The 57,671-nt window shown below is 39.0% G+C and carries 67 protein-coding genes; 56 read left to right on the forward strand and 11 right to left on the reverse strand.

Translation table 11 applies throughout. From position 1 onward, the window contains the following. Positions 1-290: 290 nt before the first annotated feature. Entirely contained in the window at positions 291-794 is a 504-nt protein-coding gene (locus ABS917_RS10775; protein ID WP_350478975.1) for a CarD family transcriptional regulator, read from the reverse strand. Positions 795-968: 174 nt separating this feature from the next. Here ABS917_RS10775 and ABS917_RS10780 point away from each other — a divergent pair, with 174 nt between their 5' ends. Further along, positions 969-1,382 carry a MarR family winged helix-turn-helix transcriptional regulator gene (locus tag ABS917_RS10780; protein ID WP_350478976.1) on the forward strand — a complete coding sequence of 138 codons (414 nt, stop codon included), beginning with the start codon at positions 969-971 and terminating at the stop codon, positions 1,380-1,382. 88 nt (positions 1,383-1,470) lie between these two features. Here the strand turns inward: ABS917_RS10780 and ABS917_RS10785 are convergent, their stop codons facing one another. Next, a complete protein-coding gene (locus tag ABS917_RS10785; protein WP_350478977.1) occupies positions 1,471-2,034 on the reverse strand; it encodes a nitroreductase family protein in 564 nt (187 codons plus the stop codon). Between the two features lie 357 nt (positions 2,035-2,391). On the opposite strand from ABS917_RS10785, the gene ABS917_RS10790 reads away from it, so the two are divergent. Further along, on the forward strand, positions 2,392-2,592 hold the full coding sequence (locus ABS917_RS10790) for a cold-shock protein (RefSeq protein ID WP_008404960.1): 201 nt from the start codon (positions 2,392-2,394) through the stop codon (positions 2,590-2,592). A gap of 138 nt (positions 2,593-2,730) precedes the next feature. Here the strand turns inward: ABS917_RS10790 and ABS917_RS10795 are convergent, their stop codons facing one another. From ABS917_RS10795 to ABS917_RS10820, 6 genes are all read right to left on the reverse strand, one after another. After that, a complete protein-coding gene (locus ABS917_RS10795; RefSeq protein ID WP_350478978.1) occupies positions 2,731-2,910 on the reverse strand; it encodes a hypothetical protein in 180 nt (59 codons plus the stop codon). Between the two features lie 222 nt (positions 2,911-3,132). Then, on the reverse strand, positions 3,133-3,831 hold the full coding sequence (locus ABS917_RS10800) for a glycerophosphodiester phosphodiesterase (RefSeq protein ID WP_350478979.1): 699 nt from the start codon (positions 3,829-3,831) through the stop codon (positions 3,133-3,135). A gap of 14 nt (positions 3,832-3,845) precedes the next feature. Beyond that, entirely contained in the window at positions 3,846-4,115 is a 270-nt protein-coding gene (locus tag ABS917_RS10805; protein WP_350478980.1) for an excalibur calcium-binding domain-containing protein, read from the reverse strand. 87 nt (positions 4,116-4,202) lie between these two features. Beyond that, positions 4,203-4,979, reverse strand: coding sequence for an enoyl-ACP reductase FabI (locus ABS917_RS10810; RefSeq protein ID WP_350478981.1), 777 nt, complete (start codon positions 4,977-4,979; stop codon positions 4,203-4,205). 143 nt (positions 4,980-5,122) lie between these two features. Next, positions 5,123-5,371 (reverse strand): ferredoxin, encoded by a 249-nt coding sequence (locus ABS917_RS10815; RefSeq protein WP_008404945.1) that lies wholly within the window; start codon positions 5,369-5,371, stop codon positions 5,123-5,125. Between the two features lie 175 nt (positions 5,372-5,546). Beyond that, the gene (locus tag ABS917_RS10820) at positions 5,547-5,936 is read right to left on the reverse strand and encodes a tyrosine-type recombinase/integrase (protein WP_350478982.1); all 390 of its coding nucleotides are present in this window, start codon (positions 5,934-5,936) and stop codon (positions 5,547-5,549) included. Positions 5,937-6,043: 107 nt separating this feature from the next. Between ABS917_RS10820 and ABS917_RS10825 the strand changes: the two genes are divergently transcribed. From ABS917_RS10825 to ABS917_RS11035, 43 genes are all read left to right on the forward strand, one after another. Further along, on the forward strand, positions 6,044-6,241 hold the full coding sequence (locus tag ABS917_RS10825) for a hypothetical protein (RefSeq protein WP_350478983.1): 198 nt from the start codon (positions 6,044-6,046) through the stop codon (positions 6,239-6,241). 450 nt (positions 6,242-6,691) lie between these two features. Continuing rightward, on the forward strand, positions 6,692-7,732 hold the full coding sequence (locus ABS917_RS10830) for a YpbB family protein (protein WP_350478984.1): 1,041 nt from the start codon (positions 6,692-6,694) through the stop codon (positions 7,730-7,732). Continuing rightward, positions 7,729-9,174, forward strand: coding sequence for a RecQ family ATP-dependent DNA helicase (locus ABS917_RS10835; RefSeq protein ID WP_350478985.1), 1,446 nt, complete (start codon positions 7,729-7,731; stop codon positions 9,172-9,174). The genes ABS917_RS10830 and ABS917_RS10835 overlap by 4 nt, the downstream gene beginning before the upstream one ends. A gap of 81 nt (positions 9,175-9,255) precedes the next feature. Then, complete coding sequence (locus ABS917_RS10840) at positions 9,256-9,978, forward strand: LysM peptidoglycan-binding domain-containing protein (RefSeq protein ID WP_350478986.1); 723 nt, start codon at positions 9,256-9,258, stop codon at positions 9,976-9,978. A gap of 179 nt (positions 9,979-10,157) precedes the next feature. Then, complete coding sequence (locus tag ABS917_RS10845) at positions 10,158-10,916, forward strand: metallophosphoesterase (protein ID WP_350478987.1); 759 nt, start codon at positions 10,158-10,160, stop codon at positions 10,914-10,916. A 41-nt stretch (positions 10,917-10,957) separates the two neighbouring features. Continuing rightward, complete coding sequence (locus ABS917_RS10850; protein ID WP_350478988.1) at positions 10,958-11,923, forward strand: YpdA family putative bacillithiol disulfide reductase; 966 nt, start codon at positions 10,958-10,960, stop codon at positions 11,921-11,923. Between the two features lie 12 nt (positions 11,924-11,935). Beyond that, positions 11,936-12,901 carry an asparaginase gene (locus ABS917_RS10855; RefSeq protein WP_350478989.1) on the forward strand — a complete coding sequence of 322 codons (966 nt, stop codon included), beginning with the start codon at positions 11,936-11,938 and terminating at the stop codon, positions 12,899-12,901. Positions 12,902-13,029: 128 nt separating this feature from the next. Continuing rightward, positions 13,030-13,701 (forward strand): glutamic-type intramembrane protease PrsW, encoded by a 672-nt coding sequence (prsW, locus tag ABS917_RS10860; RefSeq protein ID WP_350478990.1) that lies wholly within the window; start codon positions 13,030-13,032, stop codon positions 13,699-13,701. 236 nt (positions 13,702-13,937) lie between these two features. Continuing rightward, positions 13,938-14,726 carry a spore cortex-lytic enzyme gene (sleB, locus tag ABS917_RS10865; protein ID WP_350478991.1) on the forward strand — a complete coding sequence of 263 codons (789 nt, stop codon included), beginning with the start codon at positions 13,938-13,940 and terminating at the stop codon, positions 14,724-14,726. 13 nt (positions 14,727-14,739) lie between these two features. Next, positions 14,740-16,023: a PepSY1/2 domain-containing protein gene (locus tag ABS917_RS10870; RefSeq protein WP_350478992.1), complete on the forward strand. Its 1,284-nt coding sequence runs from the start codon at positions 14,740-14,742 to the stop codon at positions 16,021-16,023. A 108-nt stretch (positions 16,024-16,131) separates the two neighbouring features. Further along, positions 16,132-16,785 (forward strand): flagellar brake protein, encoded by a 654-nt coding sequence (locus ABS917_RS10875; protein WP_350478993.1) that lies wholly within the window; start codon positions 16,132-16,134, stop codon positions 16,783-16,785. 176 nt (positions 16,786-16,961) lie between these two features. Next, positions 16,962-17,636, forward strand: coding sequence for a (d)CMP kinase (cmk, locus tag ABS917_RS10880; RefSeq protein ID WP_350478994.1), 675 nt, complete (start codon positions 16,962-16,964; stop codon positions 17,634-17,636). Positions 17,637-17,751: 115 nt separating this feature from the next. Further along, positions 17,752-18,894 carry a 30S ribosomal protein S1 gene (rpsA, locus tag ABS917_RS10885; protein ID WP_350478995.1) on the forward strand — a complete coding sequence of 381 codons (1,143 nt, stop codon included), beginning with the start codon at positions 17,752-17,754 and terminating at the stop codon, positions 18,892-18,894. Between the two features lie 383 nt (positions 18,895-19,277). Further along, positions 19,278-20,588 carry a ribosome biogenesis GTPase Der gene (der, locus tag ABS917_RS10890; protein WP_350478996.1) on the forward strand — a complete coding sequence of 437 codons (1,311 nt, stop codon included), beginning with the start codon at positions 19,278-19,280 and terminating at the stop codon, positions 20,586-20,588. A gap of 114 nt (positions 20,589-20,702) precedes the next feature. Continuing rightward, on the forward strand, positions 20,703-21,716 hold the full coding sequence (locus ABS917_RS10895) for an NAD(P)H-dependent glycerol-3-phosphate dehydrogenase (protein WP_350478997.1): 1,014 nt from the start codon (positions 20,703-20,705) through the stop codon (positions 21,714-21,716). Positions 21,717-21,860: 144 nt separating this feature from the next. Then, on the forward strand, positions 21,861-22,130 hold the full coding sequence (locus tag ABS917_RS10900) for a DUF2768 domain-containing protein (protein WP_350478998.1): 270 nt from the start codon (positions 21,861-21,863) through the stop codon (positions 22,128-22,130). 20 nt (positions 22,131-22,150) lie between these two features. After that, positions 22,151-22,873: a hypothetical protein gene (locus ABS917_RS10905; RefSeq protein ID WP_350478999.1), complete on the forward strand. Its 723-nt coding sequence runs from the start codon at positions 22,151-22,153 to the stop codon at positions 22,871-22,873. Between the two features lie 95 nt (positions 22,874-22,968). After that, positions 22,969-24,483, forward strand: coding sequence for a stage IV sporulation protein A (gene spoIVA / locus ABS917_RS10910; protein WP_285848802.1), 1,515 nt, complete (start codon positions 22,969-22,971; stop codon positions 24,481-24,483). 199 nt (positions 24,484-24,682) lie between these two features. Further along, entirely contained in the window at positions 24,683-24,955 is a 273-nt protein-coding gene (locus tag ABS917_RS10915) for an HU family DNA-binding protein (protein ID WP_004232618.1), read from the forward strand. 449 nt (positions 24,956-25,404) lie between these two features. Then, complete coding sequence (folE, locus tag ABS917_RS10920) at positions 25,405-25,974, forward strand: GTP cyclohydrolase I FolE (protein ID WP_350479000.1); 570 nt, start codon at positions 25,405-25,407, stop codon at positions 25,972-25,974. Positions 25,975-26,029: 55 nt separating this feature from the next. Beyond that, complete coding sequence (gene mtrB, locus ABS917_RS10925) at positions 26,030-26,245, forward strand: trp RNA-binding attenuation protein MtrB (protein ID WP_350479001.1); 216 nt, start codon at positions 26,030-26,032, stop codon at positions 26,243-26,245. A gap of 67 nt (positions 26,246-26,312) precedes the next feature. Beyond that, positions 26,313-27,053, forward strand: a complete 741-nt coding sequence (locus tag ABS917_RS10930; protein ID WP_350479002.1) for a heptaprenyl diphosphate synthase component 1 — start codon at positions 26,313-26,315, stop codon at positions 27,051-27,053. A 25-nt stretch (positions 27,054-27,078) separates the two neighbouring features. Beyond that, positions 27,079-27,780: a demethylmenaquinone methyltransferase gene (locus ABS917_RS10935; RefSeq protein WP_350479003.1), complete on the forward strand. Its 702-nt coding sequence runs from the start codon at positions 27,079-27,081 to the stop codon at positions 27,778-27,780. 22 nt (positions 27,781-27,802) lie between these two features. Continuing rightward, a complete protein-coding gene (hepT, locus tag ABS917_RS10940; RefSeq protein WP_350479004.1) occupies positions 27,803-28,777 on the forward strand; it encodes a heptaprenyl diphosphate synthase component II in 975 nt (324 codons plus the stop codon). A gap of 342 nt (positions 28,778-29,119) precedes the next feature. After that, on the forward strand, positions 29,120-29,539 hold the full coding sequence (gene ndk, locus ABS917_RS10945) for a nucleoside-diphosphate kinase (protein ID WP_008404915.1): 420 nt from the start codon (positions 29,120-29,122) through the stop codon (positions 29,537-29,539). 156 nt (positions 29,540-29,695) lie between these two features. Further along, complete coding sequence (locus tag ABS917_RS10950; RefSeq protein ID WP_008404914.1) at positions 29,696-29,911, forward strand: hypothetical protein; 216 nt, start codon at positions 29,696-29,698, stop codon at positions 29,909-29,911. A 39-nt stretch (positions 29,912-29,950) separates the two neighbouring features. Continuing rightward, complete coding sequence (locus ABS917_RS10955; RefSeq protein ID WP_350479005.1) at positions 29,951-30,172, forward strand: hypothetical protein; 222 nt, start codon at positions 29,951-29,953, stop codon at positions 30,170-30,172. A 21-nt stretch (positions 30,173-30,193) separates the two neighbouring features. Then, on the forward strand, positions 30,194-30,433 hold the full coding sequence (locus ABS917_RS10960) for a hypothetical protein (protein WP_350479006.1): 240 nt from the start codon (positions 30,194-30,196) through the stop codon (positions 30,431-30,433). Positions 30,434-30,513: 80 nt separating this feature from the next. Next, complete coding sequence (locus ABS917_RS10965) at positions 30,514-31,284, forward strand: CheR family methyltransferase (protein WP_350479007.1); 771 nt, start codon at positions 30,514-30,516, stop codon at positions 31,282-31,284. 265 nt (positions 31,285-31,549) lie between these two features. Next, a complete protein-coding gene (gene aroC, locus ABS917_RS10970; RefSeq protein ID WP_079525863.1) occupies positions 31,550-32,731 on the forward strand; it encodes a chorismate synthase in 1,182 nt (393 codons plus the stop codon). Position 32,732: 1 nt separating this feature from the next. Continuing rightward, a complete protein-coding gene (gene aroB, locus ABS917_RS10975; protein WP_350479008.1) occupies positions 32,733-33,818 on the forward strand; it encodes a 3-dehydroquinate synthase in 1,086 nt (361 codons plus the stop codon). A 2-nt stretch (positions 33,819-33,820) separates the two neighbouring features. Beyond that, entirely contained in the window at positions 33,821-34,183 is a 363-nt protein-coding gene (gene aroH, locus ABS917_RS10980; protein ID WP_350479009.1) for a chorismate mutase, read from the forward strand. Positions 34,184-34,208: 25 nt separating this feature from the next. Next, positions 34,209-35,309 (forward strand): histidinol-phosphate transaminase, encoded by a 1,101-nt coding sequence (gene hisC, locus ABS917_RS10985; protein WP_350479010.1) that lies wholly within the window; start codon positions 34,209-34,211, stop codon positions 35,307-35,309. Next, positions 35,306-36,403, forward strand: a complete 1,098-nt coding sequence (locus tag ABS917_RS10990) for a prephenate dehydrogenase (RefSeq protein WP_350479011.1) — start codon at positions 35,306-35,308, stop codon at positions 36,401-36,403. Before hisC ends, ABS917_RS10990 begins: the two co-directional genes overlap by 4 nt. A 35-nt stretch (positions 36,404-36,438) precedes the next feature. After that, positions 36,439-37,725 carry a 3-phosphoshikimate 1-carboxyvinyltransferase gene (aroA, locus tag ABS917_RS10995; RefSeq protein WP_350479012.1) on the forward strand — a complete coding sequence of 429 codons (1,287 nt, stop codon included), beginning with the start codon at positions 36,439-36,441 and terminating at the stop codon, positions 37,723-37,725. A 152-nt stretch (positions 37,726-37,877) separates the two neighbouring features. Continuing rightward, positions 37,878-39,122, forward strand: coding sequence for a tetratricopeptide repeat protein (locus tag ABS917_RS11000; protein WP_251688856.1), 1,245 nt, complete (start codon positions 37,878-37,880; stop codon positions 39,120-39,122). A gap of 15 nt (positions 39,123-39,137) precedes the next feature. Further along, positions 39,138-39,686 (forward strand): ReoY family proteolytic degradation factor, encoded by a 549-nt coding sequence (locus ABS917_RS11005; RefSeq protein WP_340718902.1) that lies wholly within the window; start codon positions 39,138-39,140, stop codon positions 39,684-39,686. 69 nt (positions 39,687-39,755) lie between these two features. Continuing rightward, positions 39,756-40,199 (forward strand): YpiF family protein, encoded by a 444-nt coding sequence (locus ABS917_RS11010; RefSeq protein ID WP_350479013.1) that lies wholly within the window; start codon positions 39,756-39,758, stop codon positions 40,197-40,199. 175 nt (positions 40,200-40,374) lie between these two features. Continuing rightward, a complete protein-coding gene (locus ABS917_RS11015) occupies positions 40,375-40,881 on the forward strand; it encodes a Rieske (2Fe-2S) protein (protein WP_079525879.1) in 507 nt (168 codons plus the stop codon). A gap of 22 nt (positions 40,882-40,903) precedes the next feature. Next, positions 40,904-41,578, forward strand: a complete 675-nt coding sequence (gene qcrB, locus ABS917_RS11020; protein WP_008404891.1) for a menaquinol-cytochrome c reductase cytochrome b subunit — start codon at positions 40,904-40,906, stop codon at positions 41,576-41,578. 39 nt (positions 41,579-41,617) lie between these two features. Continuing rightward, on the forward strand, positions 41,618-42,412 hold the full coding sequence (locus ABS917_RS11025; RefSeq protein ID WP_087618192.1) for a menaquinol-cytochrome c reductase cytochrome b/c subunit: 795 nt from the start codon (positions 41,618-41,620) through the stop codon (positions 42,410-42,412). Between the two features lie 181 nt (positions 42,413-42,593). Next, complete coding sequence (lhaT, locus tag ABS917_RS11030; protein WP_350479014.1) at positions 42,594-43,193, forward strand: lipoprotein heptaprenylglyceryl N-acetyltransferase LhaT; 600 nt, start codon at positions 42,594-42,596, stop codon at positions 43,191-43,193. A 49-nt stretch (positions 43,194-43,242) separates the two neighbouring features. Beyond that, positions 43,243-43,923, forward strand: a complete 681-nt coding sequence (locus tag ABS917_RS11035; protein ID WP_350479015.1) for a zinc metallopeptidase — start codon at positions 43,243-43,245, stop codon at positions 43,921-43,923. A 157-nt stretch (positions 43,924-44,080) separates the two neighbouring features. On the opposite strand, the gene ABS917_RS11040 is transcribed toward ABS917_RS11035, so the two are convergent. After that, complete coding sequence (locus ABS917_RS11040) at positions 44,081-44,947, reverse strand: YitT family protein (protein WP_350479016.1); 867 nt, start codon at positions 44,945-44,947, stop codon at positions 44,081-44,083. Between the two features lie 190 nt (positions 44,948-45,137). Here ABS917_RS11040 and dapB point away from each other — a divergent pair, with 190 nt between their 5' ends. From dapB to ABS917_RS11090, 10 genes are all read left to right on the forward strand, one after another. Next, positions 45,138-45,935 (forward strand): 4-hydroxy-tetrahydrodipicolinate reductase, encoded by a 798-nt coding sequence (gene dapB / locus ABS917_RS11045; protein ID WP_350479017.1) that lies wholly within the window; start codon positions 45,138-45,140, stop codon positions 45,933-45,935. Between the two features lie 16 nt (positions 45,936-45,951). Beyond that, complete coding sequence (mgsA, locus tag ABS917_RS11050) at positions 45,952-46,356, forward strand: methylglyoxal synthase (protein WP_350479018.1); 405 nt, start codon at positions 45,952-45,954, stop codon at positions 46,354-46,356. 84 nt (positions 46,357-46,440) lie between these two features. Beyond that, positions 46,441-47,613, forward strand: a complete 1,173-nt coding sequence (bshA, locus tag ABS917_RS11055) for an N-acetyl-alpha-D-glucosaminyl L-malate synthase BshA (RefSeq protein WP_350479019.1) — start codon at positions 46,441-46,443, stop codon at positions 47,611-47,613. Next, positions 47,537-48,742, forward strand: a complete 1,206-nt coding sequence (locus ABS917_RS11060) for a CCA tRNA nucleotidyltransferase (protein WP_350479020.1) — start codon at positions 47,537-47,539, stop codon at positions 48,740-48,742. The genes bshA and ABS917_RS11060 overlap by 77 nt, the downstream gene beginning before the upstream one ends. After that, a complete protein-coding gene (locus tag ABS917_RS11065) occupies positions 48,720-49,706 on the forward strand; it encodes a biotin--[acetyl-CoA-carboxylase] ligase (protein WP_350479021.1) in 987 nt (328 codons plus the stop codon). Before ABS917_RS11060 ends, ABS917_RS11065 begins: the two co-directional genes overlap by 23 nt. Before the next feature lie 522 nt (positions 49,707-50,228). Continuing rightward, the gene (panB, locus tag ABS917_RS11070) at positions 50,229-51,065 is read left to right on the forward strand and encodes a 3-methyl-2-oxobutanoate hydroxymethyltransferase (RefSeq protein WP_350479022.1); all 837 of its coding nucleotides are present in this window, start codon (positions 50,229-50,231) and stop codon (positions 51,063-51,065) included. Next, positions 51,065-51,928 carry a pantoate--beta-alanine ligase gene (gene panC, locus ABS917_RS11075; protein WP_350479023.1) on the forward strand — a complete coding sequence of 288 codons (864 nt, stop codon included), beginning with the start codon at positions 51,065-51,067 and terminating at the stop codon, positions 51,926-51,928. Before panB ends, panC begins: the two co-directional genes overlap by 1 nt. After that, positions 51,921-52,304 (forward strand): aspartate 1-decarboxylase, encoded by a 384-nt coding sequence (gene panD, locus ABS917_RS11080; protein WP_350479024.1) that lies wholly within the window; start codon positions 51,921-51,923, stop codon positions 52,302-52,304. Before panC ends, panD begins: the two co-directional genes overlap by 8 nt. A 195-nt stretch (positions 52,305-52,499) precedes the next feature. Then, entirely contained in the window at positions 52,500-53,087 is a 588-nt protein-coding gene (locus tag ABS917_RS11085) for a 3D domain-containing protein (RefSeq protein ID WP_350479025.1), read from the forward strand. Positions 53,088-53,225: 138 nt separating this feature from the next. Next, a complete protein-coding gene (locus tag ABS917_RS11090) occupies positions 53,226-54,431 on the forward strand; it encodes a dihydrolipoyl dehydrogenase family protein (protein WP_350479026.1) in 1,206 nt (401 codons plus the stop codon). Here ABS917_RS11090 and ABS917_RS11095 read toward each other — a convergent pair. Further along, positions 54,386-56,308: a recombinase family protein gene (locus ABS917_RS11095; protein WP_350479129.1), complete on the reverse strand. Its 1,923-nt coding sequence runs from the start codon at positions 56,306-56,308 to the stop codon at positions 54,386-54,388. The two genes, ABS917_RS11090 and ABS917_RS11095, sit on opposite strands and share 46 nt — an antisense overlap. Before the next feature lie 97 nt (positions 56,309-56,405). After that, positions 56,406-56,981: a helix-turn-helix domain-containing protein gene (locus tag ABS917_RS11100; protein WP_350479027.1), complete on the reverse strand. Its 576-nt coding sequence runs from the start codon at positions 56,979-56,981 to the stop codon at positions 56,406-56,408. 203 nt (positions 56,982-57,184) lie between these two features. On the opposite strand from ABS917_RS11100, the gene ABS917_RS11105 reads away from it, so the two are divergent. Continuing rightward, positions 57,185-57,391, forward strand: coding sequence for a hypothetical protein (locus tag ABS917_RS11105; RefSeq protein ID WP_350479028.1), 207 nt, complete (start codon positions 57,185-57,187; stop codon positions 57,389-57,391). Positions 57,392-57,671: the final 280 nt, after the last annotated feature.

Here is a 57,671-nt window from a genome sequence, read left to right on the forward strand (position 1 = left end):
GGTTACCCGTTAAAATTCCCATCATTACACTTCCCTTCAAAATTAGGTGTATTTCATACAACGGTAGTATGAGCATTTAAAGTGTTTTAATTCATATATAAATGAAAAAAATACATGACATCTTCCTTATTTTATAAATGACAAAAAAATAAGACGCTTGCTACAGAATAGCAAACGTCTTATTTGAAATCATTTTTATGTATAAAGTGGTAAGTCAATCAGTAACGAGTAGTGTTGAAGTAAACGGGATTTACTTCAACTCGTTAATGAAATAAAGCTAATTTTATAAATCAGTTAGTAGGACCTTGAACTCTTTTGTAAATTTCTTTTTCGATATCTTCTTTTGGCTTTTTAAGCGCGATTTCCAAGACATCTAATATAATTGTGGATAGTTGCTGTAAAATTTGGGAGTCTTGAGATGTAATTTTTTTCTCGTCTTTTTGTAATTCCAAATCTTTTCGTAGGAGTGTATTCATTAACTGGGCAGCTTCTAGATGATTATTCGCACTTAAGATTTCTGCGTGGTTTCGTTGACGGTTTGTACTACGGTCATTCCATTCGCTTGGTTCATTCGAAAAACAATCCATAATTTGAACTGCTTCATCATAGCTCAATATTTTTTCAAGTTGTGAGTTTTTACTCTCAACTGGATGATATAGTGTTACTCCCGGTCTTATTTTTGATTGCATAACATAGTAAAGCATAGGTTCTCCTGTGAAGTTTTGTTCTATAATACCATCGATTTGGCAAATGCCATGTGATTTATAAAACGTTAAGTCACCAATTTTATACATATATACGCCTCCGGAAAAAGTTATAACATTAATAATAAAGTAATTTATTATTTAAGTCAACTAAGTTGACTTAAATGCCCTATTAGTATCGTGAACTTGAATTAATATATTAGCTTTAGTATGATGCTTGAGAATATTTAAGAATTATGTTGATAGAAAGAAGGGGGAGAAGCAATGATTGACTTTATAGAATTATTGTATCGCCAACATAAACAGTTACGCCAAAAGGCAGAAATTATGTGGAATGAAAATAATGACCTTCATATAACGAGTTCGGAATGGTTTGTACTGAAAAACATATATGAGGGCTATGTAACGGTACCCGAATTAGTAAAACAATTAGACATTTCAAAGCAAGGGGTTCATAAATTTGTGACTTCCTTACAAGAAAAAGAATTAATTACGACCGAATTAATAAAAGGCTCAAAAGTTCAAAAGATGGCTCATTTGACCGAAAAGGGAGTCGTTATTTTTAATGAAAGCAAAAAAATGGAGCTTGAAATAGAAAAGATGGTAAGGAACACGATCGGGGATAAAGAATATGAACTGCTGTTGGAAATGCTCAAAAAGCCGCTCCTGAAAATTTAAATCCGATAATTACGAAATGAAGACTACTGAAAAACCGCACGAAAGAAAATTTTCCTTCATGCGGTTACTTTAATATGTTTTATAAATCTTATTTAAAAGAACCTTCAAATACAATTTCGTTTAACGGACGTCGACCTGATGGTGTTTCACGATCCTGTAATTCAGGAGACAGCATTTCTTTGTCGCCTTTGTAACCAATTGCGATTGCTAAATGCACATCAAACGTATCAGGAATGTCAAACGCCTCTTTCGCCACATCTTTATAAATACCGCTCATTGGATGTGTGATTAAACCTTCCTTAGCTGCCTGAAGTGACAGGAAGCCCCATGCTGTCCCTGCATCAAACTCATGTGAACCCTTTGTATTGTCAGAAACAACTAATACTAAAACAGGAGCACGTTTTGCCCATACTAAGTTACCTTCCATTAGAACGGGATGGAATTTAGCTAAATCCTCTTCTGTTTTCGCTACGATAAAACGCCAAGGTTGGTTGTTGCCTGCTGAAGGGGCCCATCGTGCTGCTTCAAATAGACGGTTTAATACATCGTCGGCAACAGGAGTGTCTGCATAGGCACGTGGTGACCAACGATTTAAAAATACTTCAGAAATGTCGTGCTCCGCTGTTCGAAATTCTTTTGCTTGTAATACCATGAAAAAATCCTCCTATTTCTATGTAATACATCTTCTATATTAACCAACGCTAAAATATAATTGCAAATAAAATGCTTACAAAAAGTAAGTAAATAATTTTTAGTCAGCTAATGTAGATTATTAGTGAAAATATGCATATATCCATAATTAAATGATGAGGCAGATAAAGTTGAGTTTATAGTAGACAAATACAAATATTTGCTATATACTAAGGTCAATGAGATAGTTATAAGACATTAAATTCACCTATTACAAAAAGTATTTCGTGGTTTAGTTGGTACTTTTTGTAATATGTGAATTTTTTTCTTTTTGAAGAATTGCGATCTTATTAAATTTAATTAATTGGAGGTCATTTAAATGACACAAGGTACAGTAAAATGGTTTAACTCAGAAAAAGGTTTCGGTTTCATCGAAGTTGAAGGCGGTTCTGACGTATTCGCTCACTTCTCAGCTATTCAAGGCGACGGTTTCAAAACTCTTGAAGAAGGTCAAAAAGTTGAGTTTTCAGTAGAAGACGGTCAACGTGGACCACAAGCTACAAACATCGTAAAACTTTAATTTTAATGATGTAATGATAAAAGAGGGGTCCTTTCATTAGGATCCCTCTTTTTTGGGGTGTTTTCAGACAAAAATTAAGCAGTTCAAATTTATGGGGAGTAAATTTGAACTGCTATTAATTTTGCTTATTTTTAAAGCTTAGCCGACTAAGTTATGCTTGACCACTTCATAAGCTTGGCAAATATTTTTGTAAGCATTTTTATTCGCGGCAATCATTTCAACTGCAATTTCATATAAGTCAGAAGAGTCTGTTGTAACTAAATCGTTCAGTACAGCTGCTTCCATTTTTTCTACAAATGATAAGATTTCTGTATTCATTATTCCATCTCCGAATCTGTTAGTTGTTACTATAAATATACAGTAAACAGACGTCTGACTTCAAAGGGGGTGGGGGTGAAAATGGGTCAAATTTTTAAAGTTTGACGATAAAATGAACTTAACAAATTTTAGCTCTTTGAAAGCGTTTTTCTAATAATTGTCTAAATATTACATAAAAAAACTGTTTCAAAAGAGTTTTTCTGAAACAGTTTTTTATCAATCTTAAAGGTTTACTACATCGGAAAACACGGCATCAATACCAAGTGATTCCATTTGCCGGGCTATTGCTGCATTATTTACAGTATAAGTTCTGACGATCATTCCGTTCTTAATCGCTTGCTGAACAATGGAGCGCATCCCATAGTAATAGGGGATATGTATAGCATCCGTGCCAAACTTATTTACATATTCCTCTAAGTTTACAATAAGCGAAGCGAATAGCAGCGCGGTTTTCACATTTGGCATGATTTGCTGGAAACGCGCAATGCTTTCATGATTGAATGAAGAAATAATGACACGATCTTCTAAATTAAAGGTATGAACTTCATTTGCAATGAGCGCTTCAATCCCTGGGTATTCAAAAATGTCCGATTTTATTTCGATATTGATTTGAAAAGGGGTTGATTTAAAAACAGCCAAAGTTTCCGCTAATGTAGGTATTTTTTCACCTGCAAACGCCGGAGCAAACCAAGAGCCATAGTCGAATGTTCGCAGCTCTTCCAGTGTCATATCCTTCACATAGCCTTTACCTGTAGAAGTACGGTCAACTGATTCATCATGAATAACGACTAACTGGTTGTCCTTTGTAAGATGGACATCAAATTCAATTCCCCAAATATCCATTTTAGCGGCTTCCTGGAAAGCAATCATCGTATTTTCAGGGTAGTTGGCACTGTACCCACGGTGAGCGAGAGTCTTCATTTAATTCACTTCTCCTATTTTTCGCAAGCAATTCCGTCTTTATCGCGATAGCTTTTTGCATTTAATTTGTAAAGCTCGGCTGATACGAAAGGTTTATATTTTGTTTTGCCGCCTTTGTTCGTTGTTTTAGCATCTTTTGCAACGCCGCCTTTGTATACCTTATTTAATTCTGTACAGTTTTTATAAGCGACTGCTTTTGTAGCTGCTTCTGCTTCTATTGCCGAAAATGAGAAACCGCTTATTAAAACAGCTCCCATTAATAATCCTGAAATATAATTTTTCATTGAAAAAATCCTCCATAAACAGTATTTTCCAGTATTTTAACATATAAAAAAGCGAATTCACAAGGGAGGTAGTGAATTCGCTTTGGACTAACCCATAATATTATAACCGCTATCGATATAAATCGTTTCGCCTGTCACACCGCGGGAAAGGTGGCTTAACATCACAATTGTCATGTCAGCTACTTCTTCCTGATTTGTGTTGCGTTTTAACGGAGATGTTTCTTCGATTTTGTGCAGAATCTGATTGAAGCTTGGAACACCTTTTGCAGCTAATGTACGGATGGCACCGGCAGAAATTGCATTTACACGAATATTTTCCGCACCAACATCGGCTGCCAAATAGCGCATTGATGCTTCCAGTGCTGCTTTAGCAACGCCCATTACATTATAGCCGTCAAGAACACGCTGTGCGCCTAAATAAGACATCGTTACGATAGAACCGCCTTCTGTCATGTAAGGTTTTGCAGCTTTTGTTACAGCGATCAGCGAATAGGCACTTGTATCTTGTGCAAAGGCATAGCCATCACGTGTTGTTTCGACGAATCGATTGTGCAGATCTTCGGCGTGAGCGAAGGCAACAGAGTGGATAATGCCATGAATCACTTTAAATTGCTCACCGATTTGATTGAATGCTTTTTCAATGCTTTCGTCGTTGTTTACGTCACATTCAATAACTGTTGCATTGTGCTCTTCGTAATTTGTTAATAGTTTTTCGATTTTTCCTTTTGAACGTTCTTTACGATATGTGAAAATAACATTTGCTCCGACATCAAATAGTCGTTTCGCGATGCCCCAAGCAATACTGCGCTCATTGGCAACACCCATTACGACAATATTTTTCCCTTTTAATTGTAATAAATCCATAACGACACCCCTAAAATGATTAGTTAATATTAGTACCTACTACTAATATTAACTATAACATCTCATTTATAGATTCGCAATGAGAAAAAAAGAGCAAAATAAAAAACGACCCTTTAAAAGGAATCGTTTCGTATGTTTGTATACTATTCGAATTTTAATGAGTCGCCGTCAAATGTTTCATCTGCAACTTTAATAGAGTCTGTTGGACAGCCTTCAAATGCATCTTGCATATCTTCTAGTAGATCTTCTGGAACTTCAGCAGTACCCATGTTATCATCTAAAATAACGAAAGCGATTCCTTCATCATCATAATCATAAATATCCGGTGCAGCAGCGCCACAAGCGCCACAAGCGATACAAGTATCTTTATCTACGATAGTATATTTTGGCATTGTTACCTCTCCTTTATCCGTTCGTTTCCATAAAGCTCTTACTTATTCTAATGGTGTTTTCGGCACTTTTCAACAGTTAAAACATTATATCTATAGAATTTCACTGAATTGTAGAATCCAATGGTATAAAGCTTTTCTCATAAAAGGTGTTTCAACTGATTTCATTGTATCATATTTAACCGTATTCAAAATCGTATTCACACCGTATTAAATTTTCCATGAATTTTTTAAACTTCTGCACAGCAACTTCCTGTGATTTTTTTGATACATGGGCATAGATGTTCATAGTAATTTTTGCATCCGCATGTCCTAAATGATTTTGTACTTCTTTAATACTTGCGCCAGCTTCAAATAATAAACTGCTATGGGGATGTCGTAAACCATGTGTAGTGATTTCATTTAAATTATATTTTGCATGAACGCGTACAATCCACTTTCTAATTGTAGAAGGTTGGAGGTGCGTTTTTTTTGTATTTCTAAAAAATACTGATTTTAGCTTGCAGGGTATTGAAGTTGAAGTCTGATTTAAAATAATCCATTTGCTGATATTTTTCCATTCTTTCAAAATGGCCACAACTTATAGTTTTGGTGAAGTACAATTATTATTGTGAATTCCAGTAGTGACAATCATTTCCATTCGCATTATGATTAAGGTGGATGGGAGGTAAAGTTATGAGTGTAATCTTACGTTTAAGTAATGGCGAAAAGATAGATATGAAAGTCACCCTTGAGGAATTTGAAGAAATGTATTTGAAAGATGACGGTTGCTTTCATTCTGGTTATATAAGATTCGTGTTAAATGAGGGGAAAGAAGAGCTATCTGAATTAATATTTACAAACCACATTGTATCTATAGAAGAAGTAAAGTGATATTCACGGTCGCATCCAATCGGGTATGGAGATAGCCCTAATAAAGCAAATGTATCGCCACAGGTTCAATACGGCCTTTATAACTATATAGCAACGTTACGTGTGAAATGTTGCAGATAGATTAGATACGCATATAAAAGAGCTTGCTCAACCCGAGTAGGCTTTTTTGATTTTGGATATTCGGCACGGTTCCCGAAATTCGTGATTCGCACCATCTTGCAAATAATGACGTTGTTTTGAATGGTTTTTGCTCTTAAAAAAAGATTGTAGCGTAATAGCAGCATTCATAATTTTGCCCCCAGCAACGTCTTAAAAAATAAACCATAGTCAAAGTCGTAATCAATTTTATTTGATATGCTTTATAAAGCGTTGAAAATACTGATATAATTGGCTTTAAGAAAATTCGTGCCATACTTTTCAACCTATTAATACGAAAATGAGGGATTTGATATGCTAATCCAACAAATTCTTTTAAAAATTTTACATACTTTTCAACAGGAACGTACTGTTTCCGCAGCCTATCATTTATTGAAAGGGAAGCGATCAGGGCAGACAATACATGATGTGGGACTCTTTAATTTATATTCCTACTTTGGACTGCTCCCGAAACTAGCTCGTCATAAATTTGATGAGCAAATTGATCTCTTGTTTGCCAAGAATATTATTATAATAGAGGAAAACGGTTTTTATACAATGACCGAACAAGGAAAACAACTTGCCTCACAACCTGTGCCTATTTCTTTTGATGGCTGGCATTACCGTGGCAATGAACATATGTTTTTCGGCAGGCTTTCGCTTATTATCCAAAGTCTGTCACATCAGCTCCATCATAAAAAAGCGTTTATACCAATTGAAAGAAACGAACAGACACAGCAATGGGTACGCCAATTTTTAGTGCGTCACCATTATCAGAACGGCTTGCTGCAACAAGCAATTTACACAGAAATATCGGCAAGTTTATCTGAAATTGCAATGGAAGAAAACATGAAAGATATACTCATGTATCGATTAACCGGCTATAATGAACCGGGATTTACGTGGCAGCAACTTGCATTTGGCTATAATATGCAGGAAATGGATGTACAACTGCACTACATCAGCGCATTGCATACTTGGTTGAACGTATTGAACCGTGAAAAAATACAATACCCGATACTTAATGAAATTATGCAAAATATCCGTGTGGAAGTAGTGTTGACTGCTTCCACAAACTTAACCGCCCAGTTATACAAAGCGGGGAGAACACTGGAAGAGATCAGTCATATTCGTCGATTGAAAATGAGTACGATTGAAGATCATATTGTCGAACTTGCTATGAATGAACCGAACTTTTCTATTGAGCCATTTGTAACAAGTGAAGAACAGAAACAAATACTGGATGCAGTTGAAGATTATGATACGAAACGATTAAAAACATTGAAGGAATTACTGCCGCAGCTAAGCTATTTCCAACTGCGGCTGACGTTGGCGAAAGGAGCGACACCAAAATGAATTTACAAAGGGCTTTGAAGCAATATTTCGGCTATGATGCATTTCGCCCAGGTCAAGAAGAGATCATCATTAATATTATTGATGGCAAAGATGTTGTTGCCATTTTACCGACCGGGATGGGAAAATCACTTTGTTACCAGCTGCCGGGCTATTTATTTCAAAAACCGGTTCTTATTGTGTCGCCACTTTTATCGCTCATGCAAGACCAGGTGGATCAGTTAAAGCAAATGGGGGAAAAACGGGTTGTGGCATTGAATTCCTTTTTAACTCCAGAACAGAAAAAGTATGCACTTCACTATTTGGAAGAATATCGATTTATATTCGTATCACCAGAAATGCTGTTGCAGCCTCAAGTAAAGGCGAGAATTCAGGGAATGGAACTTTCGTTAATAGTTGCGGATGAAGCACATTGTATCTCACAATGGGGATTTGATTTTCGACCGGACTATTTACGGATTGGCGAAATATTATCGGAATCGAAGCGTCCGCCTATACTTGCGTTATCAGCGACAGCAACAGATACGGTTTTGGCAGATATCCAATCTTATTTAAAAATGAATTCACCTTTTCACTATATGCACGCTGTAAACAGGGATAATATCCATCTTGTGAAAAAGCTGTTCTCAGAGCGTGAGGAAAAGATTGAATGGATTATTGAACATGTTAAAAATACAGCCGGCCCGGGCATAATTTATACGCAATCTAGGTCAAAAGCAGAGGCGATCAGTTTACAGCTTCTAGAGCAAAATATTTCGGCAGCCGCCTATCATGCCGGGAAGGAAGCTCAGGACCGCCAATTTATACAGCAGCAATTTTTAGCTGGTCAGCTGGAATGGATTGTTGCGACAAATGCATTTGGGATGGGTGTCCATAAAGAAAACGTCCGTCAAGTCATACATGAAACAATGCCTGCAACATTGTCGAATTATATGCAGGAAATTGGGCGGGCTGGCCGCGATGGCGAGAAAGCAGTTGCCTTTTTGTTGTATTGTGATGGTGATGAGCAATTTGCAAAATTTATCGCGTCAGAAGATTTGCCAAAAAATATACATGTGGACAGATACGCAGAAGTGATAGCTGCCGGGGAACACCCTCAGACATTACTTGCTAACGGAGAAATGTCAGAAGTGGTTTTCCGTGTTTTAAGTTATTGGCTGGCCCGGGAATCAGCCGAGGAAGTAAAGAGCCGGATGCTGAATTTACAGATTAAAAAATTTGAAGAGGTACAGCTTGTGTTAATGCTTATTGAACATTCGGATTGTATGCGGAAGCAAGTAGTTCAGTACTTTGGTCAGCAATTAACAGAGCATCAGGAAAATTGTTGTTCCAACTGTGGAATCGAACTGTCGCAAATTGTTGAAGAAAGAGATATTTCAAAAACTATGATTAAAATGACAAATTGGCAACACCGTCTCAAGAAAATATTGTTAATAAACTCTTAATCTACTAACGAACCGTTTACTTTTATGTAGAAATTGGTCATAATAAAGTTATAATTTTTAGTAGTTGGAGGGGTGCAGGCCATGACAAAAGAAGATTACCGGGAGAAGGTAGAGGAGCATCGTCAAGAGATTGACCTACATAACGAGTCAGGTACAAAAATGTCACGTGTTAGCCGACATCGAAAGAAAAACGGAAAAAAACAAACTAACCCAATTATGACGGTTTTAACAGTTGTCTTAATTTTTATACCATTAGTTATTTTAGCATATGTGTGGTTGATCTATGAACCGAACACATCTGCAAGTGAAAACGTAAACGTGGATAAGAAAGACGACTTAGTAGTGGAGATTCAAAAGCAGGATCCGAAAACACAGCCATCTGCTGCTAACGATGACGAAGAAAAAGAAGAAACAAATGATGATAATAATGCCGAAGTGGATGAGGCTAAAGCTAAAGCTAAAGCGGAGAAAGAAAAATTAGCTGCTGAAGAAGCGAAAAAGGCGGAAGCAAAAATCGCAAAAGAAAAGGCTGAAAAAGAAGCAGCGGAAATAAAAAAGGCGGAAGAAGCACAGAAGGTAGCAGCGGCTAAAGCGAAAGAGCAGGAAGCGAAGAAAAAAGCTGCCCAGGATGCGGCTAAAGCACAGCAAAAAACACATACTGTACAATCGACTGACAATTTATACCGCATCGCATTAAAGTACTACGGTAATGGTAGTGCTGAATATGTTAATAAAATAAAAGCTGCCAACAATTTATCTTCCGACAGTATTTCAACCGGGCAAGTTTTAGTAATTGTTCCATAATTTTTTCTATCTTTTATAACGACTAGTAAAAAGACGAACCGTTCCGGCTCTCGTCTTTTTCTTTATGAAAGAAATTTATTATTTTAGCAAATTAAATAACACTACGTTAAATTAATGGTTATCAAAACATTAAATAAGGCTATTGTATAATTAGTCTTTTTTGAATTGGAGGACCGTGTATGGTCATAATAAGTATTATCGGAATCGCCTGTATTTCGGTGCTTCTCTATATGTATAAAGAAGCACATGAAAATAATATCCGGTCACATGAAGTGAAAGCAAATGGCGATAGTGAAACAATCCATCTATTTTTCATATCGGATACACATGCGCGCAAAATTAATGAGACGATGATTGATTCGATTGATCAAAATATACAGGCTGTCCTCATAGGGGGAGATTTTGTCGATCGTCGGACTTCTGAAGAAACATTGCTTCATAATATCGGTATGCTTAAAAAACTTGGCCCTACCTATTTTATATGGGGAAATAATGATATCGAATTCGGTGAACAAAAGCTGCGTCAACTGCTGGAAGAACATCATATCCATATTATAGAGAATGGGTCAATCAGGCTCGAAAGCAAAAATGATCTGTCAGTCAGCGCGGTTTCATATCGTCCCGGGGGACAGAACATCCAGCGTGCAATCGGGCAATGCGAAGAAAAGAACACAGTTTTCATTGCACATAATCCGGAGTTATTCGGCAAAGTACATAAGCAGTTTAAGCCACTGCTCAGTATTGGGGCACATTTACATGGCGGGCAAATTCGCCTTGGGAAATTTGGACTGCAGCCACACGGATATTTTAAAAAAATCAAAAACCGCTATGAACTTGTAAGTAACGGATATGGTACGACTCTTGTACCGTTGCGCCTCTGCGCTAAACCGGAAAGTCATCTAATTACAATTGTATTTGAGCAAGATGAATTGAAATGAGCAAATAGGATTTACAGGAATTGGAATAAGGAGATGTTAGTATGCAAAAGGTAGAAGCAATCATTGTTGGTGGAGGTCCTTGTGGATTAGCTGCAGCGATTGAACTACAAATTATCGGATTGTCGCCAATCATTATCGAAAAAGGTAATATTGTCAATGCGATTTATAATTATCCAACACATCAGACTTTTTTTAGTACGAGTGAAAAACTGGCAATCGGTGATGTGCCGTTTATTATTGAGCAACGAAAACCGAAACGCAATCAGGCGCTTGTCTATTATCGCGAAGTGGTGAAGGCAAAGAAACTTCACGTAAATCGATTTGAATCAGTGAAAAGTGTTGAAAAGACGGACGGTTTATTTCATGTACTGACAGATAAAGACAGCTATGAAACACCGTATGTAGTCATTGCAACTGGCTATTACGATCATCCGAACTATTTGAAGATACCGGGGGAAAGTTTGCCTAAAGTCCATCATTATTTTAAAGAAGGACACCCGTTCTTCGATTTGAATGTGCTTGTAATCGGCGGTAAAAACTCTGCAATTGATGCAGCATTGGAGCTCAATAAAGCAGGCGCTCATGTGACAGTCATCTATAGGGGCAATGATTATTCCCCTAGTATTAAGCCTTGGGTCTTGCCGGAATTTTTAGGTCTTGTCCGAGAAGGTGAAATAACAATGCACTTTAATACAGAAGTAAAAGAAATCAAAGAGAACGAAGTCATTATCGAAATCGGGGGACAACAAGAAACAATCGCTAATAATGTTGTATTTGCAATGACTGGTTATCACCCTGATCATCGCTTCATCCGTGAAATGGGTGTCGAGATTGATGAACAAACAGGAAGACCGACATTTGATCCTGATACAATGGAAACAAACGTAGAAAATTTATTTATTGCCGGTGTCATTGCAGCAGGAAATAATGCCAATGAAATCTTTATAGAAAATGGCCGATTTCATGGGAAGATGATTGCTCAAAAAATTGCTCGTCAAACTACATAAGGGGTGAATGTTGTGAAGAAAAAAGTAGTGCTAATTACGACAGGTGGAACGATTGCGAGTACACGCAACAAGAAGAACAAACTGGAGTCCGGCAAGCTGGATGGTCAAGCCATTTTATCGATGTGCCAGCTTGAAAATGAAATGGATATTGAATTGATTGATTTATATCAGATTCCATCGATGCATATGACTTTTGAAAATTTAAATTTACTGAATCAAACGGTTGAAAATGTTTTTAAAGATCAAACGGTAAGCGGAATTGTCATTACACATGGTACAGACAGCTTAGAGGAGACGGCCTACTTTTTAGAGCTGACAATTCATGACGAACGTCCGGTTATTGTTACAGGTTCACAAAAATCACCTGGCGATATTGGTACAGATGTTTATTCCAATCTGCGTAATTCCTTATTGGTTGCTTCGAATGAAGAGGCAAAAAATATAGGGGTGTGCGTTGTATTTAATGAAAAAATCATTCATTCCAAATACGTGAAAAAAATGCACTCTTCAAGCATTAACGGCTTTGGTTCAATCGGCTATGGGATGCTTGGTTTTATCGATAATGACGAGGTCATCATTTATCAGAAGCCAACCCATAAAGAAGTATACGAAATAAAAGAAAGCTATCCTGCTGTTGAAATTGTATTTGCTTATTTAGGAGCAGGCTCTATCATTTTGGATGCACTCTACGAAGCAGATGTTGAAGGTGTAGTACTAGTAGGTGCCGGTAGAGGACAAGTTGCCCCGAAAATGATGGACGCGATTGAAAAGCTCTGTCAAAAAGGAACCAAAGTTGTATTAACGACATCGACTGAAGAGGGACGTGTTTTCCCGACATACGATTATTACAGTAGTGCGAATTACTTGAAAGATACCGGGGTCATTATGGGCGGGGACTTTGATCCGAAGAAAGCGCGTCTGAAGCTCCTGTTGATGATTGCGAACGGTAATACAAATTTTGATACATTTATGCATTAATCATAAAAACTCGGCATCAAATCAGCCGAGTTTTTATATTTTCTAGACAAATATTGGGTATGCCACACTGTTGTGAAAAAAATAGTGCTATACTGATTAAGAGTCGAGAATCGAAAGGAGCCGGCATGATGTTTATACTTTTATCAGCTGCGATTGCGCCGGGTTTAGCCCTTTTAAGCTACTTTTATTTACGCAATGAGATGGATACCGAGCCACGGCGTACATTAATGCATTCTTTCATATATGGTGGGGTTATTACATTCCCCGTTTTATTTATACAGTTCGTAATTAAAGAAGAACAGACATTTTCGAATCCTTTTTTTATCAATGCCGTATTTACCAGTTCGATAGAAGAGTTCGTAAAATGGCTCATTATTTTAGCAGTAATTTTACGTCATATTGAGTTTGACGATCCGTATGATGGCATTTTGTATGGGGCAGCTGTTTCATTAGGCTTTGCTACTGTGGAAAATGTACTCTATTTATTATCCTTCGGAATCGATCAAGCTTTTATGCGTGCGCTATTGCCGGTTTCGAGTCACGCTCTGTTCGGAGTAGTAATGGGTTACTATTACGGGAAAGGGAAGTTCTCAAGTAACGAAATACAGAAGAAATACATCGCGCTTGCCCTCTTTGCCCCTGTAGGACTTCATATTATGTATAATTCAATTTTAATGTTAGAAGAATACTTTATGTATGCGATGCTGCCGTTTATGCTGTTTTTATGGACGTTTGCATTGCGCAAAGTAAAGCAGGCACACGAACATCTAATTGAGCATTTATCCCGCAGTAACGGGTAGTAATTTCAAATCGGCGGAGATGAAGAACCCCGTTGATTGAAGTTTCACTTTATTCCGCAGCAATCATTTATAAAAGGTTTGTTACAAATATTTTTGTAGCAAACCTTTTTCTATGTAAAAAATCTTATTAGCAAACTAAAAACGAGTGAAGAAAATATTTTCAATAGACTTAAAAAAGCAACTTTACAATGTATAAACTTTTCAATTTTCTCCATCCTACTGAAAAAGGAGTGGAAATGTCAGTGAAAAAAATCGTCTTGTTCGTATTCATTATATCAAGTAGTTTTGTAAGTCATACATTCGCATTTTCAGGTCAGGATGTGCAGCGAGGTGCATTTGGTGACGATGTAATCGAGTTACAGGCACGACTTCAATATTTAAGTTACTATAATGGAAAAATTGACGGAAAATTTGGTTACGGAACGTATTGGGCGCTTCGTAATTTCCAGGAGCAATACGGGCTACCTGTAGACGGAATTGCCGGAAGGTCTACGAAGGAAAAGCTTGAGAATAATTCGGATTTTGATAAGGGATGGGTTCATAAACAAATCAATGCAGGGAACAGCTTTACGTATTATGGCGGGATTGCACTGGAAAATCAGGTGAAAAAAGGCGGGAATGGCGGTAAAAGTGCAAATGATACAACCTCCATGCAGCTTCCGCCAGGCTACACAGATCAGGACTTGCAAATTTTAGCGAATGCAGTATACGGGGAAGCACGAGGCGAGCCGTATGAAGGACAAGTCGCTGTTGCAGCCGTAATTTTGAATCGTCTGGAATCCCCGGAATTTCCGGATACGATTTCGGAAATAATTTTCCAACCGTTAGCTTTCACAGCTGTTGCGGACGGCCAGATTTGGCTTACACCAAATGAACGTGCAAAACAGGCTGTATTGGATGCGATTAACGGCTGGGACCCATCCGAGAATGCTTTGTATTATTTTAATCCTGTAACAGCGACAAGTGATTGGATTTGGTCTAGACCTCAAATCAAACAAATTGGTGAGCATATTTTCTGCTTATAGGCGGGGGTAAAACATGAAAAAATTTGCATATTTATTAGGTTTATTTGTCGTCATATTAGCCTTTGTTTCCTTTGATCTATTTACACAAAATAAGGATTTGGAGCGAGCTGTTTATGCTACCCAATCAAGGGATCTATCGGCAGCCACTGAAAAATTATCGACATTGCATACAGCAGTGGAGCAATCTTTACTCTTTCAGGATGAAAAAGCTTTAAATAATGAATTGGACTCCATTTGGCGGATGAGCAGTGATTTAAGAAAAACTGTCGCGAATTTGCCGATCCAGGCAGAAGTACAGAATGAATGGATGCGTTATTTAGGGAAAATAGGTGATAATGCAAAACAAGCGGCCGCTACTGGAGACTACGATAATTGGCGTAATAAAATGGGAACGGTAGCTTCCAATTTACATGCATTCGCAGAGGAATGGAATATTGCGACTGTTGCATTTTATGAAAATGATGGCAATTTAAAAAAGTGGTCAACGAATCATACGACAAACCTTAAAGATTCACCATTTATGAATGTATCAAAACAATTAAAAACATATAATGAAACTGATTTCCCCTTAACGGCGAGTGAATCGGACTATGAGAAAAAGCGGGAATTACAGCATTTAAAAGATAAAAAAATTACGAAAAACGAAGCCATTCAAAGATTTAAAAACTTTTTCCCGAATATTGATGATTCGATTGTAACGGTTACGAAAAGCAGTGATGATGCACCGTACCCGTTCTATCATATTCAATTTATCCACGGTTCAAAGATCGGTTATGCAGACATAACCGAAAATGGCGGTCATCTACTTTCGTTCCTTCTAGAACGGCCGGTTAAAAAGGATGCGCGTTCACATGAAGAAATTCTGAATACTGCAAAAAGCTTTATGAATAAAGTAGGATACACTGATGTGAAGCTTTCAGAGTCACGAGAAAATCATGAAGCATGGCATCTCGTATTTACGAGGGTGTATGGAGATGATGAAGCTTTAATTTACCCGGATAGTATTCAAGTGAAAATTGCGAAGGATAATGCGGAGATTTTAGGTGTCAACGCAATGGAATATATTCAGGAAGAAAAAATTAAAGAGCAAAGCGAAGTGCCGATAGATTGGGATAATTTTTTTGCTGATCATGTAGGTGTTGAACAAGTGCAAAAAATTTATACTGGCAATGGAAATCTGGAACTTCGTAAATGTTATGAAGTTATTGCAAGGCTCGACAATAAGACACAGGATACGTATCGTGTTGTAATTGATGCGGAAACACATGAAGTAATCAAAAACGAAAAAGTGTTTTAGTGCCATGCGTCAGGTGCAAGATCCTGTAAAATTAATTGTAAAAATATAGCTATATTTACATTCCCGTGAGATAATAAAGTATCAATAATTTCTTATGGGGAGAGGCAAATGGAACTAAAAATTGGAACGCAACTAACGCTGGAGCCAACCTATACGGAAAGGGTCGAAAAATTTAAATGTCGTGTTGTCGATCGACAGGACAATATGATTTTTATCGATTATCCAATTAATACGGCAACTAAAAAAATCGCTTTTTTAATAGATGGCGCACAATTCCGTGCAACATTCAGTACGGAGAAAAAAGAAAGTTTCTGCTTTAATACAGAGGTTTTAGGACGTAAAGGCGGCAATGTTCAGATGATACTGCTTGCGTGTCCACCTGCTGAAGAATTTATTAAAATCCAGCGACGCGAATATGTTCGTGTGGAAACACCAGTAGATATTGCTGTTGAACATGACGGACAGAAATTTCAGTTTGCGGCCGAAGACATTAGCGCAGGGGGAACATTGATTCATATCAAATCACCCGTCAATTTTACTGATGGCGATACAGTCAAGGTTTTCGTCGTCCTGCCATTTGTAAATGGTGAAATTCGCTATGTCGAAACAGATGCGAGAGTCGTGAACATGTTCAAACGTAATGAAATGACGATGGCATCATTGAATTTCATGGATACGGATGATTATGATAAGCAGCAGATTGTCCGTTTCTGCTTCGAACGGCAAGTAATGATCCGCAAGAAAGAAATGAATGAAATATAAGCGAAAGGTCTAAAAAGTAACTTACTTTTTAGACCTTTTTAAATAAGTGAAACGAATGTGATGGAAGACGGTCCGGATTGTATGGAGGGGCAGTTTTTTTCAAAAAAATATAGCTTAAAGAAGGTAAAAATTTTTTCGGTTATGATACAATAGCAACGGAAAGTAGGGAATTAATTATGATGAAAAAAATTCAAATTGCAATTGATGGTCCTGCAGGTGCGGGGAAAAGTACCATTGCGAAAATTGTAGCCGAAGCACTTCGATTTACATATATCGACACAGGTGCAATGTATCGTGCAGTGACGTATAAAGCGATGAAAGAAAACATACAATTACATGACGCAGAAGCGATTGAAAAAATGCTGCAGCAAACGGCGATTACATTAAAACCGTCGGAACAGGGACAACTCGTTTTTGTGGACGGACAAGATGTGTCACAGGCTATACGTTCAAATGAAGTTACGGCAAATGTTTCAGAAGTTGCGGCACATGCAAATATTCGTGAAATCCTCGTAGCGATGCAGCAAAAGCTGGCTGCTGACGGCGGGGTTGTCATGGACGGACGTGATATTGCAACACATGTATTAAAAGATGCAGAGCTTAAAATTTACATGTCTGCAACAGTTGAAGAACGTGCACATCGACGCTTCCTGGATAATGAACGCCGCGGTATTCCTTCAACAATCGAATCATTACAGAAGGAAATTGCATTGCGGGACAAGCTTGATAGTGAACGTGAAGCTTCACCGCTCATCCAAGCAGAAGATGCTTTATTTTTAGATACGACGCATTTATCAATTGATGAATCAGCGCAGGAAATTTTGAAATTAGCGCAGCAGAAAATGCAGTAAATACTATTAAAAAATGAAGCTAACGTACGAAATTTCTGAAAATAAAGGGTTATTTTTTGTCTTTGTAGAACTTATCGAATAAAATAAAAGTGGAATACGCGAAGGAGGGCTACATATGTCTGAGGAAATGAATTTAGGGTCAAACCAAAAATTTCAAGAAGGAGATATTGTGAAAGGTATTGCTGAACAGGTTGAAGAGAAGTCAGTAACGGTTTCAATCGAGGGGGCACCTTTCGACGGGATTATACCTATTAGCGAACTTTCAAGCTTACACATTGAAAAAGCTTCTGATATAGTTTCAGTTGGCGATCAGCTAGAGCTTATGATTACGAAAGTTGAAGAAGAGAATTTTGTATTATCAAAACGCAAAGTAGATGCATTGCACGCGTGGGATGAATTAAAAACAAAATTTGAATCTGGTGAAATATTCGAAGCGGAAGTGAAAGATGTTGTGAAAGGCGGACTTGTCGTCGATTTAGGCGTGCGCGGTTTCGTTCCGGCTTCACTTGTTGAAGATTATTTTGTAGAAGATTTTGAGGATTACAAAGGCAAAACTTTACGTTTAAAAATTACAGAGTTAGATAAAGAAAAAGGACGACTTATTTTATCTCATCGTGCAGTACTAGATGAAGAAAAAGCGTCGAAAAAGCAACAAGTGATTCAAAACATCCATCAGGGTGATATGCTGGAAGGTACTGTTCAGCGCTTGGCGAAATTCGGTGCGTTCATTGATTTGGGCGGCATCGATGGATTAGTCCATATTTCACAAGTAGCACATGAACATGTTGAAGATATTTCAACGGTATTACAGGAAGGACAATCAGTCACTGTAAAAGTGCTTTCAGTCGATATTCCGAATGAGCGTGTTTCATTATCGATCAAAGATACGCTGCCTGGTCCGTGGACAGACATTGAAGAGAAGGCTTCTAAAGGCGCAATCTTAACGGGTACTGTAAAACGTCTAGTTACATTCGGAGCGTTTGTAGAAGTATTCCCTGGTGTAGAGGGTCTTGTCCATATTTCTCAAATTTCCCACAAGCATATTACGACACCGCATGAAGTCTTAAAAGACGGCCAAGAGGTGGAAGTAAAAGTACTTGAGGTAAATGAAGCGGAAAAACGACTTGCACTAAGCATTAAAGCATTGCAGGAAGATTCAGCGAGTGACGAGGACTTCGAATACGAGCTGCCTGAAGAAAATAAAGGCTTCTCATTCAGCGATGTTATCGGTGACCAGCTAAAAGGATTTAAAAAATAATAATACGAAAAACCGCCCATGTAAGAATTGCTTATATGGACGGTTTTTTTGCTTTTTGGTAAGTTGGTGTGTTATGAGTGCGTGATTTTATTAGAACAATTTTTTAGTTTATTAGAAAAAAATAGTGAGATTTTAGAAGTACTGTAATCAAATTTTGAACAATTGGCATTCATTTTAGAACTTTTGGGAAATATATTAGAAAATCGCATACTTATTAGAACAAGTAAGTTATATTAGATAATCTATAACTATTTTAGAAAATCACAGCGAGCGAAAAGTTTGTCGATAAATCGAAATCGATTTTGAATGTTGTGAAAAAATGATATAATAGTCAAATTCGTGTATAATACGGAAAGACAAGAGTTTGGAAGGATGAAGTACAGATGACAAAACCAGTAATCGCCATCGTAGGACGTCCGAACGTAGGTAAATCGACAATTTTTAACCGAATTGTTGGAGAACGTGTATCGATCGTGGAAGATATCCCAGGTGTAACACGTGACCGTATTTATAGTTCGGCTGATTGGCTAGCACATGAATTTAATATTATCGACACTGGTGGTATTGAAATTGGAGACGAGCCATTTTTAGAGCAAATTCGCCAACAAGCAGAAATTGCGATTGATGAGGCGGACGTTATTATTTTCATGACTAATGGACGTGAAGGTGTTACAGCTGCAGATGAGCAAGTAGCAAAAATTTTATATAAAACAAAAAAACCGATTGTCTTGGCAATTAATAAAATCGATAACCCGGATATGCGTCATATGATTTATGACTTCTATTCATTGGGCTTCGGTGAGCCTTGGCCGATTTCAGGTTCGCACGGTTTAGGTTTAGGGGATTTATTGGATGAATGTGCCAAACATTTCCCTCAGCCTGATGAAGAACAATATGATGATGACACGATTAAATTCTCGTTAATCGGACGCCCGAATGTGGGGAAATCATCACTTGTGAATGCCTTCTTAGGTCAGGACCGAGTTATTGTAAGTGAAATTCAAGGGACGACTCGTGATGCAATTGACTCTCCGTACTCATATGATGGACAAGATTATGTCATCATTGATACTGCGGGTATGCGTAAAAAAGGGAAAGTCTATGAATCAACAGAAAAGTATTCGGTACTCCGTGCACTGCGCGCAATCGAACGTTCAGATGTTGTCTTAGTTGTTCTGAATGCTGATGAAGGTATCCAGGAACAGGATAAAAAAATCGCTGGCTATGCACATGAAGCCGGTAAAGCAGTCATTATTGTTGTAAACAAATGGGATGCGATTGAAAAAGACGAGAAAACGATGAATATCTTTACAGAGCAAATTCGTGAGCATTTCCTGTTTTTGGATTATGCACCAATCGTTTTCGTATCGGCAAAAACGAAACAGCGTGTCCACAATATTTTACCGATTATCAAGCGTGTTAGTGAAAACCATGCGATGCGTATTCAATCATCAATTTTAAATGAAGTAATTGAAGATTCAATCGCACGTAATCCGGCACCAACAGATAAAGGGCGTCGTTTACGTATTTACTACGCTACACAAGTGGCGATTAAGCCGCCGACATTTGTCGTATTCGTAAATGAACCGGAAATGATGCACTTCTCATACGAGCGCTTTTTAGAAAACCGTATTCGGGAGACTTTCGACTTTGAAGGAACTCCAATACGCCTAATTACACGTGCTCGTGACTAGATCAATAAAAAGAGCGCTAGTTTATGCAAATGAACTAGCGTTTTTGTTCATAATAGGGTTTGACTTGAAGGGTAAATTTTAAACTGACTTTAAGTGAAATTGGGGGTTTTTTTAATGGAAAATGTAGTAGTTTTAGGAGCAGGTTCCTGGGGAACGGCACTAGCCATTGTTTTAGCGGAAAACGGCCATAACACGCTAATTTGGTCACATCGTGAAGATCAGGCAACTGAAATTAATGAACAGCATACAAATAAGAAATATTTACCGAATACGATTTTGCCAAGGAATTTAAAAGCAACGGCAAATTTAGAAGAGGCTGCTAAACACGGTTCCACTATTGTTATGGCAGTACCGACAAAAGGGATTCGGGAAGTTTGCGGCAAAATTTCAGACTATTTAACAGAGAAAGCATTATTTGTCCATGTTTCTAAAGGCATTGAACCGGATACATTATTGCGTATTTCTGAGCTGATGAAGGAAAGTCTTGCTGACAATGCAGTAAGTGATATCGTTGTTTTATCAGGTCCTTCTCACGCGGAAGAAGTCGTTTTAAAACATCCGACAACAGTAACGGCTGCTTGCGAAAATTTAGAAGCTGCGGAAAAAGTGCAGGATTTATTTATGAACCAATATTTACGTGTCTACACGAATGATGATGTAATTGGCGTCGAAATAGGCGGAGCACTTAAAAACGTCATTGCACTGGCTGCAGGGATGACGGATGGTCTGGATTTCGGTGATAACGCAAAGGCTGCCTTGATAACACGTGGTCTAGCTGAAATTACGCGGCTTGGTGTAAAAATGGGCGGGAATCCATTTACATTTGCCGGACTGACAGGTATGGGTGATTTAATCGTTACATGTACAAGTGTGCATTCCCGTAACTGGCGCGCAGGCAATATGCTCGGCAAAGGAATGAAGCTTGAGCAAGTATTGGATGAAATGGGAATGGTTGTCGAAGGCGTACGTACGACAAAGGCTACATACCAACTCTCAAAAAAATACGATGTATCGATGCCGATAACATCAGCGCTGTATGATGTGCTGTTTAATAATATGGAACCGAGAGCATTAGTAGAATCATTAATGCTGCGAACGAAAAAGAGCGAAATTGATGAGATGAGCTGAACTAGTATATTTTGCGGGATTTCCAATTAATTTAATAATTTGTCACAAATAAGGAGGGATACTTGTATGCCTCCTGTTTTTTTTTACCTGAAAAGGCTATAATTATTAGCGGTATCAACAATAAATGGAAAGGCGGTTTTAATAGTGCAACTTACTTTGCAGCTCATGAATCCACTATCAAATTTATTCTTAAATTCTGCACGTGGCCCATTAGCGAGCATGCATGCGTTAGATGTTATGTGGATTTCTTTTTATTCGATTGGCTTACTGTTAGTATCAATTCTCATTATTACAGCAGTCCGCAAGTGGGTACATAATATGTTTTTGTCATTTTTATTGAAATTAGTAGCTTATGTCATGTTTTTTATCGGCACATTGTTAATGGTTCTTGTTGTACTTACATGGCCGAACTAATATAGGGGGAAATACATAACATGAAAACATCAAAATGGTTTGTTCTTTTATCGTTGGTCATTTTAGTGCTGACCGGCTGCGGATCACCAACAAATTTTGATCAGTCCAGTTTAAGACCGGATGTCGATATGCTTGCCGGTGTACAGCGTGCGGTCAATGAATATCGTGAAGATACAGGTGTCCTTCCAATTAAAACACGTGACCAGGATACAGATATCTTCATTAAATACTTAATCGATTTTGAAAAGCTTGTCCCGAAATATATCGGCTCACCTCCCGCAAATTCCTATGAGAAGGGCGGCATTTTCCAATATATTATTTGGGATCCGGAAGAAAATCCAACTGTAAAGCTTGTCGATTTACGAACACCGGAGCGTATTCGCGAAATTAATATCCGCTTTAAAGGAACAACATATCCTCAATTTAAAGACAAAATAGTTGAGCACGTTTACACGGTTAATTTTGAGAATATTGGCTATAAGGAAGATATCACTGTACAAAGTCCTTATTCGAACAATCAGCTGCCGATTGTCGTATCTGCTGAAGGGGATTTGTATGTCGATTATTCGATCGATTTGTATACGTATATGAAAGACAATAATATTACAGCGGAACCGGGTGATGACATTCGAGAAATTTTGGTGGAAAACTTCCCGGTTGTTCCTGCTTACTCATTGCCATATACGGTAGACGAGAACAATGAGCCTGTCATTATGTATGATCCAACCAAAAAAGAAAATTAAACAAAAAGGTGTGCAGAAAGATAAATCTTTCTGCACACCTTTTTCATATTTAAAAATGTCAGTACATATAGTGTTTTGATAATGATTACTTCTAATTGGAGAAGATTACGGTATATAAAGGAGGCAATACAATTAGCGAGCATATTTTTCAGCAATTGGCAGAACGTACGAATGGTGATCTTTATATCGGCGTTGTAGGACCTGTTAGGGTAGGGAAATCCACGTTTGTTAAGAAGGTAATGGAAGGCGTGATTTTACCTAATATCGAAAATGCCGAGGACCGTATGCGGGCGATGGATGAACTTCCCCAAAGCTCACCTGGCCCTACAATTATGACGGCTGAGCCAAAGTTTGTCCCAGCACAGGGAACTACGGTTGCCTTTGGGGAAAGTGCAATACCGTTTCGTGTTAGATTGGTAGATTGTGTAGGCTATGTGATTGATGGAGCAAAAGGCTATGAGGATGAGTCAGGACCGAAGTTTGTGCAAACGCCTTGGCATAATGAAGCGATAGCCTTTCAAGAAGCTGCAAAAATCGGTACCGACAAAGTTATTCGCGACCATGCCAATATCGGAATTGTTGTAACAACAGATGGAACAGTAAATGGCATGTCGCGAGCGGCGGTAGAAAAAGCCGAGCAGCAAATTATTGAGCAACTAACAGAGATTGGAAAGCCTTTCGTCATTGTGCTTAATAGTACGACACCGCATTCAGCAGAAACACTGCATTTACAGAATGCCCTGGCACAAAAATATGATGTTCCTGTTATTCCGACAGCCATCCAACATATGCAGTTGAATGACGTAATGCTCATTTTGCAAGAAGCGTTATTTGAATTTAATGTGAATGAAATTCAAGTGGAAAAACCGGATTGGTTAGATGTTTTAGATGATACGCACCATTTAAATGAAACATTGGCATTTGCGACGGCGCAATTACAAGATGATGCAATGAAAATCCGTGATGTCGAAGCAGCAAGTCAACTGCTTCGCGAAATAGATTTTGTAGAAAGCTGCACCGTTGAAAATATTGATGCTGGACAGGGGATTGCGACATTACGTGTCAACATTCACAACGATTACTATAAGGAAACATGTACCGAGTTTCTTGAAAAACCAGTCGATACAAAAAAAGAGTGGCTCCTATTTATTAAGGAGGCTTCAGAGGCAAAAGCGGCACAGCGAAGATTCCGCGATGCGATTGAACAAGCGAAGGAACACGGCTATGGTGTCACATTGCCTGCGATGGATGAATTTGATCCGAGCGAGCCGGAGCTGATCGAGCAAAACAATTTCTATGGTGTTCGTATGAAGGCGAAAGCTCCTTCCTATCATATTATCCGAATTGACATGGAAGCGGAATTCTCGCCATTAATCGGATCTGAATTCCACAGTCAGCACTTGCTGAAAGACTTGCAGCATGCGTATGAATTTGACCGTCAGGCATTATGGCAAACGCAATTGTTTGGGACACCGCTTCATGAAGTGCTGACGGAAAGTATCCGTTTCAAAATGAAAAGTGTTCCGACACATGCGAAAAACAGAATGCGCCTTATGCTTGAAAGATTAATAAACGAAGGTGAAAGAGGTTTAATCACGTTTATTATCTAACATCCTAACTGAATAGTAAGTACCTACAATTACAGGGCCGTTCACTTTTATAGGTGAATTGTCCTGTAATTTTAGTTTTTTTTCAAAAAATGATGAAATATATGCAAAACATGAAGGAATTCAGTTGCGTCGCGGTTTTCTGTATGTTAATCTTTTTACAGGATTTAGATTCATGACCCTTTGAGAGGAGGTGAATGGTGTGAATAAAACAGAATTAGTAAACTCTGTTGCTGAAGCTGCAGGTCTTTCTAAAAAAGACGCTTCTAAAGCAGTTGAAGCTGTATTTGATACAATTCAAGATGCTCTTGCAAAGGGTGACAAAGTACAATTAATCGGTTTTGGTAACTTTGAAGTTCGTGAGCGTGCAGCACGTAAAGGTCGTAACCCACAAACGGGTAAGGAAATCGAAATTGCTGCTTCTAAAGTACCTGCTTTCAAGCCAGGTAAAGCACTTAAGGACGCTGTAAAATAATTCAGTTTCTCGAGGTACATAGAGCAGCTCTCAGTCTAACTGAGAGCTGCTCTTTTTTACGTCTAGGCTCAAGCGCCTGCTCCTTGGACATTTCGGTCCCTCGTGCAAAAGGGGTGAAGCGTTTACTTTTGCGTCGGGCCCTCCAATGTCTGAGGCTCACACGATGTGAGTCATTGGGGGCATGCCACAGGGATGTGGGCGTTTTGCCCGCTCGGAGCTGAACGTGCGCTTTAGCGCTTTTGTTCATTTCAGTTGTTTTTACTCAACTATGCTAAAAATAGTATAACTGTTTTGAACTTATGAGCTTTATGTGCTACGATTCAAGAGTGTATTTAACCTTTTTCGCTAAGGTATTATCAACTAGCGAGAAATTTAATATAGAATAAATAATTAATTAGATATAGATTTATACATAATAAACGTTTTGGTTTGTAGGAGGAATTTGTTTCATGTCAAATGTCGATTTAAGAAAGATAGAAGAAGCAGTAAAGATGATTTTGGAAGCAGTTGGGGAAGATGTGGAGCGTGAAGGATTACTGGATACGCCAAAACGTGTTTCAAAAATGTATGCGGAAATGTTCAGCGGCTTACAGGAAGATCCGCGTGATTATTTCAGCACGGTATTCCATGAAGATCACGAAGAACTAGTTTTAGTGAAAGATATTCCATTTTATTCAATGTGTGAACATCACTTAGTTCCTTTTTACGGAACTGCACATATCGCCTACATACCTAAAGACGGAAAAGTTGCCGGATTAAGTAAACTTGGACGCTGCCTCGAATCAGTAGCACGCCGTCCTCAGCTTCAGGAACGCATTACATCAACTGTAGCGGATACAATTATGGAAATGCTGAATCCTAAAGGAGTATATGTTGTCGTTGAAGCGGAACATATGTGTATGACGATGCGCGGATTAAAAAAACCGGGCTCTAAAACAGTTACAGCTGTTGCGCGCGGTATTTATGAACAGGATGATGTAAAGCGCAATGAAGTGAATACATTCATCCAAATGAAATAATAATAACAAATATGATATTATAGACAAAGAAATCAACACGTGGGGAGATTGTATAATGGGACAATCAGAGTATATTATTATCGAAGCAGAAGAAGATGGTGTACATGTTATTGGTTTAACACGCGGGACAGATACAAAATTTCACCATTCAGAAAAACTGGATGCTGGTGAAGTTATGATCGCCCAATTTACTGAACATACATCGGCCATGAAAATTCGCGGAAAAGCTAAAATTCACTCTGCACATGGTACGATACAAAGTAAAAAGTAGCATATCGTAATTCTCACAAATATTAAATCGTACTTATGCTTTATAACATTGAAACGGAGTAATTTCTATGAATGCAACATCTATTACACAATCGGTTCAGACGCTAAAATCTAATATTCTTCAGCATGTTCATCATAGAGCATTACTTCAAAATGTTGGACAACCTACCTTACAGGAAGAACAGCTGTTTTTTATTCAGCTACCTTTTTTAAATGGCGTTCTTATGACTGATGAACATCAAATAAGTGCGGTCACAGTCGGGATTGTACATGCTTCACTTACAGAGCACGAAAAAGTGAAGGAAGTGGAAGCGACGAGTAAAGAACAGCAGCTGCTTGTCCTTTCGGGTGACTATTATAGTGGTCGGTATTATCAGTTACTCGCACAAACGGGCAATATTTTCTTAATCCAAAAGTTATCGGAAGGAATCGTAAAGCGCTGTGAGCATCAAATCCGTATTTACGAAGACCAAAAACGGTCACTTGAACAGTGGATTGAGAGTTTAATGACGATTGAAAGCGAATTGATTGCTCAATATTATGATGTATACGGTTTCACATCCTATACAGAACTGATGCAGCAAGCATTAACATATATTCGTTTGAAAAAAGAGCTTGTTTTATTGAAGAAGGGGCAGCCAAGTTTTTTGAATAAGGCGTTTGCAGCTGATTTGACAATGATGGATTCTATTATTGAAGCCTTCCAGGATCATTTACATGACATGGAGCGACAATTGAGAGAAAACTTGATGAATATCGATTTAACAGATGAATTAAAACATTCCATTGAGCAATACATCACTTTTTAGTGAATTTAGAAAGGTCTTGAAAAAAATGGCGAAATCGAAAGAACAACATGTTCATGAAGTGTTTGAAAGCATTTCAGAGAGCTACGATAAAATGAACTCGGTCATTAGTTTCCAAATGCATGTTGGATGGCGTGAAGATACGATGAAACGTATGGCAGTAAAAAAAGGTTCGAATTGCCTTGACGTATGCTGCGGTACAGCTGATTGGACAATCGCTTTATCGAAGGCAGTCGGTGAAGAAGGAGAAGTAAAAGGGCTTGATTTCAGTGAAAATATGCTGAAAGTCGGTAAGGAGAAGACCGAAAATATCCCGAATATTGAACTCATTCATGGAAATGCAATGGAACTACCATTTGAAGATAATACATTTGATTATGTAACAATTGGCTTCGGTTTACGAAATGTACCGGATTATATGCAAGTTTTGCGTGAAATGAATCGTGTTGTTAAACCAGGCGGAATGGTTGTATGTCTGGAAACTTCACAATCCGAAATTCCGGTATACCGCCAACTTTTCCGTTTTTATTTTAATCATATTATGCCGCTGTTCGGAAAGATTTTTGCGAAAAGCTATAAAGAATATTCTTGGCTGCAAAAGTCGGCGAATGATTTTCCTGGCATGAAAAAATTAGCGCAAATGTTCCGAGAAGCCGGATATGAGAATGTCACATATAAACCATATAGCGGTGGGGCAGCAGCTATGCACATGGGTTTTAAGAAGAAATAAAAGTGGGAGTAGGTTTTGACGCGTGGAAAAGATGAAAATCAAAATGCTATATGCCGATATTAAATCAGATATAGAAGTCATCGAAAACGAATTGGAACAAGCGTTGAATTCATCTTCACACTTATTGAATGATGCCTCAGTCCATTTACTGCAAGCTGGTGGAAAACGTATTCGACCAGTATTTACGTTACTAAGTGCCAAGTTTGGTGACTATAATATTGACCGAATGAAAAACATTGCCGTTCCCCTGGAATTAATTCATATGGGTTCATTGGTGCATGATGATGTAATTGACAATTCGGATATGCGCCGTGGCAGGGAGACAGTGAAAGCTCAGTGGAACAACCGGGTGGCGATGTATACAGGTAATTTTATATTTGCACGTGCATTACAATATGTAACAAGCATAGAAAATCCGAGAGCCCATCAAATATTAGCAAAAACAATGGTTGAGCTAGTAAATGGTGAAGTCATTCAAATTGAGGATAAGTTTCGTTTAGATCAAAGTTTGAAAGATTACTTCCGACGTATTAAACGTAAAACTGCTTTACTGATTGAATCGAGTTGTGAACTTGGTGCAGTCGTAAGTGGTGCCGATGAAAAAACAGCAAGGCATTTAAAGCGCTACGGTTATTTTGTGGGGATGAGCTTTCAAATAGTAGATGATATATTAGATTTTACAGCGACAGACAAACAGCTCGGGAAACCGGCTGGCAGTGATTTAATGAACGGGAATGTCACATTGCCGATATTATTGATGAAAGATGATCCCCAGCTGGCCCCTTATTTGTCGAAAGTGGCATCAGAGGGATTAACGGAAGAAGAGCGCCAAAGTATGCTGGCACTAGTTCGGAATTCTGAAGCAATAAAAGAAGCAACCCATATTAGTAATTTGTATTTAAAGAAGGCTTTAAAAGAGATTGAGGCATTGCCGAAGCACCCGATGAAGAAAAAATTGCGTGATATTGCGCTGTTTATGGGTAAGAGAAAATCTTGAAAATTTAGCCAATTGATAGAATCATCATAAGTTGGGGATGGCAAAATTTAATATCAAGGCAAGTTGATTGGAATGGGGAGGCGACTCCAGCGGGAATAGCGTAACGCCTGAGGCTGGGAACAAAAGCTAAGAACGCCACGTTCTGTGGCAACGCTTTTGTGACCAACTTCGTGTTGGCCTCACGCCCGCGGAAAGCGTCCGACCCGCAATGGAAATCAACTCTATGTTATTGAATGATCCAATTTATGGGCAAATCTAATATTTGTTGCAGTATGAGTAGGATTTTGGTAATATTTATCGGTAGGTGTAAAACCTTTTACTCAAATTTAGGGAGTGTTTATAATGGCAATCGAAAAAACATTTTTAATGGTTAAACCAGATGGCGTAGAACGTCAAGTAATCGGAGATATCGTTGACCGTTTTGAGCGTCGCGGTTTCGTAATGCGCGGAGCAAAATTAATGGTACCAACTCGTGATTTAGCTGAAAAACACTATGCAGAGCACGCTGAGCGTCCTTTCTTCGGTGAATTAGTAGACTTCATCACTTCAGGCCCAGTATTCGGTATGGTTTGGGAAGGCGAAAACGTTATCCAATTATCTCGTATCATGATGGGTGCTACAAAGCCAGAAGAATCAGCTCCTGGTACAATCCGTGGTGACTACGCTGTAACTTTATCACACAACGTAATCCACGGTTCTGACTCTTTAGCTTCTGCTGAGCGTGAAATCGGTTTATGGTTCCCAGAAGGAATCGCTGAATAATTAAATTTACAGAAAAGCTATCACTTTTAAGTGGTAGCTTTTTTTATATGGAACAGGAACAAGACGGACTATTAATGGTATAATAAATCGGAATAATGAAACTATTTTTGGAATACATACGTATAAAAAGTACTGATTGAAATTAGGGGGATTTGTATGTGGGTTTTGGCCGTTATTTCAGTTATGGCAGTAGGGGCGATTGCAGTAATCACCGATGCGCGCAATGAAAGTAAACGGATCGAAGTGAATAAATTAACGAAAGAAATTGAGCTGGAACAATTACGTCTTGAAAATTATGATAAAGAAACAGAAAAAATGCGACTGGAACTGGAACATTCGAAGCAAATACTGTTGGAGCATAATCAAAAGTAATTATTCTGCTAATTTAACTATTCATAAGGGGTGACATCCATGTTCTGGGCAATGATTACAATAATCGCTGTAGTAGGAATTTTAACAGACACGTATACGAAAAATAAAAACATTGAACTAAAACGTCTGGATAAGGAAATCAAGCTTGAAAAACTAAGACTCGAAAATTACGATAAAGAAACAGCGAAGATGCAGCTTGAATTGGAACAGACAAAGCAATTACTGCTTGAAACACAATTAACAGATCGATCAGACAAGTAAAATAATAATTAGAGGAGCGTAATGAAACATATGGAAGATATTATTATTTTGTGCATTATTTTTGGTTCAGGAGCTGCGATTGCATTAACCGCAATACTGACAGCACACAAACGATCAAGTATGAAGCTGCAAATCACAATGTTGGAGAAAGAGGCCGAGCTTGAACAGATTCGCTTGCAGAGCTACCATTCTGAAACTGAAAAGATGAAGCTTGAACTTGAACAATCGAAACAACTTTTGCTGGAAAGACACATTGATTAACGTTTATGGACAAAATCTGTTTCGGGTTCTGAAGTTTTCAGCTATAATAGGCATACGTTAGATGAGGGGAAAGATGAATAATGTCAGATTATGTACAATTTATTGATGGCATTAAGCGCAAAACGGGCATTGATTTAGCCCTATATAAAGAAGCGCAAATGAAACGTCGGTTAACATCATTATATGAGAAAAAGGGATATCGGAACTTTGTAGATTTTTATAGTGCATTGGAGAAAGACCGCGAACTGATGAATGAATTTTTGGATCGCATGACGATAAACGTTTCCGAGTTTTACCGGAACGGAAAACGGTGGGAAGTATTACAGAATAAAATTTTCCCTTTACTGCTCCAATCTAACAAACGCCCGAAAATATGGAGTGCGGCTTGTTCAACTGGAGAAGAGCCATACAGTTTAGCGATGGTATTGTCCCATCATTTACCTTTATCTCAAGTAAATATACTGGCAACGGATTTGGATGAAAATGTTCTCCAAAAAGCAAAGTTGGGCCTTTACCCGGAACGATCTCTTGCAGAAGTGCCAAAACCAGTTCAGTCAAAGTACTTCGTTCAAGAAGGCCATTTTTACAAAGTGAAAGATGAGATTAAGCGTACGGTTAATTTTAAAAAACATAATTTACTAAGGGATCCCTATGAATCGAATTTTGATCTGATTGTTTGCAGGAATGTTATGATCTATTTTACCGAAGAAGCGAAAGATCAGATCTATGCAAATTTCAGTAAAGCATTGCGTCCAGGCGGTATTTTGTTTGTTGGATCAACTGAGCAGATATTTAATCCTGCAAAATATGATTTTGAAGTCGAAGATACATTTTTTTACCGTAAAAAATAATAGTACAATAATAGATGCTCTGTTGAACGTAGAAGCTTAAGTTGAGATATACTTTATAAAGCTATATAAGAATGCGCTTTTCGGATAATAGAGCGAAAAGCGTATTTTTGTTTCTTTTCGCTGATAAATGTGTCGTTTTCTAGTTGGAACGTTCAGAATATTCTAAAATAGCTTATCAGATGGCGGAAACAGTACTGTTATTTAATTTGAAATATGTTATAGTGAAAAATACATACTTTAGCGAGTTGAAGGGAGAAAGTGTTTAATGCGTTATTTAACAGCAGGTGAGTCACACGGACCACAATTAACAACAATTATCGAGGGGTTGCCTTCTTTACTTCCAGTAACAGCAGAAAAAATCAATTATGATTTAAAACGTCGTCAAGGTGGTCATGGTCGTGGTCGGCGGATGCAGATCGAAACTGATACAGTGGAAATTGTGTCAGGAGTTCGTCACGGGAAAACATTAGGCTCACCAGTCGCATTAGTCGTTACAAATGATGACTGGAAGCATTGGACAAAAATTATGGGTGCGGCAGAATTGCCGGAAGATATTGATCCATCTGAAATTAAACGTCAAATTTCACGTCCGCGTCCAGGTCATGCTGACTTAGTCGGAGGGATGAAATACGGTCACCGTGATCTGCGTAACGTACTTGAGCGTTCAAGTGCACGTGAAACGACAGTACGTGTGGCAGTGGGCTCTGTTGCAAAAGCTTTGTTAAACGAGCTTGGGATATCCATTGTTTCTCATGTTACAGAAATTGTAGGGATTAAAGCAGACAGCAGTTTGTTGGAAGGTAAAACAGCAGATGAGATCCGTGCAATTATTGAAAACGATCCATGTTACTGTATCGATCCTGAAGCTTCAGCAAAAATGGTTACAGCCATTGATGAAGCAAAGCAAGCTGGGGATTCAATCGGCGGTGTTGTAGAAGTCATCGTAGAAGGTTTACCTGCAGGAATCGGATCGTACGTGCATTACGACCGCAAACTGGATGCGAAACTGGCATCTGCAATGCTGAGCATCAATGCATTTAAAGGCGTTGAATTTGGTATCGGTTTTGAAATGGCACGCAAAAAAGGTTCAGAAGTACATGACGAAATTTTATGGGATGAAGAAAAGGGCTATACGCGAGCAACAAATCGTCTAGGCGGTTTGGAAGGCGGTATGACGACAGGAATGCCGATTGTCGTTCGTGGTGTAATGAAGCCAATTCCAACATTATATAAGCCATTGCAAAGTGTTGACATTGAAACAAAGGAGCCGTTTAAAGCAAGCGTGGAGCGTTCTGACAGCTGTGCAGTACCTGCAGCATCAATCGTTGCCGAACATGTTATTGCCTGGGAAATCGCAAACGCTATTGTTGAGCAGTTCCATAGTGATCAGTTACCACAATTAAAGGCGCAGTTAGATGAAATGCGTCAGTACACGAAGGAGTATTAATATGGAGATTCCGGTTCGAACTCCTTCACACTCGTATGCTGTAACGATTGGGAAAGGGATATTACGTGATGCTTTGACAGCACAGCATGACTTGCTTACAAAAGCAGATAAAATCATCGTATTGACTGATGAAAATGTTTGGACAGCACAGCAAAGCTATTTTGAAACGAACTTCCCATATACATTCGAAGTACATGTTATGCCGGCAGGAGAAAAGTGTAAAAGCTTTGAAAACTATAACGACGTGCAAACATATTTACTTAAGCAAAAGTGTACAAGAAAATCGCTCATTATCGCATTTGGCGGTGGTGCAGTCGGTGATTTGGCCGGTTTTGTTGCAGCCACTTATATGCGGGGAATTCCGTTCATCCAAGTGCCGACAACAATTTTGGCGCATGATTCAGCTGTTGGCGGAAAGACGGCCATCAATCATGAACTAGGAAAAAATATGATCGGTGCTTTTTACCAGCCGGAAGCCGTCATTTTCGATACAGCATTTTTACATAGTCTATCCGAAAAAGAAGTGCGTTCAGGGATGGCGGAAGTGATTAAGCATGCCTTGATTTCCGATGCACGATGGGTGGAAGAGCTGATCGAGGGAGATCATGTAACGGAACTTCCGGAAGATCTGTTGGCGAATTATTTGGCGCATGGCATTCAAGTAAAAGCAACCATTGTCGAGCAGGATGAAACAGAACAGTCCGTAAGAAAATATCTTAATTTAGGCCATACATACGGGCATGCGATTGAAGCAGCTGCAGGCTATGGACGTGTAGCACATGGTGAAGCCGTGATGATTGGCCTTATTTATTCACTTCTGTTAAGCGAAAATTTTGGTAAAGTCAATCACCAATTTACAAAGCGCTTTTTACATTTTGCAATGGAAAACGGCTATCCGTTTGAAGCTGTTCATGAATTTACATTTGACCAACTGACTGAATATTTACTAAAAGATAAAAAAGCCGACTATGGACAATTGCAGTTCGTGCTGCTTGAAACAATCGGACAACCATTTGTCCAAAAAGTTGAACTTGAACAATGCAGAGAAATTGATCGTCAACTAAGAGCATTATTAGCGGAGGTGTAGCAATGATTCGTGGAATTCGCGGTGCAATTACGATTGTTGAAGATAAAGCCGAGTACGTATGGGGAGAAACGGCAAGACTAGTGAAAGAAGTTGCGAAACAAAATGAAATTGAACCGGAAGATATTGCCTCTGTGACAATTTCTACAACACCGGATATTCATTCCGCCTTTCCTGCCAAGTCGGTACGGACGATGCCAGGATGGCAGTATGTACCGATTATGTGTATGCATGAGATGGATGTGCCTGGTGCACTGCCATTATGTATTCGCGTATTATTGCATGTAAATACGGATACTCCGCAGCACGAAATCCAACATGTGTATTTAGAAGATGCGGTAAAATTAAGACCAGATTTAGTGAAATAATTGCGAGTTAGAGGAGACGTTGAGGATGAAGTGGAAACAACAGTTATTTGGAATGAAAGCTTACCAACCGGGAAAACCAATTGAAGAAGTTAAAAAGCTTTTCGGATTGGATGAAGTCGTGAAGCTTGCTTCAAATGAAAATCCCTTTGGCAGCTCACCAAAAGTAAAGCAATTTTTACAAAAAGATGAATCCAATCATGCAATATATCCGGACGGTTATGCTCAAAGCTTACGAACATCATTGGCGAATTTCTATGACGTTGCCGAAAATGAACTCATTTTAGGGAATGGTTCGGATGATTTAATCGCAATCATTACCCGTGCATTATTATATCCAGGTGTGAATACAGTCATGGCAGACTTGTCATTTTCTCAATACTGGCATAATGCAGAGATTGAAGGAGCAGAAGTGCGTAAAGTACCATTGAAAAATGGTGTCCATGATTTAGAAGCAATGTTGGAGGCAATTGATGAAAATACATCGGTTGTTTGGGTATGTAATCCGAACAATCCGACAGGTACGATCGTATCGGATGAAACATTGAGCGCTTTCTTGGCTAAATTGCCTAAGGATGTTTTCATTGTATTGGACGAAGCATATGTTGAATACATTAACGATGCCTCTTATAAAGATACATTGCATTTTTTCCGTGACTATCCGAACATAATTTTATTGCGTACATTCTCAAAAGCGTATGGACTCGCTTCTTTCCGTGTCGGCTACGGAATTGCCCAAGCAGAAGTTATTGCGAAACTTGACCCGGTGCGTGCACCGTTCAACAATACGGTCCTAAGCCAACAAGTTGCGCAAGTCGCCCTGCAGGATCAGGAATACATTGCCAGCTGCCGTGAAGCAAATGAAATCGGCAAAAAGCAGTATGTAGAATTTTGCGAGCAGCACGGTTTAAATTATTTCCCTTCGCAAACGAACTTTGTCATGTTTGAAGTGAAAGCCCCAAGTAATGTTGTATTTGAAGAAATGATGAAGCGCGGATTTATTATCCGAAGCGGAGCGGCATTAGGATTGGAAGGCTATATTCGGGTGACGATCGGAACAGAAGCACAAAATGCGAGATTTTTACAACTACTTGAAGAAGTCTTAAATGAGCAAGGAGTACTTGCATGACAAGAAATGTCTTCGTAATCGGACTAGGGTTAATTGGTGGATCTGTAGCGATGGCTTTGCAGAAGGCACCACATACAAAAGTGTTCGGCTATGATGCTCATGAACAAACGCGACAATTAGCGGACACATTACAAGTCGTTCATGAAGTAGTTAAAAATCCTGCTGAGTTTGCAAAAGAAGCGGACATAATTATTTTTGGTACGCCGGTAAATGTCACACTCGACTTTATGGAACAGCTTAAGTCATGGGAATTAAAACGCAATGTCATTATTACAGATACAGGTAGTACAAAAGCGAAAATAATGGAAAAAGCATTAGAGCTGCGGCAACTGGGTATTACATTTATCGGAGGGCACCCAATGGCGGGTTCCCATAAAAGCGGTATTACAGCAGCAAAGCCATATTTACTGGAAAATGCCTACTATATGCTGACACCCCATGAAGGGGAAGAACTTGAAAAACTTGCTGCACTCGACGATCTGCTGAAATTTACGCTCGGAAAAATGGTTATTGTTGATGCAAAGGTACACGATCATATGACAGCTGTTGTCAGCCATTTCCCCCATATTATCGCGGCATCTTTAGTACATCAGCTTAATAGTGAAAAACAGACATATCCAATGACCTCTTCGTTAGCTGCCGGTGGTTTCCGGGATATTACACGTATTGCTTCCTCAAACCCTGCTTTATGGCGTGATATTACAATGCAAAATAAGCAGGAATTAGTCGGACAGCTTGATAATTGGCTTACAGAAATGCAGCGCGTCCGCAATCTATTGGCTGAAGGTGATGCGAAAGCAATCGAGAACTACTTCAGTGAAGCGCGTGATGTCCGGGATAGTTTGCCGGTTGCGAACGGTGCCTTGTATATGCCGTATGACCTGTATGTCGATATTCCGGATTATCCGGGGGTCATTTCAGAAGTGACAGGCTTATTGGCAGAAAATAATATAAGTATTACAAATATACGTATCGTTGAAACACGTGTCGATGTATTCGGTATTTTGGTCATTAGTTTCCAGACAAACGAAGACCGGGAACGTGCCGCACAATGCATTGCACACAAGGCAAAGTTTGACACTTATATTTCATAAAGGCAAATGTGATTTTCTTATAGGGGGGTTCATATATGAGTACAACATTACAATACATTCAACCGTCATTACAGGGAGACATTACGGTACCAGGTGACAAATCGGTATCGCATCGCTCGGTTATGTTCGGTTCCATTGCAAATGGAAAAACGACTGTCAGCGGCTTCTTATTAGGAGAAGACTGTCTGCGTACAATTGACTGCTTCCAAAAGCTTGGGGTGGACATTGAGGTAGATGGGACAGATGTAACGATAAACAGTCCAGGAATCGACGGTTGGACAGAACCGAAAGAAGTGCTTTACACAGGAAATTCAGGTACGACAACGCGTTTAATGCTAGGGCTATTATCCGGCACGAAACTACATACAATCATGACAGGTGACGCATCGATTGGTAAGCGTCCAATGCGTCGTGTCGCAGATCCTTTACGTTTAATGGGTGCGCAAATAGCCGGACGAGACAATGGACAATATACGCCACTCGCGATTCAAGGTGGACCGTTAAAAGCGATTGACTATAAGATGCCTGTAGCAAGTGCCCAAGTGAAATCAGCTATTCTACTTGCGGGTATACGTGCGGAAGGTACAACGGTTGTGCGTGAGGAAGAGATTTCACGTGATCATACAGAACGTATGCTGCGACAGTTCGGGGCAACGGTAACAGTTGAAGATGGGGTCGTATCATTGCAAGGCGGCCAAACACTGACAGGAACACATGTAAATGTACCAGGTGATATTTCTTCGGCTGCATTTTTCCTTGTTGCTGGTGCCATTGCGAAAAACAGTAAAATTGTTCTTAAAAATGTTGGGGTTAATGAGACACGAGACGGCATTTTGGAAGTGCTTCAAAACATGGGTGCGAAAATGTCGGTTGCAATAGATGACGAGAACGCGGCAGAACCAACTGCTACGATTACGATTGAAACTTCCAATCTAAAAGGAACGACAGTTGAAGGCGCCATTATTCCTCGCCTAATCGATGAAATCCCGATTATTGCGCTGCTTGCGACACAGGCAGCCGGTAAAACAATCATTAAAGATGCGGAAGAGCTAAAAGTGAAAGAAACAAACCGTATTGATGCGGTTGTAAATGAGTTAAAGAAGCTAGGCGCAAATATTGAAGCAACAGATGACGGTATGGTTATCGAAGGTCCGGCATCTTTACATGGTGGAAGCTTGAGAACATATGGTGATCACCGTATTGGAATGATGGGTGCAATCGCTGCTCTTGTTGCAGATGGGGAAGTGGAATTGGATGATGCGGATTGTATCGCTGTTTCCTATCCAAATTTTTTTGACCATGTCAATAGTATAATAAAATAACGATTTGCGGAGATGTAAAAAGAAGTTCCTTTTGCATCTCCTTTTTACTTTTTTCAAATGAATTTTATAAAACATCCGAATTCTTTTTCTTGTGATGCATTGCTTCGTCATGTAGCATAATATTGAGAACAAAAGAAAAAGGTGAAATACACATGGAACTATTACTACAAGCGATTCAAGAAGGAAATTTAGAGGAGATTAACCGACTTCTTGAATCTTTTTTAATGGATGCTGAACCAGCAGCACAATATGAAGTAGCTGAAGCACTTATGCATTACGGATTTTTAAATGAAGCAGACCGTGTATTTGAACATCTGCAATTTTTATTTCCTGAGGAAGCGCAAATTTCAATCGATCGTGCAAGCGTATTAATTGAGCTAGGTGAAGAGGATAATGCCCTTGATTTATTAATGGGGATAGCCGATGATGCACCAGAATATCCTCAAGCACTGTTAGTATTGGCGGACTATTATCAAATGCAGGGATTATTTGAAGTGGCGGAACAACGGATTAATGATGCGCTGCAAATTTTACCGCATGAACCTTTACTGCAATTTGCCAAAGCAGAATTATTATTTGAAACAGGTCGTTTTACAGAGGCTGTTCGAATTTATGAAGAGCTTTATGCAATTGATAAAAAGTTTGCTGGTATAATTTTAGCCCAACGTCTTGCGGAAGTTTATCGTGCAGGCGCAGGTTATGAAACTGCCCTGGATTATTATATGGAAGCACTTGAAGAAGAAGTTACAGCAGACTTGCTGTTTGGCTCGGCCTATGCAGCTTTCCAGACGGAAAAATATGAGCTAGCTATAAAACAGTTGGAAGATTTAAAAGAGTTGGACCCTGATTATTTCTCAGCTTATTTACTGCTGGCTGAAAGTTATGCAATGCTCGAGGATAATGAGCGTGCTTTAAAAGTTATTAAAGAAGGTCTTAAACGAGACGAATACGATAAATCCCTCTATTTATTTGCAGGGAAAATGGCGATAAAAAATGGCAAGCAGCAGGAAGCGATAGAATTTTTGAGTGAGGCCATTGCCTTGGATCCGGAATATATGGAAGCGATACTAGTATTGATGTCTGTTTACAATACGGAACAACGCTATGAAGAAATTATTTCACTATATGAACAATTGCATCAAAATGAATTTGAATGGGTAGCGTTATATCCATTTGTAGCCAATGCTTATAATGAAGAAGAACTGTTCGAAAAAGCATACGAAATTTACAAAGAGGCATATAATGAATTTAACGATGATGTTGAGTTTTTAGAGAAATATTTCCTGTTTTTAGTTGAGGACGGCAAGCGTGATGAAGCAAAACAAATTGCCGAGCGACTTGTCCAATTACAGCCTTCTGAACAGCAATGGACTGATTTATTAGAACGCTTTGAGTAAAGGGAGGATTGCATGTTGACATATTCCGTACCACTGAATGACAAAAAATTGTTTATCAGGTGGTTTTTAAAAAATTTTCAGTTAAAAAGACGTGAGGGTGTATGGATTTTAAATTACTTATTAAGTAATGACGACTTATTGCAAAACGTTCATTTCGTTGATGAAGCACATTATTGCCCGCGTTCCATTGTAATGTCGACAATTGAGACAACGAGTATCCCATTCCGATTTTATAAAGAAAATATTATGACATCCGATGCTGAAAAAGCATTTCATGATTTACGAATCAATGCACATGAAGCAATTTACTTTCAGCTGAACTTCCCGAGTGTACCGCCTGATCCTCTGTATTTGGCGGTACTGGAGGAAAACCCTTATGTACCTGCTGATATATTTATTAGTGAGAAAGACCGTCTAGCAGCAGAGCGTTTGCTGGAAAATAGTGTTCTAGAATTCCAGGAACAGCAACTGTTAAAAGAAATTGATGAAGCGCTGGATAGTGGAGATAAAGAACGTTTTTTCGAGTTATCTAATTTATTGCAAGCATTAAAGCATACGAAGTAATTTGAACTTTATTAAAAAATTACTTCTTTCCTATTTTCAGAAGGTTTAAAGGTACTAGGAGGAAAGAATATGAACTTTATTGTAAAAGATGTAGAACAGTTCCAGGCACAAAAGCAGTTTATAGATACGGCAATTGTCCCGCTTGTGCAATTGGATTTTTCAGATCAAGGAATAAAGCAGAGCAGTTCTGCTTCAGAATATTTAATGACGTTGACGAATTTCATAGAACAGCAGTTTAAAGGTCGTCTTTTATTATTGCCCCCCTTTTCATATACAATGGGAACCAAGTCAGATAAAATGCCAGAAACAATTGAAACAGAATTGAAGGAAGCAGGTTTTAAAGCAGTGGTCTTTATTACCTGTGACCATTCATGGACTGAATATAAAGAATATTTAAATATTATTTGGCTTCCGGCCATCCCGCTTGAGTCTATGGATCAGGGTGTAAAACAGAGAATTTTGGAAGATCAGTTAAAACAAGTCCTCCCAACTTTTACGGAAATTTGGATTTAACGAGCATTTATCAGCTACATTTGTTTCATTAAATGTTCACAAACTACACTTTTGGAAATGAATGCTATATTGACCAACTTATTCAGTTGATATATCATAGATATGTCCTAGTTATTTACTATTTTTAAAAGTATATGTCCGTTGGACTGACCTTTTAGTAAGAGGGGGGAAAAGGATGAGTAGGAATCGAGTTACAAGACGTCAATTTTTAACTTATACAATTACTGGTGTAGGTGGATTTATGGCGGCAGGAATGTTAATGCCAATGGTACGTTTTGCTATTGACCCAATTCTTCAGTCAAAAGAAGATGGAGATTTTGTACAAACAAGCAAAAAAATTGCTGAAATTACAGAAGTTCCAGTAAAAGTGGACTTCTCGTATGAACAGACGGATGGTTGGTACAAATCAGAAGTAGCTGATGCTGCTTGGGTTTACAAAGAAGGTGACGAAATCATCGCAATCTCACCTGTATGTAAGCATTTAGGGTGTACTGTAAACTGGGAAGGTAATCCAGAGCACGCAAATCAATTCTTCTGTGCATGTCATGCGGGACGTTATGAAAAAACAGGTGTAAACGTAAAAGGTACACCGCCTCTTGGACCACTGGATATGTATGAAGTGTCAGAAAATGATGGTTTCTTATTGCTTGGGAAAAAAATCGCTAACACACACAGTAACTAAATAAGTTAGGGGGTACGACACAGTGCTAAATAAAATTTATGATTGGGTCGATGAACGTTTAGATATTACTCCTATTTGGCGTGATATTGCCGACCATGAAGTGCCAGAGCACGTTAACCCTGCCCATCACTTTTCAGCATTCGTTTACTGTTTCGGGGGATTAACATTCTTTATTACAGTAATTCAAATTCTATCAGGTATGTTCTTAACTATGTATTACGTACCAGATGTAGAGAATGCTTGGAAATCAGTTTACTATTTACAAAACGAAGTAGCATTCGGTGAAATCGTTCGTGGTATGCACCATTGGGGGGCATCTTTAGTAATTGTTATGATGTTCTTACATACACTTCGTGTATTCTTCACAGGTTCATATAAAAAACCGCGTGAATTAAACTGGTTAGTTGGTGTAGGTATCTTTGCCATTATGTTAGGTTTAGGTTTCACAGGTTATTTATTACCATGGGATATGAAAGCGTTATTCGCTACTAAAGTAGGTATCGAGATTGCTGCATCTGTTCCGTTTTTAGGTGAAACGATAAAAATATTATTAGCTGGGGATTCTACGATTATCGGGGCGCAAACTTTAACTCGTTTCTTTGCTATTCATGTATTCTTCTTACCAGCAGCATTATTTGCATTATTGGCAGTTCACTTTATTATGATCCGCCGCCAAGGTATTTCAGGACCTCTATGATCCGAAACTAATTGTACTATTTTTTAAGGAGGGGACACTATGCAACGCGGAAAAGGTATGAAGTTCGTAGGTGATTCACGTGTAAAAGCGAATAACCGTATGCCGAACGTGCCAAAAGATTATTCCGAGTATCCAGGGAAAACAGAAGCTTTCTGGCCTGACTTCTTATTAAAAGAATGGATGGTTGGTGCAGTTTTCTTAATCGGTTATTTATTATTAACTGTCGCACATCCTTCACCACTTGAAGGTCCGGCAGACCCAACAAATGCATCGTATATACCGTTACCGGACTGGTACTTCCTATCAATGTACCAGCTATTAAAATACTCTTATGCATCTGGTCCATATAACGTCATTGGCGCGATGGTTATTCCAGGTATTGCATTTGGTTCATTAGCATTGGTACCATTTTTAGATAGAACACCTGAACGTCGACCATTTAAACGACCATTACCGACAGCATTTATGTTGTTGGCAATAGCAGCACTTATTTATACAACATGGGAATCTGTTCAGGCTACTAACTGGGAAGCAGTTCATGCTCAAGGTGAAATTACGGATAAACATTTAGGTTTACTACCGGATGTTGAAGTAGATGAAACGTCCGAAGGTTATGAAATCTATCAAGCCCAAGCGTCATGTATTGGCTGTCATGGTGGAGATCTGGCTGGTGTATCCGGCCCTATGCTTCTTGGCAATGAGTTAACAGCCGAAGAAGTTCAGGAGGTAATTGTGAATGGACGAGGCGGTATGCCTGCTGGAGCATTTACAGGTACAGATGAAGAACTTCAAGTTTTAGCTGAATTTATCGCAGGATTAAAAGAAGCTGAATAATTTTTTACACTGGAGAGTCAGAATATTGACTCTCTTTTTAATTTTCATTTAGTTATAGATTACATTGAAAGTTTGCGTATCACTTAAGAATATATATAATTAAAGACGTACAATATTTGGTTTAGTTGCACACAATACATAATACGAATTAAAGAAGAATGAAGAAGAAAAAGGTGAACAAATGAAAGCATATATAATGCAATTATGGTACGTATTAAACCACCGTGCCTTTTTAACTTTACTGCTTATTATTAACTTGCTTGGTACAGTTTACGGTTATTACTGGTATCGAGGGCAGTTGGCAGTAACAGAACCGATTTACTATATATTCGTACCGGATTCCCCCACAGCAAGCTTATTTTTCTGTTTTGCCATTTCTGGTTGGCTGATCGGCAGAAACTTTAGATTAATGGAAGTGCTTGCCTTTATCACTTTAATTAAATATGGATTATGGGCAGTTGCGATGAATCTTCTTACATTTGTGGAGAACGGACAGCTGGGAGCGGACGGGTGGATGCTCGTTGCTTCGCATTTTTTAATGGCGGTACAGGCTGTTCTGTATTTACCGAAATACCGATTTAAAATGTGGCACGTGATGGTTGCAGCTGTTTGGACATTGCATAACGATATAATTGACTATTTATTTGGGCAAATGCCATTTTACAGAGTCATTTTCCAGTATCCGAGCGAAATTGGCTACTTCACATTTTGGCTTTCGGTGGCATGCATAATCTTTGCTTTTCTTGAAAGTCGTAAGCGTGAATATTTGCAACAAGACTAGAAAGCCTTTAAAATTAAAGAATAGAAAGAGATAGAAAGGGAGTTCGATAATGGTATTGTATATTATTTACTTTATCATCATTTTGCTGTTACCGTTGTATGCGCAAATGAAGGTAAAGAGTACGTACAAAAAATTTGCTCAAGTTTCAGCTGAAAAAGGGATGACAGGTGCTCAAGTAGCACGTTATATTTTAGATCAACATGGTTTAACAGATGTTCGTGTAGTGCCGACTCAAGGTTATTTAGCTGACCACTATAATCCTGCAACTAAAACGGTTGCCTTGTCTGAAGATAACTACTATAATTCTTCAATCGCCGGTACAGCTGTAGCAGCGCACGAAGTTGGTCACGCGATGCAGCATGCTGAAGCTTATTCGTTCTTAACATTACGTTCGAAATTAGTGCCAGTAGCTAATATTTCATCGAATATGTCTTGGATTTTTGTAATGATCGGTATTTTTGCTTCATCTTCAGGTTTCCTGTTGCTGGGTATAGCTTTATTATTAGCGGGTGTTGTATTCCAGGTTGTAACATTACCGGTAGAGTTCGATGCATCCAAACGTGCGATGAATGAAGTCGTATCTTTAGGTATTATCAATAACACCGAAGAACGTTCAGCACGCAAAGTTTTAAATGCAGCGGCAATGACATACGTTGCAGCAGCAGCTGTAGCAGTAATGGAATTATTACGTTTAATCCTGATTTACACAGGTATGACTTCGGAAGATTAATATGTAATGTAATAGAAATTAAAAAAAGTCATTTTCCCATTAGGGAAAATGACTTTTTGTTTTGATAATTATTCAAGTATTTCATAATCTTTCAAAGTCCGTTTTAATCAACGGACCTTGTAAGAATGGGGAAAACGAATAGATAACTTATTTAGCCTTAATGGAGAGGCTGTTTTTTATCGTCCAATGTGAAGCCTTCTCCAGTTACATCGCGGACGTCCATGACGGATACGAATGCATGCGGATCAATGCCGTGGACAATATTTTTTAGACGGACGAGTTCGTTTCGGCCGATGACACAGTACAGAACATCCCGGTGCTCTTTCGTAAAATGACCATGCCCGTCAAAAACGGTCACGCCACGGTCCATGTTATTCGTAATTAAGTTTGCGATCTCATCGGACTTCACTGAAATAATAAATGCACCTTTTGCTGAATAGGCACCTTCCTGCACTAAATCGATGACACGGCCGCCAACATAAACGGCTACTAAAGTATACATCATCGAACGGGCGTCCAAAAACGTCATCCAGGAAAGGAGAATGACAAAGAAATCAAAGCCGAACATCGTTTTGCCCATACTCCAACCAAGATATTTATTTGCAAGTCGGGCTAAAATATCGACCCCGCCGGTTGTTCCACCGAATCGGAACACAATCCCTAAACCAATTCCGACAAATACCCCTGCAAACAATGATACAAGGAATAAATCATCCTGTAAGTTCATATCGACTTCGTAAATTTGAAAGATTTTTAAGAATACCGATACGCTTAGTGTACCGATGATTGTATAGATAAATGATTTTTTCCCTAATAAACGCCATCCTAAAATAAACATTGGAATATTTAATAGCAAATTCATTAATGCTGGGTCCCAATTTAGTGTAAAATATAAAATAAGTGTAATACCACTAAATCCACCTTCACCCAGTTGGTTTTGCATATTGAAGTGGACAAAACCGAAACTGAATATTGCGGAACCGATCAGGATTCCGATGATATTCTGTATTTTTATTCCTTGCATAGTAAACCTCCTAAAATCGGTTGAGTAAGAATATATGTGTTGGAGCAGAAAAAAGGTTACATTGTTTATTATGTTTGATTTTGTCGCATTTGACAACAATATGGATGAACGCAACAATGTCGCATCTTCTTACTCGCAATTAATTAAACAAGGATAAAAAGCAACTAACAGTAAAAAGGAGTTTTCTAGTATGACAATCAGAGTAGCAATTGCCGGTGCACGAGGCAAGATGGGAACAGAAGCAGTACATACAATCATGAATAATGACGGAATGGAACTTGTATCAGCACTTGATTATAAAGAAGTCGGTACATCACTAGCTTTGCTTGAAGAGTTTCCGAATCATTATGAAGTGCCGATTTATACAAATTTTGTTGAGCTTGTGCGTGAAACAAAGCCGGATGTACTTTTAGATTTAACAAATCCGCTTTGTGTATATGAACGAACAAAACAGGCGCTATTACATAACATTCGTCCAGTTGTTGGGACGACCGGTTTTACCGACGAACAACTTGAAGAACTGCAGCAAATGGCAACAGAAAAACAATTAGGCTGTATTATTGCGCCGAACTTCGCGATTGGTGCCATATTAATGATGAAGTTTGCCAAAGATGCCGCAAAGTATTTCCCGGATGTGGAAATTATCGAAATGCATCATGATCAAAAGCTTGATGCACCATCTGGTACTGGTATTAAAACAGCACAAATGATCAGTGAAGTTCGAAAGTCGAAAAAGCAGGGGCATCCGGAAGAAAAAGAAACACATACTGGTGCAAGAGGCGCAAATTTTGACGGCATGCATATCCATTCAGTAAGACTTCCAGGTTTAGTTGCGCATCAGCAAGTACTGTTTGGCAGCACAGGTGAATTATTAACGATTCGTCATGATTCATTAAATCGCGGAAGCTTTATGAGCGGTGTTACATTTAGTATTGAAGAAGTAATGAAAACCAATACATTAATCTATGGATTAGAGAACATCATTTAGAAATGGGTTGATAATTATGAAAATGGCATTAATAGCGCATGATCGGAAAAAAGATAATTTAATTCAGTTTGCGATTGCGTATCGCGATATATTGAAAGAGCATGATCTATATGCGACAGGCACAACGGGCACAATGATCGAAGCGGAAACAGGGCTTCCGATTACGAAGTTTCGCTCGGGTCCATTAGGTGGAGATCAGCAAATCGGTGCGATGATCGCCAATAATGATATGGATATGGTATTTTTCTTCCGTGATCCATTGACGGCACAGCCGCATGAGCCGGATGTCATGGCATTAGTGCGGTTATGCGACCTGTATCATATACCGCTTGCAACAAATATGGGGACAGCAGAAATTTTATTAAAAGGGCTTCAGGAAGGTTTTGTTGACTGGCGCATTTTAGAAGAGCGCAGAAAATAAAGAGCCGGTCAATTTTACTTTATAAATGTGTTTTATCATTTTGAAGAAAATTAAAATCGTATTGTTGAAAGGATGGGGAGCCGAATGAAAAAATTAAAAATTGGTATTACATGTTACCCGACAGTGGGAGGTTCGGGTGTAATTGCAACAGAGTTAGGCAAGATGTTGGCAGAACGAGGACATGAAATTCACTTTATTACTTCAAGTGTGCCATTTCGACTTAATAAAATTTATTCAAACGTTTTTTTCCACGAGGTGGAAGTGAATAATTATTCGGTATTTCAATATCCACCATACGATATTGCATTAGCAAGTAAAATGGCTGATGTTATTAAAGAGGAAAAACTTGATTTATTACATGTTCACTATGCGATTCCTCATGCGGTTTGTGCGGTTTTGGCCCGTCATATGAGCGGCGAGAACTTTGGCATTGTCACAACACTTCACGGAACAGATATTTCTGTTTTAGGCGAAGATTCTACGTTGGCGCAGGCGATCAAGTATGGCATTGACTGTTCCGATGCAGTAACGACTGTTTCGGAATCGTTAAAACAGCAGACATATGCTTTGATCGATACGAAAAAACCGATTGAGACTATTTATAATTTCGTTGATGAGGATGTGTTTAAGCCTGTGGATCCCGGCAATTTAAAAGAGCAATTTGGTATTTTGCCGCACGAAAAAGTAATTATCCATGTCTCGAATTTCCGTAAAATAAAAAATCTGCCGGATGTGGTCGATTCATTCCTGAAGATTCGTGAGCGTATGCCGGCCAAATTATTATTAGTCGGGGATGGACCGGAAAAGCATCGTGTCACGGATATTGTCAAAGATTCACCTTATACGGATGATGTATTGTTTTTAGGTAAGCAGGAAAACATTACAGAACTTTTTGCGATCAGTGATTTAAAATTATTGCTCTCAGAAAAAGAATCGTTCGGGCTCGTATTATTGGAAGCTATGGCATGCGGTGTACCTGGCATCGGTTCAGCGATCGGCGGGATTCCTGAAGTAATCGATCATGGTGTGAACGGCTATCTGGTACCACTTGGAGATACGCAAGCTGTGGCGGATTATGCGGTCGAACTGCTGCAGGATGAGGAAAAACATCAAGCTTTCAAAGAAGCCGCACTAAAATCGGTACGCGATCAGTTCCATGAATCAAAAATGGTTGAACAATATGAACGTATATATGAAAGTGTGGTTGAAAAAAAGAATGATTCCGCAACAATGGCAAGCGGCAAAGGAAGTCATTAAAAAGATTGAACATGCCGGTTTTGAAGCTTTTATTGTAGGTGGAGCGGTGCGGGATCATTATTTGCAAAAAGAAAATAATGATGTCGATATCGCAACGAGTGCATTGCCAGAAGAAATTCAAACAATTTTTTCCCAAACAATTGATGTAGGTATCGCTCACGGGACGGTCATTGTACTGGACTGTGGAGAACCAATCGAAGTAACAACTTACCGGACAGAGTCTACATACAGTGACCATCGTCGTCCGGATACAGTCGAATTCGTTCGAAATTTACAAGAGGATTTAAAACGCCGGGATTTTACAATGAATGCGATGGCCCTAAGTCAAACGGGAGAGTACATCGATTATTACAATGGCCGCCAACATATCGACAGCAAAGTTATTTGTGCTGTAGGGAAGCCGGAACAGCGTTTTGAAGAAGATGCTCTCCGAATGCTGCGTGCTGTCCGATTTGCTGCACAGCTTCACTTCTCAATCGAGGAAAACACTTTTGATGCAATCAGGCAAAAAGCAGCATCGATTGAATATGTTGCAGTAGAGCGCATTCAAGTAGAACTTTCAAAAATTTTTACTTCTGAACATGCTGCATTCGGTATTGAATATATGGAAAATACGACATTGGGCAATTATTTATATGGCGATTTTACTTCTTCTGATTGGGTACGCTTTTATTCGGAAGACCGACAAGTTGGGTGGGCATACTTCTGTTTAGTAAATGGCAGTGATTTGACGCTCCTTACAAAGTATCGCTGTTCGAATAAGGATAAGCTCTTCGTAAAAACGGTGTTGGATGCTTATGAAAGCCTACTCAGCGGGATGAGCCTTGGTGATTTAATGCGTTTTGATACAATGATTCTTAAAACAGCATACCAATTTACAATTTGGCAAAATCGTAAACTTGAATTGAGCTACGAAGAATTAATAGCACGAAAAAACATATTGCCGATTCAGCAGGTACATGAACTTTCGATTACAGGAAAAGACTTGTTGGAATGGTCCCAGAAAAAACGCGGCAGCTGGATTAAACAGACGCTTGATGCAGCAGTAGAAGCGGTCTTAAATGGGAAAGTACAAAATGATAAACAACAATTAAAGGAATGGTTTTATGCATTTCACGATGAAGGATGAAATTTTGAAACGGTTTTTGACTGCGGATGGAGAACCGGTTTCCGGCCAAGTGTTGGCGGATGAACTCAACGTCTCCCGAACAGCAATATGGAAGCATATGCAAACATTGAAGCAGGAAGGTTATGAGTTTGAAACAGTAAAAAAACGGGGGTATAAACTGTTATCTGTACCGGATAAAGTGGATATGGGTCAACTGCAGCAATTTTTGACGACGGAACGCTATGGCCGACAAGTTCATTATTATGAAACGGTTGAGTCGACACAGCTTGTTGCGCATGAACTTGTCCGAGCTGGTGCACCGGATGGCACGGTTGTTATCGCTGAGCATCAAACTGCAGGGCGAGGGCGCATGATGCGTGAATGGGAATCGACAGAAGGACAAGGGATTTGGATGACTGTCATCATACGCCCGGATGTTGCCCCGCACCAGGCTCCTCAATTTACCTTAGTTACTGCTGTGGCCATTGTTGAAGCAATGAAGTCGAGTTTTAAATATTTCACTCCTGAAATCAAATGGCCGAATGATATTTTAATCAACGGCAAAAAAACAACAGGAATTTTGACGGAAATGGTAGCTGAGGCTGATCGAATCCAGGCATTGCTAATTGGTATTGGCATCAATGTCAATCAGCAGAGGAATGATTTTCCTGAACCGTTACAATCAATTGCAACTTCGATTGCGATTGAAGAAGGAGAGCCAATTGAACGTGTACATTTCGTCGCCAATGTGCTTGAATCTTTGGAAAAATACAGTGACGAATACGTGAAAAACGGCTTCGGCCAAATTAAACAGCTATGGGAACAGTCTTCGGGGACGATCGGAAAACAAGTGAAAGCAACAACACTCCGTGAAGTCGTTGAAGGGGAAGCTGTCAGTATTACTGAGAGCGGTGTCCTGGAAATTCGCCAAGCAAACGGGGAAATTATAGGCATTTACTCTGCTGATATTGAACTTTTATCGTAAAGGCCTCATTAAAAAAGTTTTTACAGCAATTATTTATCCCGTATTAACGGGTAGTAAGACTCCCGCCTCTAGACATAAGCAGGGCAAAAGGATAGGCGGGAGATCAACTACCGTAAAAGCCCGATTGGTTTGGGCCAACACGATGTTGGTCATACAAGCGTTGTCACAGGACGTGACGATTTTAGCTTGTGTTCCTTCCAATCAGTGGGGGATGAGAAAACCCACTGATTGAGTTTAACTTTATTCTGTACGTTTTCTTCCAAACTTGTTATAGTAGCTCTAGGACAGTATCTTAATAGAACTGTACCTGCAACTGCTAGTCAACATTAAAAAAATCTGCTTTGATCTACACAAGACAGAGACGGAAGAAAACGCGCATAAATCAATTCATTTTATACTTATAATTCGATTCTATTTCCACTAAAAGTATGAAATTTGTTGAATTTACGTATGGTACTACCCTTCTGTCTAATTTTAGATAGAAGGGTATTTTTGTTTTCTTTCCACTTAAGGAGGAAGAACATGAAAACAACTGCACAGTTTTTAAAAATGAAAGAGCAAGACGAAAAAATTGTCATGATTACCGCTTATGATTATCCGGCAGCGAAATTTTCCGAAGCGGCAGGTGTCGATATGATACTTGTAGGGGATTCCCTCGGAATGGTCGTACTGGGCTATGAATCGACAATGCGTGTAACAGTGGAAGATATGATCCACCATAGTAAAGCGGTTCGCCGAGGTGCACCGGATACGTTCATCGTCGTCGACATGCCATTTGGTTCTTATCACGGAGATGTGAACGAAACATTGAAAACGGCTGTGAAAATGATGCAGGAAACGAATGCAAATGCCGTAAAAGTAGAAGGGGCAGATGATATCGTGCCTGTTATTAAAAAGTTAACCGATGCCGGTATTCCGGTTGTTGCACATTTAGGATTGCTGCCACAATCAGCTGGGGTGCTTGGCGGTTATAAAGTGCAGGGTAAAACAGCCGAGCAGGCGGAAAAATTATTAAAAGATGCTCTACTTGTTGAACAGGCAGGTGCATGTGCCGTTGTCCTGGAATGTATTCCACATCAGTTGACGGAAGTTGTCTCGCATAACTTAACGATTCCGACAATTGGCATCGGTGCAGGGGTAAAAGCGGATGGGCAAGTGCTTGTATACCATGACTTATTAAAATACGGAAAGCATCATATACCAAAATTTGTTGAAGCATTTGCACAAGTCGGTGAAGAGGTAGAAAAGGGGATTACGAATTATAAAAACGCTGTGAAATTAGGTACATTCCCGACATTACAACAAAGTTTCACAATGAAAGAGACGGAGCTAATCGAGCTCTACGGAGGTGTAAAATAATGAACGTATTAACAACAATAGCCGAGTTGCGTGAAGTAGTTCAAATGGCAAAATACAACCGTCAGTCAATCGGTCTTGTCCCGACAATGGGCTATTTACATGAAGGACATTTAACATTGGCTGCAAATGCACGCAGCGAAAATGAACTTGTTATCATGAGTATATTCGTCAACCCAACACAATTTGGTCCAAATGAAGATTTTGAATCATACCCAAGAGATTTACCACGCGATACAGAATTGGCAAAATCGGTAGGGGTAGATTATATATTTGCACCGTCTGTAGAAGAAATGTATCCGCACGATGGTGGGATATCCATTCGTGCAGGACGGCAGGCACATATTTTATGCGGAGCGAGCAGACCTGGTCATTTTGACGGGGTTTTGCAGGTCGTGGCGAAGCTCTTTAATTTAGTGCAGCCGGACCGTGCTTATTTCGGACAAAAGGATGCCCAGCAAGTGGCAATCATTCAAACAATGGTACGCGATTACAATTTCCCGGTGACAATCCGTGTTGTGCCGGTTGTACGCGAAGAAGACGGTTTGGCAAGATCAAGCCGCAACGTTTATTTGTCTGCTGAAGAACGTTCACAGGCTCCTGCAATTCAGCAAGGGCTCCAACTTGCGAAGAGAGAATTGTTGGAATTCGGTAGTGTGGAATCGGCAATTGCACTGGCAAAAAAAATAATCCATGACAACATGGAGGGCAATGTTGATTATTTGATGATTTTATCTTACCCGGATTTACAGGAAGTCGATGATCGGACAGAGCAAATCGTTGTTGCAGCTGCCGTTCAAATTGGTAAAACACGTTTAATCGATAATTTAATTTTTCCATTAAAAGGGGAAGTAGTCCATGTTTAGAATGATGATGAACAGTAAAATCCACCGTGCACAAGTGACACAGGCAGATTTAAATTATGTAGGGTCCATTACAATAGATGAAGATATTTTGGATGCGGTTGGAATGCTGCCGAATGAAAAGGTCCATATTGTCAATAACAACAACGGAGCACGCTTTGAGACGTATATTATCGCCGGGGAGCGCGGGTCAGGAGTTATTTGCGTAAATGGGGCAGCGGCACGCCTTGTTCAAAAAGGTGATATTGTCATCATTATTTCTTACGTGTATGTGGATAATAAAGAAGTTGCCGAACATACTCCAACTGTTGCGATTATGGGGGAAAGCAATACAATCAAAGAAATAATCGAATACGAACCGGAAGCAACAATTATGTAAATAAAAGATGAAAAGCTGTCATGAAGGATTATTCCTATATGACAGCTTTTTTTATATTACATTTTTGGTTAACGAAGGATAATTTTGTAATTTTTATATCATCTCCTTGTAATCTTTTTGAAATATTAAATGTGTAGACTTGGATTTAGCTTTATTTTACAAAATAGACAAAAGATACAGGGGGAAATAATTAATATGTTTCAAAATAAACTATTATTTAGCTTTGCCTTCTTTATGGTCACTACCTTATTCTTCGCAAGCGCGGCAATTGCAGCTACGCATACTGTGAAGAGAGGTGAGGAATTGGATGAAATTGCAGATCTTTATGACACATCAGTATATACATTGCTTGAATTAAATGAAGTAGACGACATAGATAAAGTAACAGAAGGTTTCGTACTAAAATTACCGGATCATATTAAAAATAAAAAAGCACCGGTTGAAAAAAAGGAAAAAAAGGAAAAAAAGGAAACAATTGATGACTTTGAAGTTGTCAAAACTTTAACAGTTGAAGCAAGCGCTTTTACAGCATACTGTAAAGGGTGTTCGGGAAAAACGGCATCCGGAATTGACTTAAAGAAAAATCCGGATATTAAATTAATTGCGGTTGATCCAAAGATTATTCCGCTTGGAACGAAGGTTTGGGTGGAAGGTTACGGAATTGCGGTTGCCGGTGATACAGGCGGTTCAATTAAAGGAAACCGGATTGATGTTTTTGTTAAAACAAAAAAAATCGCGCTCAATTGGGGACGTAAAAATGTTGAAATTAAAGTATTAAAATAACGGATAAATGGGCAGCGAATGCGATTGGCATTTCGCTGCTTTTCATTTAAGTGAATATTGGGAATTAGGAGAATACGAGTGCCCGATTTGTTGCATTCCCTACACTGTAATGCTAATGTGAAAAATGAGGTGGTATATATGGAAAAATTTGATTTAGCCGTCATTGGTGCTGGGCCTGGAGGATATGTAGCGGCAATCCATGCAGCAAAAAGCGGCTTGAAAGTAGCGCTTGTCGAAAAAGATAAAGTTGGTGGTGCCTGCTATAATGTCGGCTGTATTCCTTCAAAAATTATGCTTGAGCATAGTAAGCTGGTGCAGGAAATTCGACGCGGAACTGATTGGGGTGTGACGGTACCGACGATTAATATTGATTTTCCGAAACTAATGCAGCGAAAAGATCAAGTGGTTGCTGAACTGTTATCTAATATTGAAACATTTATCGAAAATGCACAGATTACATTGTTTAGGGGGAAGGCGACAGTAACCGCAGAACGAAAAGTGATTATTGGTAGTGAGGCATTTACAGCAGATCATGTCATTTTAGCAACAGGCAGCCGCCCGTTCGTTCCGCCATTTAAAGGGCTTGAAAACGCAAATTATCATACAACGGATACGTTCTTTTCCATCCAGGAGCTGCCGAAGCAATTAACGATTATCGGAGGCGGGGTTATTGCAATTGAAATGGCATTTGCTTTAGCGCCAATGGGAACAAAAGTAACCGTTTTAAACCACAGTAAAGATATTCTGCAAACAGAAGAACCGGATGCACGTCCGATTATTAAAGAAAAGATGAAACAACTCGGAATCGAACTTGTGACAGACTTTACGTTCGAAGAAATCCATGCTGACCATGTTCAAACATCAATCGGCAATTTCCCGTTTGAAAATTTACTGTTTGCTACAGGGCGCCGTCCGAATACTGAAATTGCGGAAGCGCTTGAAATGCAGATGGATGGCCGTTTAATCAAAGTAAATAACCACTATGAAACAAGTATTCCAGGCATATATGCGATAGGTGATTTAGTCGGAGGATTCCAGCTTGCCCATTCTGCAAGTGCAGAAGGTGTACACGCAATCGACTATATTTTAGGGAAGCACCCAAAAGTGATCAATCAGCAGGAAATTCCGCGATGTGTATATACACATCCTGAAATTGCGACATTTGGCATGCTGGAGCACGAAGCACCTGCAGACAGTATTGTAACGAAGATGTATTTACCTACGAACCCTAAAGCGTTGTTAAGCAAAATAAACCTTCAACGTCACAATGACATTAAAGGTTTAAAAAGGGGCTCTATTCACTTCCGAGTAGGTCGCAGCTCCAACTCACGAATGATTTTTTGAACAGTAATGTTAGAACAGTAAGCCAGTTTTGCAATATCCTTAGTTCGCATATTGATATCTTTTGCCAGGCAATCTTTAACTGTCTGAATGATGAAAGCTCTTTTCTCAGGACTTCCTTTCTTCAACTTCAATCCTTTGTACGCTCCAAATTCCTCTGCATCTCTGTTTAAAGTTTCGGGTTTATGACCCGTTAATCTGCTCAGCTCCATAAATTCGATTGGCTCCGATTGAGTTTTTAAAATGGCTACCGTATTTCTATAGCGACGATACCTTTTCATTTTTGCTTCCGCATCGGAGATTAAGTCCACAGGATCTATTTCAAAATAGAGCGGCATGCTGAATCCTTCAGCCGTCCTTGCCAATACTTCCGCTTTCATTGTCTCACTATTCAATGTGATTCTTTCAAAAAGGGTAGCAATGATTTTCTCCAGTTCATCGTCATCTATTTCAGAAGGTAGGGCGACACTCATAAACTCAGGCATCGTATATTCAGACCTCATGAACAATGATAAAAAGTCATCCGCATGTTCACCGGCTAAATTAAGAACAGCTTCAATGTTGTACTTATCCTGTTTGATCAGACTTAGTTTTTGTTCAACGGTTTTCAATTCCTCGGTTAGAACAGCCACATCATCTTCGATAGTTTTTTTATTCGCATCCAACTTATCCATTGTCCAGCTACCAGTAAGATAAAGATTAAGAAGACGGTCCAGCATGTCCTGCTTATTTTTTATATCCAGTCGAAGTCTTTTGATATCCTTCTCCAAATCGTCAATTTCCGACGTAGCCGTTTCACTGGACTGCATATGTTTTGAAATTAATTGCTCCCGGTTATCCAGTAGCAAGTCCTTAACTAAAACAAGAAGAGGTCTCAGAACCTGGTTAGCACTATATGTGGGCATCACAGGACACGGAGGGGACGTTTCATGAATATGGAGGATATACGCATAGGTTTTGCCGTTATCACCGTATTCAGGCCTCTCCAGCTTGTTTAAACGCAATGCTTTGCCACAATGTGCACAAGTCAGTTTAAGTTGTCTTAAACCATGCCTGAAACTTGTAGGGGGAAGTTCCTTTTTCAGTAAACTCATTCGAGCTTGAATGCGATCGTAAGTCTCCTTAGTTCGAAGTTTCGGGAAAACATCTTCCACTTCCATGTTTTCAGTTGAATAGTTCCGTGTGAGCACGCCATGGTAATTCTTGTTCATCAATCTTTTTCGAACCTGTACATCTGTCCATTTAGCACCTTGCGCAGTCTTACAGCGTTTGTTTAACTCATTGGCTATACGATGGGTGCCCATAGCTTCTTCAAGATACAAACGGTCAATAAAAGGGATAATCCATGCACGTTCTTTGTTTACGATTGGTGTTTTCGTATTTTTGTCGTAAATATATTCGTCCGGTATGCGGCCCATTACGCGACCTTCCCGTGTATACTGCCTCAAACCTCGGCCCATTGTACGCTTGATGTTCCGTCTGCGATGAGATGCAAGCAGGTTTTTTAAGTCACTGAAAAATTCATCATTTTCATTGGTAAGGTCAATAATATTGCCGGGCTCCGCAATCTTTACTTTGTTCTCCCGCAGAACATCTTTCAGGTATTGCCAGTCCGCCACATCCAAACGCGAAAGGCGGTCCTGCTCGATAACCAGAACAACATCCACTAGACCATCTTCTACCGCATCCAGAAGAGCTTCCAAACCTTCTTTGTTGATTTTTGCACCGCTGTCCACATCTTTATAAGTATCAACGATTGTCCATCCCTGAGCCTCTGCATAACGCGTAAGTTCCGTCTGCTGTGCTTTAAGGGAATAGCGGTCCTCTTGCAGCTTAGTTGATACCCGGATGTATATGGCTACTCGCATGTGCTTTTCCATGATGTGCACTTGAAGCAACTCCTTTTGTACAAATATTTTACAATTCAAAAAATGTATGCTACTATAAAAAAACAGAACGGGTGTTCTGTTTTTTGTTCTACTTTTGTTCGGAAATATGTTTTTCTTTAATGGCGTGTAGGACATTCGGAAGATCTTCAATGTCCACTTGCGCCCCAGCTACTTCGATAGAGCCGTCTTTATTAATAAAGATTTTTACGGAAATCTGCTCGTTTTTCTCAACTGAATAGAGTGGACTAGCGTCTTCAGCAACATAACTGCTATCTGATTTTTTAATCGAATGTACCAGCATGTTTCTTTCGTTTTTGATTGCAGGTGGTGTTTCGTCACCCAACAAATCCACTGTTTCAAAAATTGTCATTTCTCTTAAATTGAGTAGTTCGTCGATGCTAACAGAAGTGAAAACTTCTGCATAAGATCTTAAAACTTCAACGGAAGGTAATCGCATACCTTTCTCAATTAAACCGATATATGCTTGTGATACGCCAACAGCTTCTGCAACGACTGCTTGTTTATAGTTATAAGAAGCTCTTAATTTTTTTAAAAACAACCCAATCGTCGGGCTAATCTGTTTTCTTTTCTCACGGGTTACTTCCGGTAGTCTTTTTTCAGGATTAATAATTCTATCTTTTTCTTCTTTTCTATCTTTTTTCAAAATTGGTCACACCTCTCGAAGTATTGATAAATTAACGTTTATGGAAAAAAATTAAAAAATATTCAAAAAATATGGATAAAAATAGTTGCAAATATTACCGACGGTTGTTATAGTGTGAATTAATAGAGTTGAAGAAACATAGACTAGGCATTTAAATACCGACGGTTTTCTAAAGCTCTTAAAAAAAGGAGGCTATTCAATGTATGAACAAACCTCAGATTAATGTTCCAGAAATCAATATGGAACTGGTAAGAATTAAAGCTGCGCTTCCTGTAAAACTCGCGGAGCTTTCTCGTATTAACAAAGACGCTGCAATCACAATCCTGCAAGATTGGGGAGAAGGCGTCAAACCTTTAAAAGTATTATACAAAGAAGTACTAGCTGAATTAGATGCTGTCACATCTATATAAATCAGAACAAGACAATCAAATGTCTTTGACCTACTGATAGTTTACCTTAAAAGTGGTTAATTATGCAAGAAACAAGTAAAAATAGATACAAATTACCTTATTTTTTACAGAAACAAGTAAAAAATATTACGTAACTCGTTCACTATTTTTACTTTAAGCAAAATCATACTAAGAACATTTGTACCTATTCTGCTTAAAGTAGCAATAGAGCTATCCGCCTATCAAAAGGTGATTGGGAAATGGACAAGAAATACCCAATGTAAAACAAAAAACACTCAGG

The organism is Solibacillus sp., from assembly GCF_040273735.1.
GTDB lineage: Bacteria > Bacillota > Bacilli > Bacillales_A > Planococcaceae > Solibacillus.

What these genes read in the sequence shown, in the direction of transcription:
- sleB (WP_350478991.1), top strand. Translation starts at nt 13,938, where the DNA reads ATGTCAGTGAAAAAAATCGTCTTGTTCGTATTCATTATATCAAGTAGT.
- ABS917_RS10825 (WP_350478983.1), top strand. Translation starts at nt 6,044, where the DNA reads ATGAGTGTAATCTTACGTTTAAGTAATGGCGAAAAGATAGATATGAAA.
- ABS917_RS10965 (WP_350479007.1), top strand. Translation starts at nt 30,514, where the DNA reads ATGTCAGATTATGTACAATTTATTGATGGCATTAAGCGCAAAACGGGC.
- ABS917_RS10830 (WP_350478984.1), top strand. Translation starts at nt 6,692, where the DNA reads ATGCTAATCCAACAAATTCTTTTAAAAATTTTACATACTTTTCAACAG.
- ABS917_RS11040 (WP_350479016.1), bottom strand. Translation starts at nt 44,947, where the DNA reads ATGCAAGGAATAAAAATACAGAATATCATCGGAATCCTGATCGGTTCC.
- folE (WP_350479000.1), top strand. Translation starts at nt 25,405, where the DNA reads ATGTCAAATGTCGATTTAAGAAAGATAGAAGAAGCAGTAAAGATGATT.
- ABS917_RS10835 (WP_350478985.1), top strand. Translation starts at nt 7,729, where the DNA reads ATGAATTTACAAAGGGCTTTGAAGCAATATTTCGGCTATGATGCATTT.
- dapB (WP_350479017.1), top strand. Translation starts at nt 45,138, where the DNA reads ATGACAATCAGAGTAGCAATTGCCGGTGCACGAGGCAAGATGGGAACA.
- ABS917_RS10930 (WP_350479002.1), top strand. Translation starts at nt 26,313, where the DNA reads ATGAATGCAACATCTATTACACAATCGGTTCAGACGCTAAAATCTAAT.
- ABS917_RS10800 (WP_350478979.1), bottom strand. Translation starts at nt 3,831, where the DNA reads ATGAAGACTCTCGCTCACCGTGGGTACAGTGCCAACTACCCTGAAAAT.
- ABS917_RS10795 (WP_350478978.1), bottom strand. Translation starts at nt 2,910, where the DNA reads ATGAATACAGAAATCTTATCATTTGTAGAAAAAATGGAAGCAGCTGTA.
- mgsA (WP_350479018.1), top strand. Translation starts at nt 45,952, where the DNA reads ATGAAAATGGCATTAATAGCGCATGATCGGAAAAAAGATAATTTAATT.
- cmk (WP_350478994.1), top strand. Translation starts at nt 16,962, where the DNA reads ATGATGAAAAAAATTCAAATTGCAATTGATGGTCCTGCAGGTGCGGGG.
- panD (WP_350479024.1), top strand. Translation starts at nt 51,921, where the DNA reads ATGTTTAGAATGATGATGAACAGTAAAATCCACCGTGCACAAGTGACA.
- ABS917_RS10905 (WP_350478999.1), top strand. Translation starts at nt 22,151, where the DNA reads ATGAAAACATCAAAATGGTTTGTTCTTTTATCGTTGGTCATTTTAGTG.
- ABS917_RS10875 (WP_350478993.1), top strand. Translation starts at nt 16,132, where the DNA reads ATGGAACTAAAAATTGGAACGCAACTAACGCTGGAGCCAACCTATACG.
- ABS917_RS11065 (WP_350479021.1), top strand. Translation starts at nt 48,720, where the DNA reads ATGCATTTCACGATGAAGGATGAAATTTTGAAACGGTTTTTGACTGCG.
- aroB (WP_350479008.1), top strand. Translation starts at nt 32,733, where the DNA reads ATGGAGATTCCGGTTCGAACTCCTTCACACTCGTATGCTGTAACGATT.
- ABS917_RS10840 (WP_350478986.1), top strand. Translation starts at nt 9,256, where the DNA reads ATGACAAAAGAAGATTACCGGGAGAAGGTAGAGGAGCATCGTCAAGAG.
- ABS917_RS11095 (WP_350479129.1), bottom strand. Translation starts at nt 56,308, where the DNA reads ATGGAAAAGCACATGCGAGTAGCCATATACATCCGGGTATCAACTAAG.
- ABS917_RS10780 (WP_350478976.1), top strand. Translation starts at nt 969, where the DNA reads ATGATTGACTTTATAGAATTATTGTATCGCCAACATAAACAGTTACGC.
- ABS917_RS10960 (WP_350479006.1), top strand. Translation starts at nt 30,194, where the DNA reads ATGAAACATATGGAAGATATTATTATTTTGTGCATTATTTTTGGTTCA.
- ABS917_RS11090 (WP_350479026.1), top strand. Translation starts at nt 53,226, where the DNA reads ATGGAAAAATTTGATTTAGCCGTCATTGGTGCTGGGCCTGGAGGATAT.
- ABS917_RS11085 (WP_350479025.1), top strand. Translation starts at nt 52,500, where the DNA reads ATGTTTCAAAATAAACTATTATTTAGCTTTGCCTTCTTTATGGTCACT.
- aroH (WP_350479009.1), top strand. Translation starts at nt 33,821, where the DNA reads ATGATTCGTGGAATTCGCGGTGCAATTACGATTGTTGAAGATAAAGCC.
- der (WP_350478996.1), top strand. Translation starts at nt 19,278, where the DNA reads ATGACAAAACCAGTAATCGCCATCGTAGGACGTCCGAACGTAGGTAAA.
- panC (WP_350479023.1), top strand. Translation starts at nt 51,065, where the DNA reads ATGAACGTATTAACAACAATAGCCGAGTTGCGTGAAGTAGTTCAAATG.
- ABS917_RS10950 (WP_008404914.1), top strand. Translation starts at nt 29,696, where the DNA reads ATGTGGGTTTTGGCCGTTATTTCAGTTATGGCAGTAGGGGCGATTGCA.
- ABS917_RS10785 (WP_350478977.1), bottom strand. Translation starts at nt 2,034, where the DNA reads ATGGTATTACAAGCAAAAGAATTTCGAACAGCGGAGCACGACATTTCT.
- lhaT (WP_350479014.1), top strand. Translation starts at nt 42,594, where the DNA reads ATGAAAGCATATATAATGCAATTATGGTACGTATTAAACCACCGTGCC.
- ABS917_RS10895 (WP_350478997.1), top strand. Translation starts at nt 20,703, where the DNA reads ATGGAAAATGTAGTAGTTTTAGGAGCAGGTTCCTGGGGAACGGCACTA.
- hisC (WP_350479010.1), top strand. Translation starts at nt 34,209, where the DNA reads ATGAAGTGGAAACAACAGTTATTTGGAATGAAAGCTTACCAACCGGGA.
- ABS917_RS11025 (WP_087618192.1), top strand. Translation starts at nt 41,618, where the DNA reads ATGCAACGCGGAAAAGGTATGAAGTTCGTAGGTGATTCACGTGTAAAA.
- ABS917_RS10805 (WP_350478980.1), bottom strand. Translation starts at nt 4,115, where the DNA reads ATGAAAAATTATATTTCAGGATTATTAATGGGAGCTGTTTTAATAAGC.
- ABS917_RS10790 (WP_008404960.1), top strand. Translation starts at nt 2,392, where the DNA reads ATGACACAAGGTACAGTAAAATGGTTTAACTCAGAAAAAGGTTTCGGT.
- ABS917_RS10775 (WP_350478975.1), bottom strand. Translation starts at nt 794, where the DNA reads ATGTATAAAATTGGTGACTTAACGTTTTATAAATCACATGGCATTTGC.
- ABS917_RS10815 (WP_008404945.1), bottom strand. Translation starts at nt 5,371, where the DNA reads ATGCCAAAATATACTATCGTAGATAAAGATACTTGTATCGCTTGTGGC.
- ABS917_RS11015 (WP_079525879.1), top strand. Translation starts at nt 40,375, where the DNA reads ATGAGTAGGAATCGAGTTACAAGACGTCAATTTTTAACTTATACAATT.
- ABS917_RS11035 (WP_350479015.1), top strand. Translation starts at nt 43,243, where the DNA reads ATGGTATTGTATATTATTTACTTTATCATCATTTTGCTGTTACCGTTG.
- ABS917_RS10990 (WP_350479011.1), top strand. Translation starts at nt 35,306, where the DNA reads ATGACAAGAAATGTCTTCGTAATCGGACTAGGGTTAATTGGTGGATCT.
- prsW (WP_350478990.1), top strand. Translation starts at nt 13,030, where the DNA reads ATGTTTATACTTTTATCAGCTGCGATTGCGCCGGGTTTAGCCCTTTTA.
- ABS917_RS11060 (WP_350479020.1), top strand. Translation starts at nt 47,537, where the DNA reads ATGAACGTATATATGAAAGTGTGGTTGAAAAAAAGAATGATTCCGCAA.
- mtrB (WP_350479001.1), top strand. Translation starts at nt 26,030, where the DNA reads ATGGGACAATCAGAGTATATTATTATCGAAGCAGAAGAAGATGGTGTA.
- ABS917_RS10850 (WP_350478988.1), top strand. Translation starts at nt 10,958, where the DNA reads ATGCAAAAGGTAGAAGCAATCATTGTTGGTGGAGGTCCTTGTGGATTA.
- panB (WP_350479022.1), top strand. Translation starts at nt 50,229, where the DNA reads ATGAAAACAACTGCACAGTTTTTAAAAATGAAAGAGCAAGACGAAAAA.
- rpsA (WP_350478995.1), top strand. Translation starts at nt 17,752, where the DNA reads ATGTCTGAGGAAATGAATTTAGGGTCAAACCAAAAATTTCAAGAAGGA.
- aroC (WP_079525863.1), top strand. Translation starts at nt 31,550, where the DNA reads ATGCGTTATTTAACAGCAGGTGAGTCACACGGACCACAATTAACAACA.
- ABS917_RS10935 (WP_350479003.1), top strand. Translation starts at nt 27,079, where the DNA reads ATGGCGAAATCGAAAGAACAACATGTTCATGAAGTGTTTGAAAGCATT.
- ABS917_RS10845 (WP_350478987.1), top strand. Translation starts at nt 10,158, where the DNA reads ATGGTCATAATAAGTATTATCGGAATCGCCTGTATTTCGGTGCTTCTC.
- ABS917_RS10810 (WP_350478981.1), bottom strand. Translation starts at nt 4,979, where the DNA reads ATGGATTTATTACAATTAAAAGGGAAAAATATTGTCGTAATGGGTGTT.
- ABS917_RS11105 (WP_350479028.1), top strand. Translation starts at nt 57,185, where the DNA reads ATGAACAAACCTCAGATTAATGTTCCAGAAATCAATATGGAACTGGTA.
- ABS917_RS11000 (WP_251688856.1), top strand. Translation starts at nt 37,878, where the DNA reads ATGGAACTATTACTACAAGCGATTCAAGAAGGAAATTTAGAGGAGATT.
- aroA (WP_350479012.1), top strand. Translation starts at nt 36,439, where the DNA reads ATGAGTACAACATTACAATACATTCAACCGTCATTACAGGGAGACATT.
- ndk (WP_008404915.1), top strand. Translation starts at nt 29,120, where the DNA reads ATGGCAATCGAAAAAACATTTTTAATGGTTAAACCAGATGGCGTAGAA.
- ABS917_RS10870 (WP_350478992.1), top strand. Translation starts at nt 14,740, where the DNA reads ATGAAAAAATTTGCATATTTATTAGGTTTATTTGTCGTCATATTAGCC.
- ABS917_RS11010 (WP_350479013.1), top strand. Translation starts at nt 39,756, where the DNA reads ATGAACTTTATTGTAAAAGATGTAGAACAGTTCCAGGCACAAAAGCAG.
- bshA (WP_350479019.1), top strand. Translation starts at nt 46,441, where the DNA reads ATGAAAAAATTAAAAATTGGTATTACATGTTACCCGACAGTGGGAGGT.
- ABS917_RS10955 (WP_350479005.1), top strand. Translation starts at nt 29,951, where the DNA reads ATGTTCTGGGCAATGATTACAATAATCGCTGTAGTAGGAATTTTAACA.